Raw genomic sequence first — 55,299 nt, forward strand, 5'->3', positions numbered from 1 at the left:
TCCGCGATCACCCGCTGCCAGAAGACGACCGGCTTGGTGTGCGGGTTGTCGACCCGGAAGATCCGCACGCCGTGGTCCATCCAGTGCCGCAGCACCCGCAGCGTCTCGGCGATCAGACCGTCCAGGTCGGCGTCGAAGGCGATCGGGTAGATGTCCTGGTACTTCTTCGGCGGGTTCTCGGCGTAGGCGATGGTGCCGTCCGCCCGGTGATGGAACCACTCCGGATGTTTCTGCACCCAGGGATGGTCGGGGGAGCACTGCAACGCGAAGTCCAGCGCGATTTCGAGATCGTGTGTGCGGGCTTGGGCCACGAACCAGTCGAAGTCGTCGATGGTGCCCAGGTCGGGGTGGACGGCGTCATGTCCGCCCTCGGGGGAGCCGATCGCCCACGGCACCCCGACATCCTCGGGGGCGGCCGACAGCGTGTTGTTCGGGCCCTTGCGGAACGTCGACCCGATCGGATGGATCGGCGGCAGATACACCACGTCGAAGCCCATCGCGGCGATGGCCGGAAGCCGCCTCGCCGCCGTCCGGAACGTGCCGTGCGGACGCTCCACCGTCCCTTCCGAGCGCGGGAAGAACTCGTACCACGACCCGTACAGCGCCCGCTCCCGCTCCACCAGCAGCGGCAACTCCTCGGAGGCGGTGACCAGTTCCCGCAGCGGATACCGCGCGAGCACCGCGTCCACCTCCGCCGTCAACGCCCCCGTGAGGCGTGCCGAGACCGACAGCGAGTCGTCGCGCAGCGAGTCCGCCGCGGCCAGCACCCGTGCGCGCGCCTCCTCCTCGGGCACCCCGTCGGCCGCCCGTTCATGGAGGTCCGCGCCCTCCTCCAGGACCAGGCCGACGTCGATGCCGGCCGGGATCTTGATGCGGGCGTGATGGCGCCAGGTCGCGATCGGGTCGCTCCAGGCCTCCACGCGATAGGTCCAGCGGCCCACGCTGTCGGGCGTGACGTCGGCACCCCAGCGGTCGGAGCCGGGGGCGAGTTCGCGCATCGGGGTCCACGGGCCCGGGCGGCCCTCGGGGTCGGTCAGGACGACGTTGGCGGCGACCGCGTCATGGCCCTCCCGGAACACGGTGGCGGTGACCTGGAACGTCTCACCCGGGACCGCCTTGGCCGGGCTTCTGCCGCCGTCGACGGCGGGACGGACGTCCCGGACCGGGATACGGCCGATCGTGTCGCTCGCCCTCATGGGTCTCACCTCCGCGTGCTCGACGAGGCCGGGCCCGTGGCCCGGCCGGGGATCCAAGCTGCGCCGGAAGGGGCTACCTTCCCGCGGGGGTACGCAGCAGCGGCACCGGCGGGCCCCGTCTGGCCGTCGCGGCGGCGCAGAGCTGGGCGTCCTGCTCGCGGAGGTAGGTGGCGAGGTTGGTGCGCAGATAGCGTTCGGCGGCCTCGGCGGCTTCCCGCGCGCAGCGCTTTCCCATGAGTACGCAGAGCGTGTAGCCCGAGTCCTCGAAGGTGGCCCGCACCCGGCGGTCGGCGGGGGAGGCGAGCATCAGCCGTTCCCAGGCCCGGTACCGCCGCAGTTTCCGGGCGACTTCGGCCTTGGCCGGTAGCAGCATGGCGCCGTTCACCTTCCTGGAGAGTTTCACTCATGGTGCACGTGTGACGACGCAGCGTCTTGTTGGAGCTTCAACCATCCCCCTGGTCGCTCGTGTTGCACGAATGGCGTAGCGCTCCCACTCTGGAGGTGACTCAGGAGCGATCACTGCTCACGCTGCGCGTTCGGGGCTCGTCCCACCGGGGCGAGGGGCGCGGGAGCTTCGCCGGTGAGGAGCGAACGACGATGAAGACCGCAGTGCCCCGCTACTACCACCTCGATGTGGACGTCACCCCGGAACGGGTCGGCCAGGTGAGGCGCATTCTGGCCGCTCACCTCCGGTACTGGGACCTGGACAACCTGGTCGAGCCCGTCTGCCGTGGTGCCGAACTGCTGCTGAAGGCCATCGACGAGCACGCGACCGACAAGTTCACCTCGATCGAGATGTGGTGGAACGGACAGCACCTCATCACGGCCGTCGGCGACAACGACCGCGATCTGCGCCCGGACCTGGACCTGCGGGCCTGTCTGGAGCGCATCGCCGCGATGAGCGACGGCTGGGGCTGCTGTGCCACCGACACCGGCAGCAAGGTCATCTGGTTCTCGCAGCGCGCCCGCGCCGGCGAACGCGTCCCGCTGGTGCCCACGGCGCCCGCGCCGAGCCTGCGCGAGGTGCTCCAGGTGCCCCGCGAGGAACCGCTCGTGGACGGCGTCCTGGAGGACGCCCGGTGACGGCGAAGCGCCGACACAAGGCAGGGGTGCCCGTATGGAGCGGGCACCCCTACCCGTTGGGCGCCGCCTTCGACGGACAGGGCACCAACTTCGCGCTGTTCAGCGAGGTCGCCGAGTGCGCCGAACTGGTCCTCGTGGACGACGACGGCAGCCATCGCAGCGTGCCGCTCGCCGAGGTCGACGGCTTCGTCTGGCACTGCTACCTCCCCGGCATCGGGCCGGGACAGCGCTACGGCTACCGCGTGCACGGACCCTGGCACCCCGAGCTCGGCCACCGCTGCAACCCGGCGAAGCTGCTGCTCGACCCGTACAGCAGGGCCGTCGACGGCCAGGTCGACAACCACCCCGCGCTCTACGCCCCCGACGCCGACAGTGCCGGGCACACCATGCTCGGCGTGGTCACCGACCCGCGCTTCGACTGGGGCGACGACCGGCCGCCCCGGCACGCCTACGCCGACACCGTCATCTACGAGGCGCACGTCCGCGGCCTCACCCGCACCCACCCCGACGTCCCCGCCGAACTGCGCGGCACCTACGCGGGGTTGGCCCACCCGGCGGTCGTGGAGCATCTGACCTCCCTGGGCGTGACCGCGGTCGAGCTGATGCCGGTGCACCAGTTCGTGCAGGACGGCGTGCTCCAGGACCGCGGGCTGTCCAACTACTGGGGCTACAACACGATCGGCTTCTTCGCCCCGCACAACGCCTACGCCGCCCGCGGCTCGCGCGGTCAGCAGGTCGACGAGTTCAAGACGATGGTGAAGGCGCTGCACGCGGCGGGCCTCGAAGTGATCCTGGACGTCGTCTACAACCACACCGCCGAGGGCAACGAGAAGGGGCCCACGCTCTCCTTCCGCGGGATCGACAACGCGTCGTACTACCGCCTGGTGGACGGCGACTGGGGCCACTACTACGACACCACCGGCACCGGGAACAGCCTGCTGATGCGGCACCCGTACGTGCTCCAGCTGATCATGGACTCGCTGCGCTACTGGGTCACCGAGATGCATGTCGACGGCTTCCGCTTCGACCTCGCGGCCACGCTGGCCCGGCAGTTCCACGAGGTGGACCGGCTCTCCGCGTTCTTCGACCTCATCCAGCAGGACCCGGTGATCAGCCGCGTCAAGCTGATCGCCGAGCCCTGGGACGTCGGCGAGGGCGGCTACCAGGTGGGCAACTTCCCGCCCCTGTGGTCGGAGTGGAACGGCAAGTACCGCGACACCGTCCGCGACTTCTGGCGCGGCGGCGAGCACACCCTCGGCGACTTCGCCTCCCGGCTGACCGGCTCCTCCGACCTCTACCAGCACAGCCGCCGCAGGCCGCGCGCCAGCGTCAACTTCGTGACCGCGCACGACGGTTTCACCCTGCGCGACCTCGTCTCCTACAACGACAAGCACAACGAGGCCAACGGCGAGGGCAACCGGGACGGCGAGAGCGTCAACCGGTCCTGGAACTGCGGCGCGGAGGGCGACACCGAGAACGCCGCCGTGCTGGAACTCCGGGCCCGCCAGCAGCGCAACTTCCTCGCCACACTGCTGCTCTCGCAGGGCATCCCGATGCTCTGCCACGGCGACGAACTCGGCCGCACCCAGCGCGGCAACAACAACGCCTACTGCCAGGACAACGAAGTCTCCTGGATTGACTGGAAGCTGACCGAGGAGCAGCACGACCTCACCGACTTCACGCGGTACGTCGTCGCACTGCGGGCTGCTCACCCCGTACTGCGCCGCCGCCGCTTCTTCCGCGGCGAGACCGTGACCTACGCCGGGCAGCCGCTGCCCGACCTCGTGTGGTTCGCGCCCGACGCCCGCGAGATGACCGACGGCGACTGGCTGCGCTCCGACGCCCACTCCGTCGCGGTCTTCCTCAACGGCGACGCCATCGCCGAACCCGACCCGTGCGGCCGCCCCGTCGTGGACGACTCCTTCCTGCTCCTGCTGAACGGCTACTGGGAACCGGTCGACTTCCGGCTGCCCGAGCCGGCGTACGGCGAGCGCTGGACGACGCTGATCGACACGGCGGAGCCGAAGGGCGCGCCCGACGAGGCGGAGCACAAGGCGGACACGACGCTGACCGTCGAGGCACGCAGTCTGATCCTGCTGTCGCGGCCCCCGGCGAACCCTCCCCGGCTCAGCGCCCCCGGCGCGCCGTCACGGTGAAGCGCGCGCCGTCGGGGTCGCGCAGTACGGCCTCGTCGGCGCCCTTCGACAGGACGCTGCCGCCCTCCCGCTCGGCGGCCCGGGCGCACGCCTCGACGTCCGTGACGGCGAAGTGGACCTGCCAGTGCGGCCGGATCGTGGGGTCGGGGGCTGCCTCCAGGGCGCCGGACTCGATCCGGGCCACGACCTCGCCCTGGCTGCGCAGCACCACCTCGCCGCCCTCGTACTTGACCTCGCAGCAGCCCGGCCGGTCGGAGGCCCAGTCGAGGATCTCGCCGTAGAAGATGGCGGCGTCGAAGGCGTCCCGGGTGTGCAGCCGGATGAAGGTGGGGGCCGCGTGCCGCCAGTTCTCCCAGTTGGCCACGAGCTCGCCCTCCCAGATGCCGAAGGTCGCCCCGTCCCGGTCGGCGAGCAGGGCCGCCCGGCCGGGCGGGAAGGAGAGCGGTCCGACGGCCGCGGTGCCGCCCCGCTCCTGTGCGCGTGCCACGGCCTCGTCCGCGCTGGGCACGGCGAAGTACGGCGTCCACGCCACCGCCATCTGCCACATCGCGGCGACCGCGGCGATCCCGGCCACCGGCGTGTCGTCCACCACCGCCACCCGGAACCGGTCGCCGAGCTTGGCCGGACGCCACTCCCAGCCCAGCACGGCGGTGTAGAACCCCTCGGCGGTGTCCTGGTCGCGGCTGGTCAGGCTCACCCAGCAGGGTGCGCCGAACACGGCGTGCGTGGAGACGACGTCCGTCGTACCACCGGGGAGTCTCGTGTCATGGTTCATGGCAGTCGCGTCCTGGGTCTCGGCGGCCGGCGGCCCCCGGTCTCTTCCAGTGTCCGGCCGGAACCGCTCCGGGCGCCTGTCGAGTACCCCGGGGGCGGTACGGAAACGAGTGGGGTGCGCCGGTTGGCAGTGCGCCGGTCGAGTGAGCAGGATGGATGCGTGACCCCGGCGCCGCACGATCCGTCCGACGAGACCGACCGCATCTTCGAGCTGCAGGAGGAAGTCGAGCAGCTGAAGGAGGCCGTCGCCTCGCACGCCGTCGTGGACCAGGCGATCGGCATGATGGTCGCGCTGGGCCGGGTGACCCCGGACCGGGGGTGGACCGTACTGAGGGACGTCTCCCAGCACACCAACATCAAGCTCCGCAATGTCGCGGAACTGATCCTGATCTGGGGGCGGAACGGGGAGCTGCCCGCGGAGGTCCGTGCCGAGCTGGAGGCCGCGCTCGACCGCCACGGCCCGGAACAGATCCCCGAAGCGCCGCAGGAGTGACCGCCGGGCTCAGCCGGTCTCGGCCAGCTCCTCGCGGATGTGCGCGAAGCAGCCGCTGAGCAGGCGGGAGACATGCATCTGCGAGATGCCGAGCTGCTCGGCGATCCCGCTCTGTGTCATGCCCCGGAAGAACCGCAGATACAGGATGGTCTGCTCACGCTCGGGCAGCGCCCTCAGGCACGGCCCCACGGCCACCCGGTCCACGACGACGTCGTACTGCGGGTCGGGGCCGCCGATCGCGTCCCCGAGGGCGTAGCCGTCGGTGCCCGGCATCTCCGCTTCCAGGGACAGCGCGGAGAAGCACTCCAGCGCCTCCATGCCGGCGCGCACCTCGTCCTCGGTGAGCTGGGTGTGGGCGGCGATCTCGGCGAGCGTCGGGGCCCGGCCCGGGGTCGTCTGGTCCAGCTCCCGCAGCGCGTGCCGTACCTGGTTGCGCAGGTCCTGGACCCGGCGCGGGACGTGCAGGGTCCACATGTGGTCGCGGAAGTGGCGCTTGATCTCGCCGGTGATGGTCGGCACGGCGTACGCCTCGAAGGCGTGGCCGCGCTCGGCGTCGTAGTGGTCGACGGCCTTCACCAGGCCCAGGGCCGCCACCTGGTACAGGTCCTCCAGGGACTCGCCCCGCCCCTTGAACCGCACCGCGATCCGCTCGGCCATCGGCAGCCAGGCCTCGATCAGCCCGTCGCGGAGCGCCTTGCGTTCCGGTCCCTCGGGCAGGGCCGCGAGGCGCTCGAAGGACGCGGCCGTGTCGGGGGCGTCGTCGTGCGGATGCGGCTTCGTTCTGGTGGTGACGCGCATCGCGCGCACCTCCCTCAGCAGGTGCTGGATGGAAAGACACCAAGGGAAGCGCGCGCTCGGACCTGACGGAGGACACCGGGGACGGTTCCCACGGACGTGCCTCCTGTCCGAAGCACTGCCTTGCGGATGCCCCGCGAGAGTGGTTTCAAACTGATTAACGCTTTTCAGGTGTTTTGTCTGCCGTAGGAGTACGGCATTGCTTGACCGTCCATTGGGTCCATTACCTCTGCTACAGAGCTAATCTCGGCGGTGTGGAACAGGAGATCTTTCCCGAGGAGCTCGCCGACGCGCTGGTCGGTGTCCAGCGGCTGATCCGGCGCCGGCTGCGCCGCGAGATGCCGGCACCGCAGCTCCGCGGCGCCGAGGTGGAGCTGCTGCGGCTGGTCGTGGACCGGCCCGGCATCGGCATCTCGGAGGCCGCCAAGGAACTGCACCTGGCGGGGAACTCGGTGTCGACTCTGGTCAACCAGCTGGGCCGGCAGGGCTATCTGGTCCGCGAGACGGCCCCGGCCGACCGGCGGGCCGCCCGTCTGCTGCCGACCCCGGCCGCCGAGGCGCGGCTCGGCGAGTGGCGCAAACGCCGCGCCGACCTCGTACGGCGTCAGATGGCCCGGCTCGACGAGGCCGAGCAGGAAGCGCTCGCGGCCGCCATCCCGGTCCTGCGTCATCTGGCCGACAACCTGCGGGAGGAACCGTGACACCGGACGCCGTCAGCTGCACCGGACTCACCTACGCCTTCGGCGACACCCGTGCCGTCGACGGGCTCGATCTGACCGTCACGGAGGGAGAGGTCTTCGGGCTGCTCGGCCCCAACGGAGCCGGGAAGACCACGGCGATCCGCTGTATGACCACCCTGCTGCCGGTGCCGTCCGGGATGGTCCGGGTCTTCGGGCACGACGCTGCCGGGGACCGGATGGCGGTGCGGCGGCTGCTCGGCTATGTGCCGCAGCAGCTGTCCGCCGACCAGGGCCTGACCGGCCGCGAGAACGTCGCCCTGTTCGCCCGGGTCTTCGACGTGTCCCGGCGCGAGCGTGGCGCCCGGGTCGCCCAGGCCCTCGCCGCCGTCGATCTCACTGAGGCCGCCGACCGGCTCGCCAAGACCTACTCCGGCGGCATGGTCCGCCGTCTCGAACTCGCCCAGGCCCTGGTCAGCGCGCCCCGGCTGCTCATCCTCGACGAGCCGACCATCGGCCTCGACCCGATCGCCCGCACCGGCGTGTGGGAGCACATCAACGCCGTCCGCGAGGCCACCGGCATGACGGTGCTCGTCACCACCCACTACATGGACGAGGCCGACCAGTACTGCGACCGCGTGGGCCTCATGCACCGGGGCCGCATCCGGGCCCTCGGCACCCCCGGCGAGCTGCGGCAGGGGCTCGCCGAGCGACGGAACACGCAGACCCTGCCCACGTTGGAGGACGTCTTCCGGGACATCGCCGGCAGTGGGCTCGACGACCAGTCAGGAGACTTCCGCGATGTCCGAAGCACCCGCCGCACCGCAGGCCGTGTCGGCTGACCGGATAGGCCTGCTGCTGAAGCCGCCGACACCCCGCGCGGGCTGGCGGCTGCTGCCCGCCCGGGTCGGCGCGATGTGCGCCGTCGAACTGCAGAAGCTGCGCCATGACCGCACCGAGCTCTATACCCGGGCCGTCCAGCCCGCCCTGTGGCTGCTGATCTTCGGCCAGACCTTCACCCGCATCAAGGCGATCCCCACCGACGGCATCCCCTACATCGACTATCTGGCGCCCGGCATCATCGCCCAGTCCGCGATGTTCATCGCCATCTTCTACGGCATCCAGATCATCTGGGAACGGGACGCCGGCATCCTCAACAAGCTCCTCGTCACCCCGACCCCGCGCTCCGCGCTGATCACCGGCAAGGCCTTCGCGGCCGGGGTGAAGTCCCTGGTCCAGGCCGTCGTCGTGATCCTCATCGCCGCCGTGCTCGGCGTCGCGCTGACCTGGAACCCGCTGAAGCTGCTCGGTGTCGGGGTGATCGTCGTCCTCGGATCCGCCTTCTTCTCGTGTCTGTCGATGACCATCGCCGGGATCGTCCTGAGCCGCGACCGGCTGATGGGGTTCGGGCAGGCCATCACCATGCCGCTGTTCTTCGGCTCCAACGCCCTCTACCCGCTGTCCGTCATGCCCGGCTGGCTTCAGGCGGTCAGCAAGGTCAACCCGCTCAGCTATCAAGTGGACGCCCTGCGCGGCCTCCTCCTCGGCACGCCCGCCCATCTCGCCCTCGACTTCGCGGTGCTGTTCGTCGCCGCCGCGCTCGGTATCGCTGCGGCCTCCTCACTGCTCGGCCGTCTCGCGCGCTGATCTTGCGCCGGGACGTGATGTGCGGCACGCCCGCCGGGTGCCCGGTGACGCCCCGTCGGGGAGTTCTTCCTGCGCACGGCTTGATCACTGATCAAAGGGGGTGAATCCGCTGGCCACAGCGCATTCTGCTCATTTGACAGTGCACTGAGCACACAGATAGGAAGCAGCTCTCTGAGGGACAAGAGGTGGATCGTGTACGAGCCGAACGTGGTCGGGGACTGGCAGGAGTACGACGAGCATGCCGGTCTGCGGGTGCGCGTTCACCGTCTCGAAGCCGCCGAGCCGCCACGTGGCCGGGACGACGCCGCCGAGGGGCTCACGTACTTCAGCGTCCGCGTGACCGTCGAGAACCGCGGTCACCACCACCCCACGATTCATCTGGAGGACGGCCAGATCGACGTCCGGGTCGGGACCGAGGGCGAGAGCGCGTTCATCGACTGGCGCAATTCGCAGTTCATCGAGGGCTTCGACGTCTATCCGCTGCGCCGGGCCACCGCCGTGCTGTACGCGGCCGGACCGGAGGCGGCGCTGGGCCTGGTCGACGTGCAGATCCAGCTGCGGGTCGACGACGACTGGGCGGACCGGCGGCTGTGGGCGGGCGGCATCGGCTTGCAGGAAGGCGCCGTCCAGACGGCTTGCGGCCGGGACGGCGTGGCCCACCAGGTCAGCAATTTCCTGCGGGACCAGGCCGAAGAGGGCACCGCCTGAGGGGCGGCCCCCAAGGTGCCTGAGGGGGAGTCCCCGAGGTCAGTGCGGGATGCCGTCGATGATCTCGCGGGCGCCCTGACGCAGCAGCGCCACCGCGACCGAGGTGCCGAGCGTGGCCGGGTCGAGACGCCCCGCCCATTCGTGGGCGTTGAGCCGGGTCTTGCCGTCCGGGGTGAACACACAGGCCCGCAGGGAGAGTTCGCCGCCGTGGTCCACGCGCGCGTACCCGGCGATCGGGCTGTTGCAGTGCCCTTGGAGGACGTGCAGGAACATGCGCTCCGCCGTGGCCTCCCGGTGGGTGTCCGGATCGCCGAGCCCGCTGACCGCGTCGATCAGCTCGGTGTCGCCCTCGCGGCACTGAAGGGCGAGGATGCCCGCGCCGATCGGCGGCATCATCGTCTCGGGGGAGAGCACCTCGCTGATCACGTCCTCGCGCCCGATGCGCTCCAGGCCCGACACCGCGAGCAGCAGCGCGTCGGCCTCCCCGGCCGCCAGCTTCGCCAGCCGCCGGTTGGCGTTGCCGCGGAAGGGCACGCACTCCAGCTCGGGGTGGGTGGCCGCCAGTTGCGCGACCCTGCGTACCGAGGAGGTGCCGATCCGGGTGCCGGCCGGGAGCTCGTCCAGGGTCAGCCCGCCCGGGTGGATCAGCGCGTCCCGGATGTCGTCCCGCTTCAGGAACGCGGCGAACGTCGTCCCCGCCGGCAGCGGCCGGTCGGCCGGCACGTCCTTCACGCAGTGCACCGCGAGGTCGGCCTCCCCGGCCAGCAGCGCGGCGTCGACCTCCTTGGTGAACGCGCCCTTGCCCTCGACCTTCGACAGGTCGCCCATCCACTTGTCACCGGTCGTCTTCACCGGCACGACCTCGGTGCGCACTCCGGGGTGCAGTACGGCCAACTCGGCGCGGACACGCTCCACTTGGGCGAGCGCCATGGGCGAGTCGCGGGAGACGATACGGATCAGTTCCGGCACGGACATGCGGGACACGATAGACCCTCGCGGTCGTGCGTCCGTCCAGTACCGCTCTTCCGGTGACGCTCTTCACGCCCGCCAGTCGAAGGGAAAGAATTCCGCGCTTTCCGCGAGCGCGGCGGCATCGGCCGGGGTGCGCACCAGGCAGCGGTGGCGCAGGAGTTCACGCCGCTCGCCCGGCGACAGCTCCTGGGCCTGCCAGTCGAGCGCGTCGATGTCCTCGCGCCCGCAGGCGTTGACCTCGTCCCCGGCCGCCGTCCGCAGATCCACCCGGAAGTCCGTGCGCCACTGGGAGTTGTGCCCCCAGCCCTGGGACAGGTCCACGGTCGGACGGTGCCGCCGCAGATACGTCCAGTACAGCGGCGACCGGTCGGCCACCCCGCACACGGCGTGCCGGACGCCCGCCCGCACCCGGACCCCGGCCCGGCCGAACAGCAGGGATCCGAACCAGAGTCCGGGCCACACGACGTCCGTGACCCGGATCGGCTCGTCCGGGTCCTCCGCCTGCTCGACCTCCACGATCTCGTGCAGGAACGGGTCGAAGACCTCGGGCTCCTCGAACGGCGTCAGGCCCAGGCCGGTGAAGAGCCGGACGTACTCGTCCCTCGACACGGCGGGCCAGACACCGGCGTGCTCACCGGGCGGCTGGAATCCGACCAGCAGGACATCGCTGACCCGGCTCAGCGCGTACAGCTCCCACAGGAGATCGCCGCACCGCTCGTCCGGCCCGTCGACCGCCGTCGCGGCGAGCAGCTCGACGCCCGTGGTGAGCACCTCGCGGTAGGCGAGCTGCGCCCGTGCGAGCCAGGGGTCCACCACGGCGGCGTACACGCCCGCACCCTCGTGGTCGCGCACCGCCTGGAACAGCATGCGCGCGTTGGCCCAGGCCTCCTCTTCGACCATGCGCGCACCCTAGCGACGGCCCGCGAGGGTGATCCACAGGATTTAACCGACCAGCGGCTCGCTCATCTCGACCGCGCGCAGCGCCGCCGCGAGCGCCAGGTCGTCGCCGATGTCGAGGGCGGTATCGGTGAGCTTGATGACGTGCTCGTCGCCGTGGGCCAGGGCGCGTTCCATGACCTCCTCGGCGGTGAGCCGGGCGGGCGGGGTCCAGGCGACCGCCTCCGCGGGCGCGTACATCGCGGTGACCGCCGCGGACGCCGCCCACGCCGCGTGCAGGCTCGGCGCCCACTGGTCGCGAGGGAGCGAGTCCAGGGCGCGCAGCACCGCGTTGGGCGCCGTGGCCGCGTGCACGAGCATGGTCGGCTCGCCGTGGCCGTGGGTGGCGTAGCGGTGGGTGGCGGCCCGGACGAGCTCGGTGAGACGGGCGCGGGCCGTGTCCGGGTCGGTCACGTCGTCCGCCCAGGAAGGGAGTCGGCGCACGGCCGCCAGCCGGTTCCGGAAGCCCAGGTGGCCCGGTTCGATCGCGGGTACGGCGTCCAGGGACCCCATGGCGGTCGGCGCGCCCGGCAGTACCGCGACGCCGGTCACCGGCTGGTGGCGGGCCGCCCAGTAGCCCAGCGCGTGCGCGAGTTCGGTGACCCGGGGCGCGTGCTCGCCGGCTTCGAGGGCGCGTACGGCGTGGCCGACGCGGATGACGGTGTGGGTGGCGCCGCCGTACAGGCCCGGCAGCAGTCGCGGCCACCACTCGGCGAGGCCGTCCCGCCACGGGCGTTCGGCGAGGGTGCGGGAGAAATGGTCGGTCCAGTCCGCGATCCGGCGCGGATCGCCCAGCGCCTCCCGCCAGTTGTCGTCGGTGACGGGGGCCACCCGGTCGGGGAAGTCCTCCAGCTTGTCCTGGTAGAGGTCCACCCAGCGGTGCACCGCCCCCGACTGCCCGTGGGCGGCGAGCGCCTCGACGACCATGGGGGCGTGGTTGCTCAGCCAGCCGTCGCGTTCGGGGCCCGCGGTGTGGAGGCGCTCCAGGGCTTCTTCGAGCTGTCCGCTCGTCTCGCTGTCGTCCATGAACAGGACGCTATGCGGCGGGCCCGGATGCCGGGATCGGGCGCGGGACCGAAGCCGTGAGGTGCACGGGTCCTAGGTCTCGCGCCCGAGACGGCACCGGGTCAGGCGTTGGGGTCGAACGAGATCCCCGAGGGCTTCGCCGACGTCAGATGCGCCGCGAAGTTGGCGTCCTTCAGACCGAAGTTGGCGCTGCCGAAGTCGTACGCGCTGAGCTTGTCGCGGACGGCCGTGGACGGGTAGCCGTTCCAGCCGACCAGCGGCGGGTACTGCCAGGTGCCCTTCTCGTTCTCCGGCGGCTCGTCGTTGGAGCCGGCCAGACGGAAGCAGTGCGTGCTCGCGCCGTCCTTGTGGTAGACGACCTTCGCGTGGGTGCCGTCGAAGCGGACGCTGGAGGCCGCGCTCACCGTGAACGACCCGTGGTTGGACGTGGAGACGTACTGGACCGCACCGTTCTGTACCCAGATCACGACGTGCTCCCAGTCGTGCCGGTGCCCGCCGATGCTGCTGTTCGCGAGGGCCTGGTCCTTCTCGAAGTACAGGCCGTACATGTACGCGCACCAGCCGTTGTTGCACTTGTAGCGCGAGTACGTGTTGGCGTTGTTGAGGTGCGCGAGGTCGTGGCATTCGCCGCTGAGCGAACCGGTCGGCTTCAGGCCGCCGTTGACGGTGCCGTCGGCGCCGATCGCGACGGACGGCTCGCAGCCGTCGGTGTCGTAGTCGAAGGCCGGCTGGTACGTGTACTCGGCCGACTCGGCGTTGGCCGGCAGGGCCGTGGGCGGGGCGGCCAGGGCCGTGCTGGGGAAGGCGACGACCAGGGCGGCGGCGCCCGCGAGACCGGTGAACCATCTCGCGCGGTGCTTCTTGAACGACGGTGACGACGACACTGCGTCCTCCTCCTGGTGCGGGCGCAGCCCAACGGCTGTAGGGGAATGGGAGATTCAGCTTCCCGACTTTCCATGTCCGCGCCAAGAGGTCGTAGGCGACTCACTGGTAACAATCGTCCGAACAGTTGGATCTTGTTCGAGATGTCAGACGAGACCGTCCGGCAGGGTGGCCGACGACTCGTCAGGTGTGAGGTCTGTGCGCAGGCGCAGCCAGGACGGCTGGCGCAGCAGTCCCACGCGCGTGCGGGTGCTGTAGCGGACCTCGCCGACCAGCCGCGGCAGCACCCAGTGCGCGCCCGCCACCTTCGGTGCCGGGTCAAAGGGGCACGTGTCCGTGGCGGCCTCGTGCAACAGCTCGGCGAGGCGGGTCCGTTCCGCCTCGCTCCACCCCGTACCGACGTTGCCGACGTACCGCAGCCGTCCGGCGGCGCGCTGTCCGACCAGCACCGCGCCCGGCAGGCCGGTCAGCCGGCCCTTGCCCGGGAGCCAGCCGCCGACCAGGACGTCCTCGCTGCGCATGTTCCGGATCTTGATCCACGCGCGGGAGCGCACCCCGGGTTCGTACGGCGAGTCGAGCCGCTTGCAGACCAGGCCCTCCAGACCGTGGTCGCGAGTGGCCTGGAGGGCCTGCCGCCCATGGCCGACGATCGCGGCCGGGGTGGACCAGAAGGGTCCGTCGAGGCCCAGCTGCTCCAGCTGGCCGCGTCGTCGCGCGTAGGGGAGTGCGGTGAGGGTGTGGCCCGCCAGGTGCATGACGTCGAACAGCGCCAGATGGACGGGCACTTCGGCGGCCATCCGCGCGGCCTTGCCCGGGGCGTGGGCCAGCCCCATGCGGGACTGGAGCAACTGGAAGTCGGCGCGGCCCTGTTCGTCGAGGGCCAGGACCTCGCCGTCCAGTACGGCGGACAGGGTGCCCAGCGCGCCGCCCAGCGGCCGCAGTTCGGGATAGGCGGCGGTGATGTCCTCCCCGGACCGGGCCCGCAGCAGCACGCTTCCGTCGCCGGTGAGGTAGGCCACGACACGCTGGCCGTCCTGCTTGGTCTCGTAGGCCCAGTGCGCGTCCTGCGTGGCGGGCGGGAGGGTGCCGGGGGTGGCGAGCATGGGCGGGATGAGGGGGAGGGTCACGGGTGAGTTGTCGACGGGCGGTCGCGACGGCATGCCCACCCGGGTGCCGTTTCCCCTGAACGGCGTCCGAAGGGCCCGCCTCAGACGATCCCGCCGTTGGCCCGCAGCACCTGCCCGTTGACCCACCGTCCGCCCGGACCGACCAGGAAGGACACCACGGCGGCGATGTCCTGCGGGGTGCCCAGGCGCTCCAGCGGCGGCTGTGCGGCCAGCCGGGCGACGGTCTCCTCGTCCTTGCCGTCGAGGAACAGGTCGGTGGCGGTCGGGCCGGGCGCGACCACGTTGACCGTCACGTCACGGCCGCGCAGCTCCCGGGCGAGGATCAGCGTCATGGCCTCGACGGCGCCCTTGCTCGCCGCGTAGGCGCCGTACCCCGGGAAGGAGAGGCCGACGACCGAGCTGGAGAAGTTCACCAGCGCTCCGCCGGAGCGGAGCCGGCGCGCTGCCTGCTGGGCGACGACGAAGGTGCCGCGGATGTTGGTGCGGTACAGGGCGTCGAGGTCGTCGAGGTTCAGTTCCGCGACCGGTGACAGCGCCATCCGGCCCGCCGCGTGCACCACGGCGTCCACCCCGCCGTACGCCGTCTCCGCCAGGTCGAACAGCGCGGCGACCTCGGTCTCGTCGCCGACGTCCGCGCGGGCGGCGAAGGCGGTGCCGCCGGCGGCCTCGACGGCGCTCACGGCCTCCTCGGCCGCGTCCTTGTTCCCGGCGTAGCCGACGACGACGGCGAACCCGTCGGCGGCGAGCTGCTGGGCGACCTGGCGTCCGATGCCGCGCGATCCTCCGGTGACGATCGCGACGCGCTGCTGTGTGGTCATGTCCGCTCCTTTGGGTAGCGACGCTACGTGCATCTCGTAACGACGATAACATGGGGGCGTAGCGACGCTATTCCCGACTCGTATCGACGTTACGAATGCCGTACCGTGCAGTCATGGACGCGAGGGAAAAGATCCTGGAAGCCGCCGCGCGGCTGCTCGCCGAGGCGCCGGTCGCCGATGTCTCGACGCGCGCGGTGTGCGAGGCGGCCGGGGTGGGCGCGCCGATGCTCTACCGGCTGTTCGGCGACAAGGCGGGGCTGCTGGCCGCCGTGGTCGACCGGGGATTCGAGGAGTACCTCGCCTCCAAGCGGGCCGCCCGGCCGGGCGCGGATCCCGTCGCGGACCTGCGGAGCGGCTGGGACAACCACATGCGGTTCGCGCTGGAGCACCCCAACCACTACCGGCTGATGTACTCGCCCGAGCTGACGGCCCCGCCCGCCGCCGCGCGCGAGGCGCACGCCCTGCTGCACGCGATCCTGGAGCGCTGCGCGGCGGCGGGCCGGCTGACCGTCCCGCCCGCCCTCGCCACCCAGATGATCATGTCCGCCAATGTGGGGGCGGCCCTGTCGATGCTCACCAGGCTCGAGCAGTACCCGGACCCGGGCTTCTCGGCCCGGCTGCGGGACGCGGTGATCGACTCCCTGACCCGCCCGGCGGGCCCCGCCGAGGGCGACGGCGTCCCCGTCGCGGCCGCCACCCTCGCCGCCCGCCTGCGCGCGCAGCCGCCCGAGGCCTTCACCGCGGTCGAGACCGCGCTGTTGCAGCAGTGGCTGGCGACTCTGGCCGGTCAGGGCGCCTGAACGAGCCCCGACTGATAGGCGATCACGACCAGTTGGGCGCGGTCGCGGGCGCCCAGCTTCGTCATGGCGCGATGGACGTGGGTGCGGACCGTCAGCGGGCTGACGAACAGCTTCTCCGCGATCTCCTCGTTGGCGTGCCCCTCGGCCACCCACGCCATCACCTCGCGCTCGCGGGCGGTGAGTCCGGCGAGGTCCTTCGGCGCCGCCAGCCGGGCGCCCTCGGCGGGCGCGGCCAGGAACCGGGTGATCAGGGTGCGGGTGGCGAGCGGGGAGAGCAGGGACTCGCCGGCCGCCACGGTCCGGACCCCGGTCAGCAGCGCGTCGGCGGTGACGTCCTTGCCGAGGAAGCCGCTGGCACCCGCGCGCAGCGCCTGGGCGACGTACTCGTCGATCTCGAACGTGGTCAGGATCAGCACCCGGGTCCCGGTCAGCTCCGGATCGGCGCAGATCGCGGAGGTGGCGGCCAGGCCGTCGGTGCCGGGCATCCGGATGTCCATCAGGACGAGGTCGGGCCGGTGGACGCGGGCGAGGGCCACGGCCTCCGAGCCGTTCGCCGCCTCGGCGACCACCTCCATGTCCTCGCAGGAGTCGATCAGGATCCGGAAGGTGGCCCGCAGCAGGGCCTGGTCGTCGGCGAGCAGTACGCGGATGGTCATGGGTTCCGTTCTTCCGGTTCCGGAGCGATGGGGTACAGCGGCAGCCGGGTCGTCACCTCGAAGCCGCCCTCGACGCGGTGCCCGGCCTGGAGGGCGCCGCCCATGGAACGGGCCCGCTCCCGCATGCCGATGAGGCCGAAACCCTGCCCCGGCTCCGCGGCGGCGGTCGCCGTCCCGTCGTCCGTGACGGTGATCGTCACATGGTCCACGGCGTACCGCAGCCGGACCCGGGCCGCCTCGGCCGCCGCGTGCTTGGCGACATTGGTCAGCGCCTCCTGCACGATCCGGTACGCCGTCAGGTCCACCCCCGGCGACAGGGGGCGGGGCGTGCCCTCGGTGTCGACCTGCACGGCGAGGCCCGCCGACTCGAACGAGGAGGTCAGCTCGGCGAGCTGGCCGAGCCCCGGACTGGGGGCGAGCGGTGTGTCGGGGTCGTCGGTCTGGCGCAGCAGACCCACCGTGGCCTTCATCTCGCGCAGCGCGGCGGCCGTCGTACCGGAGAGATCGGTGAGGATCCGGTGCACCTGCTCGGGGTGGGTGCGCGAGAGGTGGGCCGCCGTGCCCGCCTGGGCGTTGGCCAGCGCCAGATGGTGGGCGACGACGTCGTGCAGCTCCCGGGCGATGCGCATGCGCTCCTCGGCGACCCGGTGCCGGGCCTCCTCCTCCCGGCCGCGCTCGGCGTACTCGGCGCGGGCCTGCACTGCCTCCACGTAGGCGCCGCGGAACCGGACCGCGTTGCCGGTCGCGACCGGGAGCAGCAGCCACGCGGCCGGACCGAGCGTCCGCAGCGGCCACGGGTGGGCGACGGGATCCGCGACATAGGCGGTCGTGATCAGCAGCGCGAGGGCGACGAGGAAGGCGATCCGGGTGGTGCGGCGGTCGGTGCACACGGCCAGCCGGTACAGCGCGAGCATGAGCGGCGCCATCAGGAGCGGCGTGAGGAGCATGCCCCGCGCGGTCGCGACGGCGGTGCACACCGTCGTCACCGCGACGACGGTCCGGGGCCGGGTGCGCTGCCAGAACAGGGCGCCGCAGGCGACGGCGGCGAGGGCGACGGTGGGTGCCACCGAGGTGGTCCGGCTCATCCGCGGGAAGTTGATCTCGCTGCCGAACAGGAAGCACGCGAACAGCAGCGCCACCGTCATCGTGTCGACGGTGCGGGCGTGGTCGTCCGCGTAACGCTGCCAGGGAATGCTCATCGCCGGTCTCCGGTCGGGGCCTGAGGACATGGTCGCCGACGGGTGGGGCGCCGCTCGTGTCCGCTCCAGCTTCGCGGGCGAGGGCCCTCACGTCGTCGTCCGCCTGCCGACATTCGCGCCTACTCGGCACGCAGTACGGACGGCCGTGTCCGTCATCCCCGGGCAGGAGCGCTGTCGGCCGGAGTTCGACGATCTTAAGTCAACTGCTTGACTTGGCCGGATCCCCCGGGATTGCCTGACCGTGCGGCGATGGCGCCGGACCGGAGGAGGGCCCATGTCCCGGAGTGACGAGAAGCAGGCGCTGACCTATCCGATGTACGGCGGTACGGCGCTGGAGCCGCCCGCCGAATGGGAGCTCCTGCGCAAGGAGTGCCCCGTGGCCCATGTGACCCTCCCCAGCGGCGACACCGCCGCCCTGCTGACCCGCTACGACGACGTCCGGCAGGTGCTCTCCGACCCGCGCTTCGACCCCGTGCTGAGCGCCGAGGACGCCGCCCGCATCGCCGACGACACCACGGGCGGCGTTTTCAACACCGACATGGCGCGGTTCATCCCGCAGCGGGGCGAGCCCCACCAGCGGTGGCGGCGGATGGTGGGCCAGTGGTTCACCGTCACCCGCATGGCCGCGCTGCGCCCCGGCATCGAGGCCATGGCCGAACACCTCGTCGACGAGATGGTGGAGCACGGCACGCCCGCCGACCTCCGTACCCACCTGGCCTTCCCGCTCCCGGTTTGGGTGATCTGCGACCTGCTCGGCGTCCCCGACGCCGACCGGGACCGCTTCTCCCAGTGGTCCGACGCCCTCCTCAACCTGACCCGGTACACCCAGGAGGAGGTCGACGCCGCCCAGGACGCCTACGTCGACTACATGGCCGCGCACGTGGTCGCCAAGCGGGAGGCGCCGGGCGACGACCTGCTCGGCGCGCTCATCGAGACCGTGGAACCCGACGGCTACCGGATGTCCGAGCGGGAACTCGTCTACACCGGCCAGTCCCTGCTGATCGCCGGGCACGAGACCACCGCGAACATGATCGGGAAGACGGTCGCCATGCTCCTCGCCGACCGCCGGCGCTGGGAGCGGCTCCTCGCCGACCCCGCCCTGGTGCGCCCGGCGGTCGAGGAGGCGCTGCGGATCGACGCCGACCCAGGGGTCGGCATCCCCCGCTACCTCACCGAGGCGACCGAGGTCGGCGACACCCTCCTGCCGGCCGGTACGACCGTGCTGTGCAGCATGGGCGCGGCCAACCGGGACGAGAGCGCCTTCGACGCGCCCGACGAGATGACGCTCGACCGGCAGCCCAACGCCCATCTCGCGTTCGGCGCCGGACCGCACGCCTGTCTGGGGCAGGCGCTGGCCCGGGTCGAGCTGCACACCGTGCTTGACGTGCTGTTGCGTAGGCTTCCGTCGTTGGAACTCGCCGTAGCGGCGGAGGACCTGCGACGGCTCGAGGGGCTGGCCGTCGGAGGGCTGAGGGAAGTCCCGGTGCGATGGTGAACATGGCGGCAGGCAGGGCGGTACGGGCGGAACAGGTCAGCGCGACCCGGGAGCTGATCCTGAGCGCGGCCGAGCGGCTGTTCGCCGAGCGCGGGGTCAACTCCGTCTCCAACCGCCAGGTCAGCGAGGCCGCCGGACAGGGCAACAACGCCGCCGTCGGCTACCACTTCGGCACCAAGGCCGACCTGGTGCGGGCCATCGCCCGCAAGCACGCCGACCGCGTCGAGGAGATCCGCGTCCGCCTGCTGGCCGGACTCGGCGACTCCCCGGACCTGCGCGACTGGGTGGACTGCCTGGTCCGCCCGGTCCCCGAACACCTCGCGGCGCTGGGCGGACCCACCTGGTTCGCCCGGTTCTGCGCCCAGGTGATGACCGACCCGGTACTCCACCAGATCATGGTCGAGGAGTCCCTCGCCTCCCCGTCCCTGCGCCGGATCGTCGACGGGCTGAACCGGTGTCTGCCCGAACTGCCCGCCGAGGTCCGCGCCGAACGCGGCGACATGGCCCGCCATCTGCTCATCCACCTGCCCGCCGAACGGGAGCGCGCCCTCGCCGAGAACCGGCCCGTCCCGCGCGCCAGTTGGCACGACTACGCCACCGGCCTGGCCGACGCCATCGTCGGCATCTGGCTGGCACCGGTGACCCCGGGCAAGGCGGGCACCGGTGACCCGGGGGAAGGCCGAGCCCGCGCGTGATCGGTGAGCGGCCGGCGCTCGCGCGGGGCTCCGGACAGCACGTACTCGTCGTCGCCGGTCCGGACCTGGCCGAACTCCTGTCGGCCACACTGGAGTTGGCCGGATACCGGACCAGCGTGGCCGCGACCGGGACCGAGGCACTGCTGCGGGCCGCCGAGCACCGGTACGACCTCGTGGTCCTGGACGCCGGCCTCCCCGACGTCCCCGAACTCGGCCGTGGGCGCAGACCGCCCGTCACCCACCGGCCACCGGTCCTCTTCCTGACCGCGTACGACTCCCTGGACCGCCTGGTGCCCGAACTCGGCCTGGGCGAGAAGGACTACGTCACCAAACCCTTCCGGGTCGCCGAAGTCCTCGCCAGGATGCGCGTGTTACTCCGCGGGGCGGGCCCGGCACGGCACCACGACGGCGGACCCCGCTACGACGACCTGGTGCTCGACGACACCCTCTGCCGGGCGCGACGCGGCAGTTCGACGCTCGACCTGACACCCGCCGAGTACCGACTCCTGCGCTTCCTCCTCGTCAACGCCGACCGCGTGCTGTCAAAGGAGCAGATCGGACGGTACGTATGGGGAGACTTCCGGGGCGGCAACGCCATCGAGCAACTGGTGTCCCGGTTGCGGCGCAAAGTGGACCGGGACGGTCCGGCGCTGATCCACACCAGGCGGGGCTTCGGGTACTGGCTGGGGCGACCGGAGCCGGAAGAGTGAGCAACTCGTAGGCGAGGAAGGGAAGTTGTGACCTCGCTCAGCGCGGCGCAGGGGTGTGAGCCGGGTCACGTCAGCCTTCTGTCAGGGAACTGACCGCAACCCGTCAGCCCCCTCTGTTTGCATGTGTTCATCGAGGCCTCGCCCCCTTCCCCCCGGCGCTCCGACTCTCGACCGGAGCCCCCCACCACCGAGGAGAACCATGGCCGACACCCTGGCAGTTCCCGAGTTCCCGATGCCCCGGGCGGGCCGCTGCCCCTTCGACCCGCCGCCCGGCCTCAAAGAGCTCCAGGAGCAGGGACCGCTGACGAAGGTACGCCTCTGGGACGGCAGTGAGCCCTGGCTCGTGACCCGTTACGCCGAACAGCGCGCGCTGCTGGGCGACGCCCGCGTCAGCTCCGACATCGACCTGCCCGGCTTTCCGCCCAAGGCCAGCTCCGAGGGCGGCGAGGGCAAACTCAGCTTCATCATGATGGACGACCCCGAACACGCCCGGCTGCGGAGGCTGGTGACGGCCCCCTTCGCCATCAAGAAGGTCGAGGCCCTCAGGCCCGCCGTGCAGCGGATCGTGGACGGTCTGATCGACGACCTGCTGGCCGGCCCGCAGCCGGTCGACCTCGTCGAGGCGTTCGCCCTGCCCATCCCCTCGCTGGTGATCTGCGAACTGCTCGGTGTGCCCTACGAGGACCACGAGATGTTCCAGTCGAACACCAAGACGATGGTCAGCAGCGCCGCCACCGCCGAGCAGCGCAACGTGGCGACCCGGGAGATCGCCGGCTACCTCGCCACGATGATCGGCAAGCGGCTCGCCGAACCGCGCGAGGACCTGCTCTCGAGCATCGCCGGACGCATCACCACAGGGGAACTCGACCATCAGCAGGCCACGGAGATGGCGCTGCTCCTGCTGATCGCCGGGCACGAGACCACCGCGAACATGATCGCGCTCGGCACCGCCGCCCTGCTCGAACACCCCGACCAGCTCGCCCTCCTGCGCGAGACCGACGATCCCAAACTGGTCGCCTCGGCGGTCGAGGAACTGCTGCGCTACCTCAACATCACCCACCAGGGACGACGGCGCGCGGTGACCGAGGACATCGAGATCGCCGGGGAGACCATCAAGGCCGGCGAGGGCATCATCGTCGTCAACGAGATCGGCAACCGCGACCCCGAGGTCTTCGACGACCCCGACCGCCTCGACCTCACCCGCGACGCCCGCCGCCATGTCGCCTTCGGTTTCGGCATCCACCAGTGCCTGGGCCAGCCGCTCGCTCGAATGGAACTCCAGGTCGTCTACGGCACGCTGTACAAGCGCATCCCGACGCTGAAGCTGGCCTGCGCGCTGGAGGACGTCAAGTTCAAGCACGACGCGTTCATCTACGGCGTGCACGAGCTGCCCGTCGCCTGGTGACGGCTGACCGTCCCGCGAACGACCTCGAACCACGTGTGAAGAAGGGGAATCCCATGAAGGTGGAACTGGAAGCCGACAAGTGCGTCGCCTCCGGGCAGTGCGTGCTCGCCGCGATGGACGTCTTCGACCAGGACGACGACGGCATCGCGATCCTGCTGGAGGACCAGCCCGGACCCGAACTCCTCGACGACGTCAAGGAAGCCGTCGCCGTCTGCCCGGCCGCCGCGATCCGACTGGTCAACGAGTGAACCGGATCGTCGTCGTCGGAGCCTCGGCCGCCGGACTCGCGGCGGTCGAGACGCTCCGCCGGGAGGGCTTCGACGGCACGCTCACCCTCGTGGGCGACGAGCCGCTCGCCCCCTACGACCGCCCGCCGCTGTCCAAGCAGGTGCTGTCCAGCGAATGGGAGCCCGAACGCCTGCCCCTGCGCCCGCCGGAGGACCTGACGGCCCTCGCTCTCGACCTGCGCCTCGGCGTGGCCGCGACCGGCCTCGAACTCACCGAGCGCGCCGTGCGGTTGGCCGACGGCTCGGCGCTGCCGTACGACGGGCTGATCGTGGCCACCGGTGTCCGGCCGCGCCGGCTGCCCGGCGAGGGCGCGCATGTGCTGCGGACCCTGGACGACGCCCTGACCCTGCGCGACCGGCTGGGCCCGGGACAGCGCCTGGTCGTGGTCGGCGCCGGGTTCCTCGGCGCGGAGGCCGCCGCGGTGGCCTGGCGGCTCGGCGCCGAGGTGACCGTCCTCGAACCGGCCGCGGTGCCGCTGGCCCACGCGGTCGGCACGGAGGTCGGGCGGATGCTCTCGCAGGCCCATCTCGACCGCGGCATCGACCTGCGCTGCGGAGTCACCGTCACCGAGGTGACCGAGGACGGCGTACGGCTCGCCGACGGCGAAGTCGTCGAGGCCGACGAGGTGTTGGTGGCCATCGGCTCCCTGCCCAACACCGAGTGGCTCGACGGCAGCGGGCTGGCCGTGGGCGACGGAGTGGTGTGCGACGAGTACTGCGAGGCCGCGAAGAACGTGTACGCGGCCGGTGACGTCGCCCGCTGGTACAACCCGCTGTTCGGGACGTCGATGCGGATCGAGCACCGCACCAACGCCGCCGAACAGGGCATGGCCGCCGCCCGCAACCTCCTCAACCCCGAGGCGCGCAAGCCGTTCTCACCGGTGCCGTACTTCTGGTCCGACCAGTACGACATGAAGATCCAGGCGTACGGCTTTCTGCGCGACCACGACGAAGTCGCCGTCGTCGAGGGCGACTTGGCCGAACGGCGGTTCGTCGCCGCCTACCGCACCGGCGACCGCGTCAGCGGCGCCCTCGCGGTCGGCATGCCGCCCAAGGCGATCCGGCAGTGGCGCCAGGCCATCGCGACCGGGGCCGCGTGGAGCGAGACCGTACCGGCCGCCGCCTGAGGCAGGGGCGCCGAGGGAAGCGGCCCTCGGCGCCCCGACCGGTCAGTGACCGAGCCGGATCCGCGTCACCTGATCCTCACCGGCCGCCCCCGCACCGGACTTGTCCACCACATACGCCGAACCGTCCGCCACCTCCACATGGTTGGGGTTGGCGCCGGTGGCCACCGTCTCCTCCACGACCCCCTTGCGCGGATCGACCACGGTGACGTTCGCGGCGCTCCGGTTGACCACCACCACATCGCCGGAGCGCCCGTCCGTGGCCACCGACAGAGCGCCCGCCCCGGTGGCGACGGACTTCTCCACGACCCCCTTGCGCAGATCGACGACCGACACGGTGCCCGCGGTCTGGTCGGCGGTGTAGGCCGTACGGCCGTCCCTGGACAGGGAGACCGAGATGGGGCCGTCACCGGCCGGTACGAACCGCGGGGTGTCGGAACCGGGGGAGACCTCGATGATCCGGTCGTTGGACAGGTCGGCCGCGTAGACCTTGCCGGTGCGCTCGTCGACGGCGAGTCCCGCCGGACCGGCGCCCTCGACCGTGACGCGCCGCTTCTCCTCGAACGTACGGCTGTCGAAGGCGACCAGGGTGCCGTCGCCGAAGCCGCTCGCCCACACCGTGTCGTGCCTCTCGTCGACGACGATCTCGCGGGCGTGCGCGACGCCCGGCAGCGTGGCGAGATGCGCGCCGGTGCGCTGGCTGTAGACGGCGACCGAGTTGTTACGGGTGTTCGTCGTCCACACCGTGTTGTGCTCGTCGTCCACGGCGATGCCGTAGACCGCCTCGACGGCGCCGGTCGTGGTGTCGGTGACCGGCGGGGCGTACGTGGCCTCGACCTGGAGGGTGTCCGGGTCGACCTTCAGCAGGCTGGAGGTGCCGGTCGGCGGGCGGCCCACGGAGACGGTGACCCAGAGGGCGTCGTTCCGCTCGGAGTACGCCGACTGGTAGAGGCCTCTGACCAGCGGGGCCGTGGTGGCGGTCGAGACGGCGGAGGCCGGGCCCGACAGGGTGAGGGTGATGCCTGCGGCGAGGGCCACGGCGACGGCCGCGGCGGCGCGGGTGGAGATTCCGGACATGGTGATGCGACTCCCTTGTGGGTGGGTGATCAACTGGTGGGGAAGGTGGCTCAGTTGGCCTGCGGGCGGCGGCGCACCACGAACACGGTCGTGGCCGCTGCCCCGGCGGCACCGCCCGCCGCGGCTGCCGCCGCGGACCAGGCGATGGTCGCGTAGGAGACCGGCGCCTCGACCGACGCGGCGGCGAGGGTCTTCGGCGTCGTGTCCGGTGCGGTGGTGGAGGACGACTCGGCACCGCCCGCCGCGGTCGTCGTGAACCCGACCTTCAGTGAGGTCGGCGGGTTGGGGGCCAGGAAGCGCAGCCAGTGCGCGCCCACGGAGGTGTCCGCCGGGATCGTCACATCACCCTCGTACGAGCCGTCCTCGTCGGCCTTCCACTGGCCGAGGATCGCCTCGTCGTCGAGCTTGATGGTGACCGTCTCACCGGCCGGGAACTTGGTCACCTTGAAGTGGAGTTGCCCGCCCGGCTGCACCTCGCTGGCGGTGATCTCGGCCTTCGCGCCGGCGGAGTTGGTGGCGCTCGCCGGGGCGCCGGACGCGGCCGGGACCGGGGTCGCGGAAGAGGCCGCGGCGGTGGTCGAGGACGCGGTCGTGCCGGAGGTGACGGTGAAGGCGGCCTTGAGGCTGGTCGCCGGGTTCGGGGCGAGGAAGCGCAGCCAGTGGGCGCCCTTCGTGGTGTCCGACGGGACGGTGACGCTGCCGGAGTACGAGCCGTCGGAGCCGATGGTCCACTGGCCGAGGATCTCGCTGTCGTCCAGCTTGATCGTCAGGCGTTGACCGGCCGGGAACCCGGAGACGCGGAAGGAGACCCTGCCGCCGGCGGCCACCTGGGAACCGGCGGTGATGGACGCGGCCGCGGAGGCCGAACTGCCGCTGCCGGAACCCGAGGTGTCCGTTCCGCCGGAGCCGCTGCCGCTGCTGCTTCCGGAGTCGGAGTCGTCATCCGAGGAGTCCGACGCGGCTGCCTTCACCGTGATGTCGGACTTCAGGCTCGTCGCCGGGTTCGGTGCCAGGAACCGCAGCCAGTGCGCGCCCGCCGACGTCGAGGAGGGAATGGTCACCGTGCCCTTGAAAGTCCCGTCGGAGCCCACGGCGTCCGACCACTGGGCGAGGATCTCGCTGTCGTCCAGCTTGACCGTGACGGTCTGCCCCTCGGCGAAGCCCGACAGGGCGAAGGAGACCTTGGCGCCCGCCGTGACGGTGGAGGCGCTGGTCAGCTCGACGGCGGGAGTGGCCGTGGTCGCACTCGCGGAGGGTGTCGGCGAGGGCGTGGGCGTGGGCGAGGGTGACGCGGACGCGCTCGTCACCGTCAGGCTCTCGCTCTTCACGCTCGTCTGCGGCGCCAGGAACCGCAGCCAGTGACCGCTGCCCTCGCTCGCGTCGGCCGGAATCGTCACCGTCCCGGACACACTGCCGTCGTCGCCGATCGTGAACTGCTTCAACAGCGTCGTGTCGTCGAACTTGACGCTCAGCGTCGCCGCGGCCGGAAACGCGGACACGGTGAACGACACCTCGCCGCCCGGCGCCACGGAGGTCGTGCCCAGCGTGACCGCGGGTGTGGCCGCGTCCGCCGCCAGGGCCACCTGGTCGGTGAGGTCGGTGGTGTCCACCGTCGCGGCGCCCAGCACGGGCAGGGCGAGCGCGCCGAGCCCGAGGGTCGCACCGGCGGTCAGGGCGAGGACACGGCCACCGCGTCGAGGCCGGGATGGTCTGTGAGAGGTCATGAGAGCTGCTCCTGGCAGATGAGAGGGATACGCGAAAGATCACAAAACGAGATGAGGTTAGGCTGGCCTAATCGAAAGAACCGCCTCGTCATCCGGAGCCCGCCCGCATGCCCGTGCCGACCGTGTCCGAGCCGCCCGAGGGCACCCCGCACCACCCGCCCCGCCTGCCGCGCCCCCACCCGGTGCCCCGGCTCACGGCACCGGCCCGCGCGCTGCCCGCGGAGGGCTCCGCACCGCACGAGACCGAGGCGTTCTGGGCGGACGTCCGCCGCCGCGGCACCCCCCTCGTCGGCCCCGACCCGCAAGGCACCGATGACCACGCGGCCGTGACGTTCCTGTGGCGCGGCACCTCCGCCACCCGCACCGTCCGGGTCCTGCCGAACAAGCTCGGCGACCCCCGCGACCCCGACGGCAACCTGATGACCCACGTCCCCGGCACCGACGTCTGGCACTGGACGCTCCGACTGCGCCACGACTGGCGCGGCACCTACGACCTCCACGTCGACGAGGGCGAGGGCCCCCGCCGCCGCACGGACCCGTTCAACACCCGCTCCCTGCCCCACCGTTGGGACGGCGAGCCGGTGCCGTACGCCGAACTCCCCGCGGCGCCCGACGCGTCGGACTGGCAGCCCAGGCCCGGGGTCGAGCAGGGCACCGTCACCGAGCGGAAGCTCCACGGCCGACGCGTCTGGCTGTACCAACCACCCGCGCCCGCCGAGGACGTGCCGGTCCTCGTCCTCCTCGACGGCGAGCACTGGCAGCCCCGCCTCGGCCTCTCGACCCTCCTCGACAACCTGATCGCCGACGGCCGCATCCCAGCGATCGCCGCAGTGCTCCCCGAGGCCGTCGACGAACCGACCCGCTGGGCGGAACTGTCCTGCCGCCCCGAGTACGTCACCCACCTCGCGGACGAACTGCTGCCCTGGGCGGCCGCCCGGCTGCCGATCACCGCCGACCCGGCGCGCACCGTGATCGCCGGCCAGAGCCTCGGCGGGCTGACCGCCGCCTACGCGGCCGTGTCCGCGCCGCACCGCTTCGGCAACGCCCTCGTCCAGTCGGGCTCGTTCTGGTGGCCCGTAGGCGACGACACGGAGTGGCTCACCCGCGTCCTCGCCGGCACGCCCCGGCTCCCGGTGCGGTTCCGGCTCTCCTTCGGCGAGCAGGAATGGGTGGCCCTGCCCGCGGCCCGCCGACTGCGGGACACGCTCGCGGCCCTGGGGTATCACGACTCCTCCTACCGGGAGTTCAACGGCGGCCACGACTACCTCTGCTGGCGCACGGAACTGGCCGACGGCCTTGTGGAGCTCCTGGGCCGCTGACCACACAGGCCGCCGCCCAGCCGACGGGGACGTCGACATCGGCGACCGTCCAGCCCGGCAGCTGCGCCGGGGCGAAACCCGCACCGACGTACACGTCCCCGAGCGCGCTCAGCGACAGGCCCTCGCCGGTCGCCTTGAGGTAGGCCTCCTTGCGGGTCCAGCAGCGCGCGAAGGCACCGGCGCGCACACCCGGCGGCATGCCCGTCAACTGCTGCCGCTCGGAGGGGTGCAGGCCCCGGGAGGCCTCCTCGGCGACGCGTGGCTCGGGCACGCGCTCGACATCGACGCCGACCGGTACGGAGGCCAGCCCGAGCAGGGCCAGGCCGCCCGAGTGGGAGAGCGAGTAGTGCACCCCGGCTCCGGCGGGGCCCGCCACCGCCGGGCGTCCGTGCGGGCCGCCGCAGCCGGGACAGGGCAGCCGGGTCAGCCGCACCGAGGCGGCTGGTACACCCGTGTAGGCGCTGAGCACCCGGCGCAGGGCGCTGTGCGCGGCCACGTAGAGCGCCCGCTCGGCGGGCCGCCGCAGCGCCGCCGCACGCCGCTGTTCCTCGGCGTCCAGCAAGGAGAGGTCGAGAGGGGTGTCCGCCGCCGGAGCCCGTACGACCCACAGCAGCGGGCCGTGCGAGAGCTTGCGCGGGCACAGTCCCGGCCCGCGCACCAGGACCTGCGGAGCGATCGCCGTCGTCATCCCCGCCCCGCCTCCAGCCGGATCGCACACGCCTCGTAGGGGGCCGGTCCGAAGCGGACCTCCCAGCCGGCCGGGATGTCCCGCCAGACCGGCCACAGCGACAGGCGGCCCTCGGCGTTCTCCAGCACCAGCCGGGGCGGGCCGGGATCGAACGGCGTCATGCGTCCAACTCCTTGAGACGGGTGGTGAGACGGGCCGCGATCTCGTCGAGGTGCCGGTCCCGCATCAGCTGCGGATGTGTGCAGTCCAAGTCGTGGTTGACGATCGACCCGCTCACATGCGGCCGCCACGCCTCGCGGGTCAGCCAGTCCTCGGCGCGCGGGGCGGCGGCCGTGAAGAACAGCACGTCGCCGTCGTAGGGCCGGTGTTCGTGCTCGCGCATCATGCGGGCGTGGTTCGGGACGATGTCGACGATCCGCGACAGCGTGTGGTCGGACAGCCCGGCCAGCGGACTCCCGGCCCGGCGCAGTGTCGTCAGCACGTCCTCGCGCGTCCGCTCGCCGGTGCGGTCGAAGCCCGCCATCCGCAGCACCGCGGTCAGCGCGTCGCCCTCCTCGGGCGCGGGCCGCTCCCGCCACTGCTCGGCGGGGAACGCGTCCAGCAGCGCGAGGAGTTCGACCCGTTCACCGGCCTCCTGGAGGAGCACGGCCACGGTGTGCGCGAGCACCCCGCCGACCGACCAGCCCAGCAGCCGGTACGGTCCCCGCGGCTGGAGCTCGCGGATCCGGTCGGCGTAGTCCTCCGCCTCCTCCTGGAGGCTGCCCGGCAGCGGCTCACCGCCGACCAGCCCGCGCGCCTGGACGCCGTACACCGGCTGATCGGGGCCGAGTCGGGCGGCCAGCCCGGCGTAGCACCAGGCGATGCCGCCGGCCGGGTGGATCGCGAACAGCGGAGGCTTCGGGCCAGTGGCTCGCAGAGGCAGTACGACATGCAGGGCGTCCCCGGAAGCGGGCCCCGCGGCGTCGAGCCGGGCGGCCAGTGCGGCGGGCGTCGGTGCCTCGAAGAGGGAGCCGATCGTCAGCTCGGCGCCGAACTCCTCCCGTACGCGAGCCACGAGGCGCACCGCGAGCAGTGAGGTGCCGCCGAGGTCGAAGAACGCGTCGTCCGGACCCACGCGTCGGACGCCGAGCACCTCGGCGAACAGCCGCGTCAGCGCCTCCTCGCGGGGACCGGACGGGGCGCGCCCGCCCGAGTCCCCGGCGAAGACGGGAGCCGGCAGTTCGCGGCGGTCCAGCTTGCCGTTGGGGCTGAGCGGGAAGACGTCGAGGGCGACGACCGCGGCCGGGACCATGTGTTCGGGCAGTTCGCGGGCCAGGGCGGACCGGACCGCCTGAGGGTCGGCGCCGCCGGTGACGTACCCGACGAGCCGGTCCTCCAGGACCAGCGCGCAGGAGCCGTCCACGCCCGGATGTGCCGCCAACGCGGCCTCGATCTCGCCGAGTTCGATGCGCTGGCCGCGCAGCTTCACCTGGTGGTCGGTGCGGCCGAGGTACTCGACCTCGCCGTCGGCCGTCCAGCGCGCCAGATCGCCCGTGCGGTACATCCGGGCACCCGCCGGACCGAACGGGTCGGCCACGAACCGGGACGCCGTCAGCTCGGCCCTGTGGAGGTATCCGTCGGCCAACTGCGCGCCCGCCAAATACAGTTCGCCGGGGATCCCGGGCGGACAGGGTTGCAGCGCCGCGTCCAGGACGTACAGCCGGGTGTTCCACACCGGCCGCCCGATCGGCACCGGACCCAAGGCCCCGGGGACACAGGCGTGATACGTCACGTCCACGGCGGCCTCGGTCGGCCCGTACAGGTTGTGCAGCCCGACGCCCGACAGGGTGCGCGCGAAGGCGCCCGCCGTCTCGCGGGGCAGGGCCTCGCCGCTGCAGAACACCCGGCGCAGGCCGCCGCATCCGGCCGCGTCGGGCCCGGCGAGGAAGACCTGGAGCATCGACGGCACGAAGTGGCAGGTGGTGACGGCCTGTTCGCGGATCAGCCGGGACAGGTAGGCGGGGTCCTTGTGCCCGCCGGGCTCCGCGACGACCAGGGTCGCGCCCTCGCGCAGCGGCCAGAAGAACTCCCACACCGACACGTCGAACGACGACGGCGTCTTCTGCAGCACCCGGTCCCCGGCGGTCAGCCCGTACTCGTGCTGCATCCAGCGCAGCCGGTTGTCGATGGCCCCGTGCGGGACGACGACCCCCTTCGGGCGGCCGGTGGAACCGGACGTGTAGATGACGTACGCGGGGTGGGCCGGGGTGAGCGCCCGTGGCGGGGCCACCCACAGCCGGTCGGACACGTCGGTCTCGTCGAGGACGACGAGCGGGGTCCCGGAGTCCTCGGGCAGACGGCCCGCCCGGTCGGTCACCGCGCACACCGGCGCCGCGTCCTGAAGCATGTACGTCAGCCGCTGGGCCGGATAGTCGGGGTCCAGCGGCAGATAGGCCGCCCCCGCCTTCAGTACGGCGAGCAGCGTGACGATCAGCTCCACCGAACGCGGCACCGACACCGCCACCACCGCGCCGGGAACGGCCCCGAGCGAGCGCAGATGATGGGCCAACTGGTTTGCCCGCACGTCGAGTTCCGCGTAGGTGAGGGTCGTGTCGCCGAAGACCAGTGCCGTGGCGTCCGGGGTGCGGGCCGCCTGGGACTCGATCGGACCGATCAGGGTCGTCGGCGGCAGGGCGCGCTCGGTGCTGTTGAACTCGCTCAGGACCAGGGCCTGTTCCGCCGGGGTCGCGATCGGGTGGACGGCGAGCGGGAGGTGCGGGTCGGTGTCGGTGAGCCGCTCCACGAGCCGCAGGAACCGTGCCTGGTGTGCGGCGAGTTCGGTGTCCGTGTACAGGGCCGGGTTGCCGTCGTGGTCGATCCGCAGGCCGCGGCCGTCCGCGCGGTCGTAGATGTTGACTGTGAGGTCGTCCACCGGGCCGGCCGACAGATTGCGGGCCCGGGCTTCCGAACCCGCGAAGTCGACGCCGTAGTCGAAGGGCATCACGTTCACGAGCGGGCCCACCAGACCGCGGTTCTCGCCGAGCAGGCCCAGGTCGCGGCGGATGTCCTCGTAGCGGTAGCGCTGGTGCCGGCGGACCTCGCGGATGCCGAGCACGACCTGTCGTACGAGCTCCGCGAAGCTCGCGTCGGGGGTGACGGTCAGCCGCAGCGGGAGGACGTTCATGACCATGCCGGGCACGCGCAGGGCGACCGAGCCCATGCGGCCCATCATGGGCAGGCCGAGCACGATGTCCGTCCGTGCGGTGGCGCGGGCCGTGTAGAGGGCCTGCGCGGCGATCAGCACGTCGGGCCACGTGGCGCGCAGCCGTGCGGCCAGCTCGCGCAGGCGCTCGGTGGTCTCCGGCGCCAGGTGGGTCGTACGGCGGAGGAAGGTGCGGGACGGGAGCGCGCCCCGGCCCGCCAGCCGGGGTGCCTCCGGGCGGTCGCCGAAGGCCTGGGCCCAGTGGGCGCGGTCGGCGGTGAAGGCGGGGGAGGAGCGGTAGTCGGTGTCGTCCGTGACGAGGTCGGCCAGGGCGCGGAAGGTGCGCGGGGCGGGCTCCTCGCCGCGGACGAGGGCGGAGTAGACCTCGGCGGTGCGGCGGACCAGGAGAGAGTAGCCGTAGCCGTCCATGACCAGGTGGTGGATGCGCTGGTACCACAGCCAGCGGTTCTCGCCGACGCGGAACAGGGCGTGCCGGAACAACGGTCCCTGCGTCAGGTCGCACGGCTCGGCGAGGTCGGCGCGCATCCATGCCTCGGCCTGCTCGGCGGTGTGCCGATCGCTGACGGTGAGGGGGAGTTCGACCGACTCGCGGACGCGCTGGCACGATCCGTCGGGTGTGTCCTCGATCACGACGCGCAGCGCCTCGGCCTCCGCCGTGACCCGGCGCAGGGCGGCGGCGAAGAGGTCCGGGTCGAGCGGGCCGTCGATCTCCAGGACCTCGGCGGTGTTCTGGGCGGGGCTCAGCGGGTCGAGGGCCTGCGCGAACCACATGCCCGACTGGGCCGCGGTCAGCGGCAGCACGGTGTCGGGGGCGAGGGTGATGGTCATGACACCCCCAGCCGGGCGGCCCAGGCCGCGATGGCGGGCTCTTCGGCGAGGTCCGCGAAGTCGGCCTCGACGTCGTGCCGGCGGCGCCAGCGTTCCAGCAGCGTCATGATGCGGACCGAGTCCAGGCCGTAGTCCACGAGGTTCTCGTCCACGGGTATGTCCTTCGGGTCCTCGCCGAGACACTCGGCGACGTCGGCGTGGATCTCTTCCACGGTCAGGGTCATGGCTCAGGCCTCCTTGAACAGGGCGTCGGTGGTGGTCACGACCGCGCAGCGGCCCGCGGCCCAGCGCAGGGCCATGGCGTGGTCCTCGGGGGAGAAGTCGGCGACCGCGTCGGCCACGACGAACGCCTGGATGTCCCGCGTCCACGCGTCGGCGGCGGTCATCAGCACGCCGATGTGCGCGTACACGCCCACGATGACCAGCTGGTCGCGGCCCCATCCGGTGAGCAGGTCCTGGAGGTCGGTGCGCGCGAAGGCGCTGTACTTCCACTTGGTGAGGGTCGTGTCCCCCGGCTCGGGGGCGACGGCCTGCGGTACGGCGAGCGCCTCGGGGTCGTCGGCGACTCCCGGTCCCCAGAAGTCGAGCTGGAGGCCGCGTTCCTCGGGGGTCTGGCCGCCGCGCTGGGCCGAGTAGACGACCGGGACGCCGAGCCGGCGGGACTCCTTCAGCAGCCGCGCGGTGTTGTCGAGCATGCCGGTCAGCGGCTGCTGTCCGGCCGGGAAGGCGGACAGGAAGTGCCGCTGAAGGTCATGGACGAGCAGCACGGCGCGCGACGGGTCCGCGGTCCAGGCCACGCGGTTGGCGGGCAGTTCGGCCGGGGCCGGGAGGAAGTAGGAGGGGATGGCGGGAAGTGCCATGGGAACAGGGGCCTTTCAGGACTGCTCGGCGGCGGACCGCAGCTGCTTCTTGCTGACCTTGCCGACGCCGGTGTGCGGGAAGACGTCGACGAACTCGACGAGATCGGGGACCTTGTAGGCGGCGACACCGCGGTCGCGCACGAACCGTTTGACCGCGACGGACTTCAGCGGCTCGGCACCCTCGCGCAGGATCACGTAGGCGAGGGAACGCTCGCCCAGGTACTCGTCCGCCACCGCGACCACGGACACGTCGTGCACCGACGGATGGCCCAGGATGATGTTCTCGATCTCCTCCGGGGCGACCTTCTCGCCGCCCCGGTTGATCTGGTCCTTGGCCCGCCCCTCGACGACGAGATGGCCGGTGGCGGTGCGTCGCACGATGTCGCCCGTGCGGTAGAAGCCGTCCTCGGTGAAGGCGGTGCGATTGTGCTCGGGCGCCCGCCAGTAGCCGCGGATCGTGTACGGGCCGCGGGTCAGCAGATGCCCGAACTCCCCGTCGGGGACGTCGTTCCCGGCGTCGTCGACGATGCGTATCTCGTCGTCCGGGGAGATCGGCAGCCCCTGCGTGGTGACGACGGTCTCGAAGTCGTCGTCCAGTCTTGTGTAGTTGACCAGTCCCTCCGCCATGCCGAAGACCTGCATCAGCCGGCACCCGAGGGCGGGCTCCAGCCGGCGTGCCGCCTTCTCGCTGTACTTGGCGCCGCCGACGAGCACCAACTCAACGCTGGACAGGTCGTGTTCAGCGGATGCGGCCGCGCCGGTCCACACCAGGGCGAGCGGCGGCACCAGTCCCGTCATGGTGATCCGCTCCCGCTCGATCAGCGGGAACGCCGTCGCCGGATCGGGCTTCGGGCACAGCACCGACGTACCCCCGGCGTAGAGCACGCCCAGCCAACCCGGGGAACTCATCGGGAAGTTGTGGGCGGCGGGGAGCGTGACGAGGAAACGGGTGTCCGCGTCGACACCGCAGATCTCGTTGGAGGCCCAGAGCGAGTACAGGTAGTCGTCGTGGGTGCGCGGGATCAGCTTCGGGACGCCCGTGGTGCCGCCGGACAGCTGGAGGAAGGCCAGCTCGTGCGGTTCGGGCCCGACAACGGGCTCGGGTTCGCGCGGGATGGCGGACAGTGCCGTGTGCTCCCCCGGGTCGCCGACCACGAACACGTGCTTCAGGCCCGGCGTCTGCTTCCTCACCCGGGACGCGAGGTCGCGGTGGTCGAAGCCGGCGTGCCGGTCCGGGATCACATACGCGACGGCGTCGGCGAAGGAACAGAAGTACTCGATCTCTGTGTCCCGGTGGGCGGGCAGCGCGTACACGGGGAGGGCGCCGATCCGGAACAGCGCGAAGACGACCTCGACGAACTCGCCGATGTTCGGCAGCTGTACGACGACTCGGTCGCCGCGGGAGATCCCGCGCTCGATGAACCCGGCGGCCAACCGGTCGGCCCGCTCGTCGAGTTGGCGGTAGGTCCAGGTACGGCGTTCGGGAGCCGGGTCGATCAGGGCGATCCGGTCGGGGTGCGCGGCGGCACGGGCGCGCAGCACGCCGCCGAAGGTCTCGCCGCGCCAGTAGCCGGCGGCGCGGTAGCGCTCGGCGAACTCGGCGGGCCAGGTCGGGGCGTCCACACCGGGAGTGAGGGTCACAGCGAGGCCCCCACCGCGTGCAGGAACGTACGGAACTTGGCGGCGGTCTCCGCGGTCTCGGCCTCCGGCGACGACGCGGCCACCACCCCGGCGCCCGCGAACAGCCGCAGCGCCCGCCCTTCCGCCTCGGCGCAGCGGATCGTCACGACCCACTCGCCGTCGCCGTCCGCGTCCTGCCAGCCGACCATGCCGGTGTAGGGGCCGCGGTCGAAGGGCTCCGACTCGGCGATGACGCGCCGGGCCAGTTCGGTGGGGGTGCCGCAGACCGCCGGGGTGGGATGCAGCGCGGACGCCAGGTCCAGCGCGGTGGTGTCCGGCGCCGCCAACTCCCCGGTGACGGTGGTGGACAGGTGCCACATCGTGGCGGTGCGTACGAGGGTGGGGCGCTCGGGGACCTCGATACGGCGGCAGAACGGGGCGAGGGCCTGGCGTACGGCGGCCACGACGACGGCGTGTTCGTGCAGGTCCTTCTCGGACTCCAGCAGCGCGACCGCGCGCCGCACGTCCTCGGCGAGGTCACCGCTGCGCGGCGCCGACCCGGCAAGGGGGTTGGCGGTCAGGCGGCCGCCCTCGCGGGACACCAGGAGTTCGGGGCTGGCCCCGATCAGGGTGCGGCCGGGGCCGCTCGGCACGGCGAAGGTGTAACCGGCCGGGTCGCGCTGGGCGAGGCGGCGCAGCATGGCCCGCAGATCCGGCTCGCGCCGGGAGGTGAGCTCCAGGGTGCGGGCGAGGACGACCTTGTCGAACTCCCCGGCCCGCATCCGGGCGACCGCGGCGGCGACGGCCGCGCCGTACCGCTCGGGCGCGGGGACCTCCCGCACTTCCCAGTCGGGCCGGCCGTCGTCGTGCGGCACGGGCAGCGCGACGAGCGGGTCCTCGCGCAGCGGCGGCGCCCAGTGGACCATGTCCGGGACGGCGAGCGCGGGCGGGGCGTCCGGGGCGAAGGGGATCGAGCCCACGACGACCGGGGCCGGGGCGTCCGGGCGGCGCAGCGCGGCCAGGGCGTCGCGCACGCGGTCGGTCAACGGGCCGCTGCCGTGCGGTATTCGGGCGGTGGTGCCGCGGCCCAGCAGGGTGCGGTGCGGGGTGGCGAGGAAGCGGTCGGTGGCCGGGCGGTAGGCCTCCAGAAGGGCGGTGGCCGCGCCGGGGGCGACCAGCGGGGTCGTGGGTTCGTGCAGGGAAACAGGCATGGGTGTCTCCAGTGGGGAGGCAGTGGGGAGGCGCGAGCAGGGGAAGTGCGCGTGGGGGGGAGGGGGAGGACAGGCGTGGGAGGGGGTGGGCGTAGGAGGGGTCAGGCGCGCAGCGTCGCGCCGCCGTCGACGTACAGGTCGTGCATCGTGATGTGGCGGGCCCGGTCGGAGACCAGGAAGGCGACCGCGTCGGCGATGTCCGCGGGATCCGCGATCCGGCCGAGCGGGATGCCCGTGCGGTACGTGCTCGCGTCGCCCTCGATGACCCGCCGCGCCGCGCTCTCCTCGTCGTCGGACGTCCACAGGGCGCGCTGCATGTCGGTGAGGGTGGAGCCGGGGGAGACGGTGTTGCAGCGCACGCCGCTCGCCGCGACCTCCAGGCCCAGGCACTTGGTGAACATGACGGCCGCTGCCTTCGAGGCGGCGTAGGCGGCCATGCCCGTGCGCGGGATGCCGGCCGCGTTGGAGGCGACGGTGACGATGCTGCCGTGACCGCGCTCGGCCATGCGGCGGGCGACGGTGCGGGAGACGTGGAAGACGCCGGTGGTGTTGACGGCGAAGGTGGCCGCCCAGTCCTTGTCGGTGAGGTCCACGACGTGCGCGGGACGCAGGACTCCGGCGACGTTGACGGCGATGTCGAGGGGGCCGAGCGTGTCCTCCACCTCGTCCACCAGGGTGTCCACGGCTGTGGCGTCGGTGACGTCGAGGGCGCGGGAGGTGACGCCGTCCCGGACGGTGAGCGGCCCGGTGCCGGTGACGTCTAGGGCGTGGTGGGTGCCCCCGTTCCGTTCCGCGGGTGCCTCGATGTCCGTGGCGACCACCCGCGCCCCCTGCGCGACCAGCGTGGCGACGACGGCCCGCCCGATCCCCCGGCTCGCCCCCGTGACGAGGGCGAGCCGGCCGTCGAGTCCCGCGCTCATGAGGCGAGCGCCTTCGTCAGGTCGTCGAGGACGATCCGCGCGGCCAGCGGTCCGCCCGCGCTGTTCCACGCCGAGCCCTCGACGACGACCACGTGGCCGTTCTCCTCCGCCGTCAACTTGCCGAAGTTCGTGACCTTCCGCGCCTCGGCGTAGGCCTTCTCGCCGTCGGCCTCGTCGCCGAGGGTGCCGAAGAACAGCCAGTCGCCGTCGATGGTGGACAGCTTCTCCAGGCTCACCGGTTCGCTGTGCCCGGCGCTCGCGCCCTGCTGGTCCTTCGGCCGGGTCAGGCCGAGGGCGGAGAGGGTGGAGCCGACGTGTCCGACGCCCTTGCCCACCACGGAGGGTGCCCCGTTCTGCCAGCGGACGACGCTGACGACCGCGCCGGCGTTGGTGCCGAGCTTCTTCTTCGTGGCGGCGACGTCCGTGTCGAAGTCGCCGAGGAACTTCTCGGCCTGCGCGGTCTTGTTGAGCGCGTCGGCGGTCGCGGTGAACGCCTTCTTCCAGTCCTCGTTGAGCTTGGCGGTGACCACGGTCGGAGCGATGGCCTGGAGTTTGGCGACCTCGCTCTTCACCGCGGTCGTCTCGTCGAGCAGGATCAGATCCGGTTGCAGCGCCGCGAGCTTCTCCATGTCGGCCTCGGCGACGGTGGCGACGACCTGGGCCTTCGTCGCCTTGTCGGCGAGATACGAGGACACGCCGGTCTGGCCCCGGCCCGCCGTGGCGCCGACGGGCTCGATCCCGAGGGCGAGGGCGGCATCCAGCGTGGGCTCGCTGAGCGTGACGACCTTCCGGGGCGCGCCGGGCACGTTCACCTCGCGGCCCCGGGCGTCGGTGATCGTACGTGTGTCCGTGTTTTTGGCAGCCGTGCTGTCGCTCCCGCCGTCGTCACCGCAGCCGGTCAGAAGCAGGGCTCCCGTGACGACAGCGAGGACCGCTCGACGGGAGGCACGTGCAGAGGACATGAGGGGATGGCTCCTTACGGATTGCGGAAACTAAGGGTGTGGATTCGGTCGGCGACCGAGGCCGTGGATTCAGTCGCCGAGCAGACGCGCCAGGCCGTCGGCGAGCGCACCGTGCCAACAGGCGTAGTCGTGGCCGCCGTTGAACTCGTCGTAGGTCACCCGGTGGCCCTTGACGCTCAGCACCTCGTGCAGGGCACGGGTGTGGTCGACCATGGAGCCCTCGTGCAGCCCGACGTCGAGGTGGACGGTCATGGCCGCGCGTTCGCCGGCGGCGAGACGGCTGACGAGCCAGGGCAGGCCGAACACCGGCGGTTTGGGCCCGCTGAGGGCCGGCAGTCCCGGCCGCCACCACAGGGAGGGCGACTGGGCGAGCACCTTCCCGAACCGCTCGGGCCGCAGGTGGGCGGCGTGCAGGGCGGTCATCGCGCCGAGACTCTGCCCGGCGACGACCGTCCGCGCCGGGTCGGTCGTGAGCGGCCAGCGGCCCGCCGCCCAGGGCAGCAGTTCGTCCGCGAGGAAGGTCACGAAGCCGTCCCGCGCCCCGAGTTCGCGCCATCGGGCGTGCCGGTCCACGGCGTCCGGCGCCAGTACCGCGAGCGGCGGCAGCCTCCCGTCGGCGATCAGCGCGTCGAGCGTGTCGCCGAAGCCGAGCCGGCCGAACCACATGTCGCCGTCGCTCAGCAGCAGTACGGGCAGCGGTGTTCCGTCGTGGCCGGGCGGCAGGTACACCCAGGTGTCGCGCTCCCCGCCGAGTGCCGCGGCGGTCACCCGGTGCCGCTCCACCCGCCCGGCCGGGACGCCCCCGCGGCGTCCGGCCCAGGGCTGGGCGGGGGCGTGCGGGAGGGCGAACACCGAGGCGTCAACCAGGCCCCAACGCGTCGGCATCGAGCGGGAGTTGAGAGGATCCGGAGCCGCGTGCACGGTCAGCGACCGCAGCCGCTGCTGCAACTCGCCCGGGTCCGTGGGCGGTTCCTTGGGCGAGATGTCCGCGGCCATGCGATAGGAGCCGCGGTGATCGGCGCGCAGCCGCAGCCCCAGGTGCCAGATGTCGGTGCCGGGCACCCGTACCAGCAGGGAACCGGCCAGGTGGTCGCGGTCGACGATCCGGTTGGCGAACAGCAGCACTTGACGGGTGGCGCGGTGCCCCCGCCAGAGGAACGTGACGATCCGATGGCCCGGTTCGTCCTCCAGCTCCTCCACGAGCGGCGTGCCGAGTCGCTCCACCTCGTCCCAGAACTCGTCGGTGAGGACGGTGCGTCGGCGGTCGTCGGCGCCGGCGAGCTGGGCCACCAGGCGTGCGACACGCGGCCCGGTGACGCGGGCCGGGCGCACGTCGTTGCGGGGGTCGCGGAGGGCTGGTGCAGGGATGACGGGCATCTCTCCTCTTCTCGTCGCCGGGGCGGCCCGCGAGTTCGTCCTCTTCGCCGTCAGGGCGGCCGCGGGCAAGGGGTATGGCAAGATCTGTCGACGAAATCGTCAACAGTAGAAGTTAGGTTAGCCTAAGCTAAGCACATGTCCATAGGAATGCGACCCCGGCTCGGAGGAATCCGGCGACCGGCGGCGGACCGCTCCCGCGCCTCCCTCCGCTCGGCGGGGCTGCTGCTCGGCCTGGCCCTGCTGGCCGCGACTGTCGCCCTGTCACTGGCCGTCGGCACCCAGCGAATCCCGCTCGACCAGGTCTGGTCGGCGCTGTTCGCCCCGTCGGGCACCGAGAACGACGGGATCGTGCGCGAACTCCGGCTGCCCCGCACCCTGATCGGCATCGCCGTCGGAGCCGCCCTGGGCCTGGCCGGGGCCGTCATGCAGACGCTCACCCGCAACCCGCTCGCCGACCCCGGACTGCTCGGCGTCAACGCGGGCGCCGCCGCGGCCGTCGTCACCGCCATCGGCGTCCTCGGCATCACCTCGTTCACCGGCTACCTGTGGTTCGCCCTCGCCGGAGCGGCCCTCGCCGCCACCGCCGTCAACGCCCTCGGCGGCGGCCGCCTCGCCACCCCGGTCCGCCTCGCCCTCGCCGGAACCGCCGTCAACGCCGCCCTGTTCGGCTACGTCAACGGCCTCCAGCTGTGGGACCTGAGCACCCTCGACGAGATGCGCCACTGGTCGGTCGGCACCCTCGCGAAGCGCGACCCGTCCCTGCTGCTCACGGTGGCCCCCCTGCTGCTGGCCGGCGCCCTGCTCGCCCTGGCCCTCGCCCGCCCGCTCGGCGCGATCGCCCTCGGCGAGGACCACGCCCGCGCCCTCGGCACCCACATCCGGCGCACCCGGGTCCTGTCCGTTGTCGCCATCACCCTGCTGTGCGGCGGCGCGACCGCCGTCTGCGGGCCGATCGGCTTCATCGGCCTGATGATCCCGCACGCCGCCCGCGCCTTCTGCGGCCCCGACCCGCGCTGGCTGCTCCCGTACTGCGCCCTGTACGCCCCGGCCCTGCTCCTGGTCTCGGACGTCATCGGCCGGATCGTGGTGCCGCCCTCGGAGATCGAGGTCGGCACGGTCACCGCGTTCCTCGGCGGACTGCTCTTCATCCATCTCGTCCGGCGGCGGAAGGCGGTCCGGCTGTGACCCTCGTGCGCACAAAGCGCTGCTCCCTGCGGCTCGACCCGCGCACGCTGCTGGTCTGCGCCGCCGTCGCCCTGCTCGCCGCGTGCGCGACGGTCCTCGCCGTCGGCACGGGGACCTACGACCTGACGCCCCTCGAAGTGCTGCGCACCCTCGCCGGGAACGGTCCGCCCGGCGCCGAGTTCATCGTCGTCGACCTGCGGCTGCCGCGCGCCCTCGTGGCGCTGCTCGCGGGTTTCGGGATGGGCCTGGCGGGCGCGGTGTTCCAGTCCCTGACCCGCAACCCGCTCGGCAGCCCGGACGTCATCGGCTTCGGCAACGGCGCCTCCGCCGGGGCGCTGGCCGCGATCATCCTGTTCGACGCGGGCGACGCCCAGACGGCGGCCGGCGCGGTGTGCGGCGGATTCGCGACCGCCGCCGCGGTCTACCTCCTCGCCTGGCGGCGGGGCGTCCACGGCGTCCGCCTCGTCCTCGTCGGCATCGGTGCCTCCGCGGTGCTCGGCGCCGCGACCGAGTTCCTCTACGTCCGCGCCGACATCGGCAAGGCGGCCCAGGCCGCGAGCTGGATGATCGGCTCGCTCAACGCGCGCGACTGGGGAGACGTCCGTATCGCCGCCCTCGGCCTGGTGCTCCTGCTCCCGGTCGTCCTGGTGTACGCGCGCAGGCTGACCATGCTGGAGATGGGCGACGACACCGCCGCCGCCCTCGGGGTGCCCCCGGAACGCAGCCGTCTGGCGCTGCTGTGCGCCGGCACCGGTCTCACGGCGATGGCGGTCGCGGCGGCCGGACCGATCCCGTTCGTGGCCATGGCCGCACCCCAGCTCGCCCGCCGCGTGACCCGGGCCGCCGGCCCCAACCTCCTGCCCGCCGCCTGGACGGGAGCCCTGCTGGTCTCCGCCGCCGATCTGGCCACCCAGCGCGTCACGGGTTCGGCCCTGCTGCCGGTCGGCGTGGTCACCGGAGTCGCGGGCGGCGCCTATCTGGCCTGGCTGCTGCGCGGGGAGCGCAGGGCGGAGCGGCTGTGAGGCCGGGCCACTACGACCGGCGCAGTACCTCGCGTCAACGCACGCAGTAGATTACTTGAGTTACGCAACAAGATGGTAAAGTGGCTCGCATGGCCACACTCCCGCTCCCCGAGCTCCCCGAAGGCCCCGCGTCTCAGGAAGTCATAGAGATCGAGCGGGCCCTGACCCGCGTCACCTACCTGAGCACCCGCGCCCGCCAGCACGACCGGCTGATGGCCCTGGCCGGAGTCCCGCTGGACCGCGCCGCCGTCGCGCTGCTGCGGCAGATCGCGGACTCCGAGCCGCTGCGCCCCGGGGAACTGGCCAACCGGCTGGGCGTGGAGGCCTCGCACGTCACCCGCACGGTGCAGCAGCTCCAGAAGACGGGATACGTCACCCGGGTCCCGGACCCCGTCGACCGCCGCGCCCAGCGCATCGAACTCACCGAGGCCGGACAGCAGGCCATCGACCGGGTCCGGGACGCCGGCGCGCGCGGCATGCAGCTCGCCCTGTCCGAGTGGACGCCGGACGAGCTGGGGCAGCTCGCCACCCTCTTCCACCGCATGGTCGACGACTTCCTGGCCTACGCCATCGACGACGAGACGGAACCCGCCACCACCGCCTGATCCCCGGCGCCCGGCTCCCGCAGCCCGCACAACAGCAGCCGGCCCACCGCCGGCAGGGCGATCAGCGGGAGCAGCGCGCTCCGCAGCGACGTGGCATCGGCACCCTCAGCCGCCTCTTCCGCAGCGAGCTCGGCATGACCTTCCCGCAGTGGCGCACCCAGTCACGGCTCTACCACGCGCTGCGCATGCTCGCGGACGGCGCACCCGGGCACCCGCAACCGCCTCGCCCCATAAGCGAAGAGGCCGCCGTACGACCTGCTTGTACCGTCCAGTAATATCGCGCGGCAAGCCCCCCATAGGAGGAACCGTGCCCCGGTCCCCACGCTCACCCCTGCTGCTGGCCGGTCTGCTGGCCGGCGTAGGGGTCACCCACTTCACCTCGCCGCGCTCCTTCGACGCGACCATCCCGAAGTTCCTGCCCGGATCGCCCAGGACCTGGACCTACGCCAGCGGCGTCGCCGAGTTCGCGCTGGCGGCGGGGCTCGTGGCGCCCCGCACCCGCAAGGCCGCCGCCCTCGCCTCTGCCGCCTTCTTCGTCGGGGTCTTCCCGGCGAACGTGCAGATGGCCGTGGACTGGCGCCACCGCCCCACCCCGCAGAAGGCCGCCGCGATAGCGCGGCTGCCCCTTCAGGTGCCCCTCGTCCTGTGGGCCCGCAACATCGCACGCGACACGGAGGGCCAGGCATGAGCGCACGCATCGACGTCGGCGACAAGATCGAGGACTTCGAGCTGCCCGACGAGACCGGCACCCCGCGCAGCCTCACCTCGCTGCTCGCCGACGGGCCGATCGTCCTCTTCTTCTACCCCGCCGCGCTGACCGCCGGCTGCACCGCCGAGGCCTGCCACTTCCGCGACCTCGCCGCCGAGTTCGCCGCCGTCGGCGCCCGTCCGGTCGGGATCAGCGGTGACTCCGTGGAGCGCCAGCAGGAGTTCTCCGGCAAGCACGCGCTCGGCATGCCGCTGCTGTCCGACGCCGACGGCACCATCCGGGAGCGGTTCGGCGTGAACCGCGGGTTCTCGCTGGCGCCCACCAAGCGGATCACCTTCGTCATCGCCGAGGACCGCACCGTCCTGGAGGTCGTCCGCAGCGAGCTGCGCATGAACACCCACGCCGACCGGGCCCTCGACGCCCTGCGCGCCCACCGCAAGTGACGTACGAGTCCTGGTAGCCGTACCGAGGTTGTTGCGGTGCGGCAAAGGGACCATCCTGGACGATATGGAGCACGCCTCCGCCGTGGTGGTCGTCGACGCCCGCGGCACGGTGACGGGGTGGAGCGACGGTGCCCGGCGGCTGACCGGATACCCGGCCGAGGAGGCCGTGGGACTCGCGGTGCGTGAGCTGCTCGCCGAGGAGCCGCCGCCCGACGTCATGGCGGCCCGGGCCGGCACCGTCGTCGTGCGGCACCGGGACGGCACCCCTGTCGCCCTTCCGCTGCGGGCGTGCGAGGTGCTGGGCCCGGACGGATCGCCCGGCGGCTTCGTGATCACCACCGAGCAGCCCGGCGGGGCGGAGCCGACCCTCGCCGGGCAGGCCTTCCAGCAGGCCTCGATGTCCATGTCGGTCTTCGACCCGCAACAGCGCTATCTGCGGCTCAACGGTGTCGCCTGCCAGGTCATGGGCGTGCCCGAGGAAGCGCTGCTCGGCCGGTTCTTCCCGGAGACCGTGGAGGACGCCGAGCACAGCCGGGGCTTCCACTGGCATCTGCGGAAGGTCGCCGAGACCGGCGAACCCCTCCACTACGAGAGCTACACCCGCGCCCCGTCCGGCAGCCGCTACCACGCCTGGAACATCGAGATGTGGCCGGTCCGCGACGCCGTCGACAACCTGGTCGGGGTCGCCCTCGCCGCTTTCGACAGCACCGAGCAGCACTGGGCCCGCCGGCGCCTCGCCCTGCTCAACGAGGCCGCCGACGCCATCGGCACCACCCTCGACGTGGTCCGCACCGCCGAGGAACTGGTCTCCCTCGTCGTGCCGCGGTTCGCCGACTTCGCCAGCGTCGACCTCCTTGAATGGGTCCTCGGCCCGGACGAACCGCCCAGCGCGATGCCCCAGGACATCGTCCTGCGCCGCGCCGCCCACGGCTCCGCCCATGAGGGCACCCCGGAGGCCGCCGTCCACCTTGGCGCGCTGGACGTCTACCCGCCGTACTCCCCGCCCGCCAGGGCCCTGCGCGAGGGCCGGGCCGTGCTCAGCCGGGCCGGCGAGCCCGCCTTCGACCGCTGGGTCCGCGAGCGCAACGCCCTCGCCCCGCAGGGCCGGCCCTACCGCGAGGGCACCCACTCGATGCTGGCCGTACCGCTCAAGGCCCGCGGCATCACGCTCGGCGTCGCCGTCACCGTCCGCATCGGCCCCACCGACCCCTACGTCCCGGACGACGTCGCCCTCGCCGAGGAACTCGCCAGCCGTGCCGCCGTCTGCATCGACAACTCCCGCCGCTTCGCCCGCGAGCGCACGACCGCGCTGGCCCTCCAGCACAGCCTGCTGCCGAGGGGACTGCCCGGACAGGCGGCCGTCGAAGTCGCCCACCGCTATCTGCCCTCCGGCTCGCTGGCCGGGATCGGCGGCGACTGGTTCGACGTCATCCCGCTCTCCGGCAGCCGCGTCGCCCTCGTCGTCGGCGACGTCGTCGGCCACGGCATCACCTCCTCGGCGACCATGGGCCGCCTCTGCACCGCCGTCCGCACCCTCGCCGACGTCGACCTGCCGCCCGACGAACTCCTCACCCACCTCGACGACCTCGTCACCCACCTGGCGGCCCACGACACCGACGACGACGTCGCCGAACTCGGCGCGACCTGCCTCTACGCCGTCTACGACCCGGTCTCGCGCCGCCTCACCCTGGCCGCCGCCGGACACCCGCCACCCGCCCTCGTCCTGCCCGACGGCACCGCGGAACTCGTCCCCCTGACCGCGGGACCCCCGCTCGGCGTCGGCGGACTGCCCTTCGAGGCCACCGAGATCGAACTCCCCGAGGGCGCCGTGGTCGCCCTCTACACCGACGGCCTCATCGAGGACCGCGACCGCGACGTCGACCACGCCACCGGCGAACTGTGCCGCGCCCTCACCGCACCCGCAGCCACCCTCGACGCCCTGTGCGACACCGTCCTGAAGGCCGTCCTGCCGGAGGAACCGAGCGACGACGTGGCCCTCCTGCTCGCCCGCACCCGGGCACTGGGCGCCGACCGGGTCGCCACCTGGGACATCACCCCCGACCCCGCCAAGGTCGCCGACGCCCGGCAGGCCGCCACAGAGCAACTCACCGCGTGGGGCCTGGACGAGACCGCCTTCGTCACCGAACTCGTCGTCAGCGAACTGGTCACCAACGCCATCCGCTACGGCACCCCGCCCGTCCAACTGCGCCTGATCCGCGACCGCACCCTCATCTGCGAGGTCTCCGACGGCAGTTCGACCTCACCCCACCTGCGCCGCGCCCACGCCTACGACGAAGGCGGGCGCGGGCTCCTCCTGGTCGCCCAGCTCACCCAGCGCTGGGGCAGCAGACAGACCGGCTCCGGCAAGACCATCTGGGCCGAACAGCCGCTGCCCCCGCAGTGAGCACTCGAAAACGACGGCTACTGGAAGGGGCAGCCCGGGTTCGGCACATCCTCCGAGAACGGCGACCCGTGCGGCAGCACGTACAGCACCTCCAGCACCAGCGGGGTGTCGCCCAGGTTCCGGCCGAGGTGCACATCGCTCGGCCCGCCCGGCTCCCGTACGACGGTGCCCTTCGGATAGACCCCGTCGACGGCGCAGTCGGAGTGATAGTGCGTGAGCGTGCCCTGCTTCACGTACCCGACCACCAGGCCGTCGTGGTAGTGCCAGCCGGTCGCCTGCCCCGGCGGCACAGTGATCTCTCTGAGCGTGTAGTCGGTGTCCCCGACGGTCACTTGGCTGATCAGCTTGGCGGTGACCCCGGGGCCCGGCGGTGTCGCCTGGGCGACCGTGCCACAGGCGAGGGTGGTGGCCGCGGCCACCACCCCGGATATGCCGACGCGGAGCGAGGTGCGCATACGGGGCCTCCTGACGCTGGAGCGGAAGATCGACGATGTTCCCGCTGCGAACATAGAGGCAGGGAAGGCGAGTTCGGGCCGGATTCCGGTTATCGCGGAAGACGTTCACCTCTGCTCGGTCGGCTGTTCGACGTCCCCGCCCGCGCCGGCACTGACCAGCCCTGTCTCATAGGCGACGATCACGGCCTGGACCCGGTCACGGAGACCGAGCTTGGCGAGGATCCGGGCGACATGCGTTTTGACGGTGGCCTCGGCGAGGTGGAGGCGGGCGGCGAGTTCGGCGTTGCTCAGGCCTCGGGCGAGCAGGCCGAGGACCTCCAGTTCGCGAGGGGTGAGCGGGGCGAGGTCGCGGTGGAGCGCGGGGACGTCGGCGCCGTACGTCTGGGTCTGGGCGGCGAAGCGCTGGACCAGCCGGCGCGTGATCGTCGGCGCCAACAGCGCGTCGCCGGTCCGGACCGTGCGGACGGCCGCGGTCAGTTGCTCGGGAGTGACGTCCTTGAGGAGGAACCCGCTGGCTCCGGCGGACAGCGCCGCGTAGACGTACCGGTCGAGGTCGAACGTGGTGAGGATGATGACCCGCGGGTGGCCGGAGGCGCCGGTGAGGATGCGGCGGGTGGCCTCCAGGCCGTCCATCTCGGGCATGCGGACGTCCATCAGGACCACGTCGGGACTGGTGCGGCGGACCGCCTCGACCGCCTCGACCCCGTTGGTCGCCTCGGCGACGACCTCGATGCCGTCGGCCCGGAGGATCAGCCGGAATCCGGTGCGGACCAGGGTCTGGTCGTCGGCGAGGAGCACCCGCAGCGGCTCGGTCACGGTGCCTCCAGGGGGATCAGAGCCTCCACACGGTAGCCGCCGGTCAGCCGTCGGCCGGTGCTCAGGGTGCCGTCGTGGACGGCGAGACGCTCGCGCAGCCCGATCAGTCCCCGCCCGCTGCCCGTGGCCGCGCCCGCCTTTCCGCCGGTGTCGGTGACCTCCACCCGGAGCCGCTCCGGCCCGAAGTCGACGGTCACGGCGGCGGTGGCGCCGGACGCGTGCTTCACGGTGTTGGTGAGGGCTTCCTGGACCACGCGGTAGGCGGCGAGTTCGAGGCCGGGCGGAAGAGGGCGCGGCCGGCCGGTCACGGTCAGCTCGACGGGCAGTCCCGCGTCCCGGACCCGTCGCACCAGCGTCTCCAGTTGGCCCAGGCCCGGCTGTGGGGCCAACTCCGGTGACGCGCCGGCCAGTTCCGCACCACGGCCGTCCGTCCCCGCGTCCTCGTCCGTCATGGTGAGCAGTCCCATGACATGCCGCAGCTCGGTCATGGCCGACCGGCCACCCGCCTCCACGGCGAGCAGCGCCTCGTCGGCCTCCTCGGGGGAGCTCCTCATGATCTTGCGGGCGGCGCCCGCTTGGATGATCATCACGCTGACGTTGTGCGTGACGACGTCGTGCAGTTCGCGGGCAATCCTGGCCCGCTCGTGCTCGACGGCCCGGCGCAGTGCCGTGGTTTGTTCGCGTTCCAGGGCGGTGAGCCGGGCGCGGCCCTCGTCGGTCCGGAGTTTCCAGGTGCGCAGTCCGACGGCGGCCACGGCCATCGGGGCCAGGATCAGCAGGGCGATGTAGTCGTTGGGGACGATCGGTGTCAGCGAGTCCCCCGAGGTGCCGACCAGGAGGACCGACACCGGCAGCGCCGCCAGGGCCGCCACCCGGTACGGGCTGTACACGGCGGCGCTGTAGACGGCGATGACGAACGCGTAGAAGGTCAGCCGCAGAACGCTCTGCGGTGTCGCCAGGGTCGCCGCCGTCACCACGCACAGCACGGCCAGCGGGTAGCGCCGGCGCAGCGCCAGGGCGCCGGACGCGACGGCCGCGAGCGTCACCATGAACGCCAGGCCGCCGGGGCCGGACGGGCGCCGTACGACGTGCGCCACCCCGGGGGCGATCTCCCGCACCAAGACGACATCGGCGTTGTCGATGCCGTAGTAGACGGTGGTGATGCCGAGCACCAGGGCCACCAGCGCGTCGAACCGCCAGGCGCGCAGGGTAGGTCGCAGAGGGGGGCCGCTCGGATGCCGGGCGTCGCGGACCGTCCGGCGGGCGTCGTCCCGAAGCCGCCGCAGCGCCGTACGTATGTCCGTCACCGGATCATTCTCCCCGCCGCCCGGAGCCACGGAGTCCGTCCCAGCGGCCGATTCCCGCCGCACCGGATACATCGCCCGCCTACATCGCAGGGATGACATCCTCGCGGCGCATCCAAGGGTGGTACCGCAATGGGTCCGGCCGGGCGACGCGTACGGGCCGGGCCCGCTCCTAGCGTTCACGCAGCCAACTGCCCGTACCCGACTGGCCGTACCCGAGGAGCCTTTCATGACCCTGCCGGTGATCGAACTGCGCGAGGTGAGCCGTCGCTACGACGACGGTCCGCCCGCCCTGCACGAGGTGTCGCTGACCGTGCGGCCCGGCGAGGCGGTGGCGATCCTCGGCCCGTCCGGCAGCGGCAAGTCCACGCTGCTGAATCTGATCGCCGGCCTGGACCGGCCGGACACCGGGACCGTCACCGTGGACGGGGTGCGGGTGGACCAACTGGGCGAGGCCGGAGCGGCGTTGTACCGGCGGGCGAGGGTCGGCATGGTCTTCCAGTTCTTCAACCTGCTCGACGACCTGACCGTCACCGACAACGTCATGCTGCCCGCCCGCCTCGCGGGCATGCCCCGGGGCGAGGCGTCCCGCCGCGCGGCGGAGCTCCTCGAACTGCTGGGCATCGACCGCCACGCCCGCGCCCACCCCGGCCGGTTGTCCGGCGGCGAGCGCCAACGCGTCGCGGTGGCCCGGGCGTTGATGAACCGCCCGGCGCTGCTCCTGGCCGACGAACCGACCGGGGCCCTGGACACGGCCGCCGGGCAGGACGTCAGCGAGCTGCTCACCGGTCTCAACGCCGAGGGCCAGACGCTTGTCGTGGTCACCCACGACCTGGCGCTGGCCCGCTCCTGCACCCACCGCACGGTCCGGATCGCCGACGGCCGGATCACCGAGGACGTCCCCACGCCGGCCGTCGCCCCGGAGACCGTCCGATGAGCGCGCTCGGCCGGGTGGTGCGCTCGGGAGTGGGACGACGCCGGGTGCAGACCCTCGTGATCGGGCTCGCCGCGCTGATGGCGGTGGCCTCGTCCGTCCTCGGCGGCACCCTGCTCATGGCCTCCGGCGCCCCCTTCGACGACGCCTTCGCCTGGCAGCACGGCGCGCATCTGTCCGTGCAGTTCGACGCCGGCAAGGTCAGCGCCGGGCAGTTGTCGCGGACCAAGGACGCGCAAGGGGTGAGCGGTGCGGCCGGACCCTTCCGTACGGCGACCCTCACCCCGCGCTCCGACGGACTGGGCGGCCCGGGCTGGCCGTTGACCGTGGTCGGCCGGGGCGACCCCGGCCGGGACGTGGACGAGGTCGCCCTGCTCGCCGGGCGGTGGCCCGCGCGTGACGGCGAGATCGTGGTGTCCGCCGACTCCTCGCTCCTCCCGACCCTGGGCATGAAGGTCGCTTTCCCCGATCCGCCCGGCGCCCCGACCCTGACGGTCGTCGGTCTGGCCCGCTCGGTCACCCGGACCGCCGACGCCTGGGTGCTGCCCGCCCAGATGCCGGCGCTCACCGCGCCCGGCAGCGGCGGCTACCAGATGCTCTACCGTTTCACCGCCGCCGACACCGCCGCGCGGATCACCGCGGGCGGCGAGACCGTGACCCGGTCCCTGCCGGAGGGCGCGGCCGTCGGCGAACAGTCCTGGCTGACCGTGCAGCGGAATGCCGAGCGCGACACCGCCGTCTACGTCCCGTTCCTCATCGCGTTCGGCGTCCTGGGCCTGGTCATGTCGGTGCTCATCGTCGGCAACGTCGTGGCGTCGGCCGTCGGTTCGGGAACCCGCCGTATCGGCGTCCTCAAGGCCGTCGGCTTCACTCCGGCCCAGGTCGTACGGGCCTACGTCGGCCAGGCGCTGGTCCCCGCCGCGGTCGGCACGGTTCTCGGTGTCCTCACCGGGCACCTGCTCGCCGTCCCGGTGCTGGCCGACGCAGAGGAGGTCTACGGCACCTCGTCCCTGACCGTGGACCCGTGGGTCTACCTGGCGGTGGTCGCCGGGATGCTCGGCCTGGTGGCGGCCACCGCGTGGGTCGGCGCCTGGCGGGCCGGACGGCTGCGCACGGTCGACGCGCTCGCTGTCGGGCGTACCGCTTCGACAGGGCGCGGGCGGTGGGCGGCCCGGCTGGCCGGACGGCTGCCGTTGCCCCGGCCGGTCGCCCTGGGGCTGGCCCGGCCCTTCGTCCGGCCCGCCCGGGCGCTGGCCATGGGCACGGCGATCCTGTTCGGCACCGTCGCCGTCACCTTCACCGTGGGGATGAGCGCTTCGCTCGGCGAGGTGATGAGGGCCAGGGCCCATGACGCCGCCGATGTCGTGGTCCCCGTGCCCGTGCCGGACTTCGGGGCCCAGGACCCCGCCTCCGCCAAGATGCCCGACGTGGACCCCACCGCGGTCGCCACGGCCATCGAGACCGCCGCCGGAACCGGGAAGTACTACCGCGTCGCGACGGTACGGGCCACCGTGTCCGGCCTGACCGGCACCGTCGACGTACGCGCCGTCACCGGCGACGCCTCATGGGGCGGCTACACGCTGGTCTCGGGCCGCTGGCTCGCGAAGCCCGGCGAGGCCGTGGTCCCCACCCCCTTCCTGACCGCCACCGACACCCACGTCGGCGACACCGTCACCGTGACCGGTCTGGCCGCGCCGGTCACGGTCCGGATCGTCGGCGAGGTCCTCGACCCGCGCAACGACGGCATGCAGGTCTACACCGACGCCGAGACCCTCACGGCCGCCCACCCCGACCTGACGGAGACGAGCCATCACATCGCGGTCGCTCCAGACACCGACGTGCCCGCGTACGTCGACGCGCTGAACAGGACCCTGACACCGCTCGGCGTCACCGCCCGGGCCGGTGGACTCGACTCCGGCGGTGACATGGTCGCCACGCTCAACGCGCTGTCGGCGATCCTCACGCTGATGCTCGTCGCCGTCGCCGCGCTGGGTGTGCTCAACGGCGTACTCCTCGACACCCGCGAGCGCGTCCGCGAGATCGGCGTCCACAAGGCGCTCGGGATGACCCCGCGGCAGACGGTCGTCATGGTCGTCGCCTCGGTCGTCGTGACCGGACTGGTCGCGGGCGCCCTGGGTGTGCCCCTGGGCGTGGCCGTGCACGGCTGGGTCATCCCGGCGATGGGCGAAAGCGTGGGCCTTCACCTGCCCGGTTCGGTGATCGCCGTCTACCACGCCGCCGAGCTCCTCCCGCCGGCACTCGGCGGCCTGGTCATCGCCGTCTTGGGCGCGCTGCTGCCCGCGGGCTGGGCGGCGAGGACTCGGACCGCCAGGGCGTTGCGAACCGAGTAGTCCCCGCCCCGCGCCTGCCCTCGCCCCTGCCTCAGAACTCCTCGTGCACCTCCGGATCCCCACCGCTGCGCCGGTGCGCCCGGTCCGTGAGGGCCGCCAGTTGGGCCGGGCCCAGTTCGAAGCCGAAGATGTCCAGGTTCTGCCGCTGCCGCCCGGGGTCCGACGACTTCGGGATGGGCACGGCGCCGAGCTGGGTGTGCCAGCGCAGGATCACCTGTCCGGGCGTCACCCCGTGTGCCTCGGCGACGCTGACGACGACCGGGTCCTCCAGCAGCGCGGTGCCGCGGTCCAGGGGGCTCCAGCTCTCCGTGACGATGCCCTTCGCGGTGTGGAAGGCGCGCAACTCGTCCTGCGGGAAGGCGGGGTGCAGTTCGATCTGGTTGACGCTGGGCAGGACCCCGGTCTCCTTCTCCAGCCGCTCGATGTGCTCCGCCGTGAAGTTGGAGACGCCGATGGACCGGACCAGGCCCTCCTCGCGCAGCTTGATCATGGCCCGCCAGGAGTCGACGTACTTGTCGACGCGGGGCAACGGCCAGTGGATCAGGTAGAGATCCACGTAGTCCAGGCCGAGGCGGCGGCGGGACTCCTCGAAGGAGGCGAGGGTCTCCTCGTGGCCGTGGTGCCGGCCGGGGAGCTTCGTCGCCACCACCACCTCCTCGCGGGGGATCCCGCTGCGGGTGACGCCGAGACCGACGCCGGCCTCGTTGCGGTAGTTCGTCGCCGTGTCGACCAGGCGGTAGCCCAGCCGCAGGGCCTCCGCCACCGCCACTTCGGCCTCCGCGTCGGTCATGGGCCAGGTGCCCAGGCCGATGGCCGGGAACTTCGTACCGTCGTTGAGCGTGTGTACCGGGATGCTGATCACCGCTGGACCTTCCCTCGACTGTGTCGTGCCTCCAGCCTCACGGATAGGGTGAGCCGTGATCAACCGGACGGGTGGGGGATGAAGGCGGCGGACGGCATGGACGGCACCGAGGAGAAGCGGGCGGCGGGCGGACGTCCCACGTCGAAGGACGTGGCCCGGCTCGCGGGCGTGTCGCACACCGCGGTCTCCTTCGTGTTCAACGGCCGCGCCGAGGGCAACCTCTCACCCGCCACCCAGGAACGCATCCGGCAGGCCGCCGCCCGGCTCGGCTACCGCCCCGACCCCGTCGCGCGCGGCCTGCGCCGCCGCCGTACGGCCGTGATCGGACTGGTCACCGACGAGATCGCCTCCTCGCCCTTCGCCGGCCGGCTGCTGCGCGGCGCCATGGAGACCGCCTGGGGCAGCGACCACCTCGTCCTGACCGTCGACTCAGGCGGCGACCCCGCCAAGGAGGACGCGGCGGTCGCCGAACTCCTCGACCGCCGCGTGGACGGCATCATCTACGCCGCCATGTCCCTGCGCCGCGTCCGCGTCCCCGAGGGCCTGCACCGCACCCACTCCGTCCTCGCCAACTGCGTTCCCGAGGACGACTCGCTGCCCGCCGTCGTCCCCGCCGAGCGCGCGGGCGGCCGTACGGCGGCCCGGCTGCTCCTCGACGAGGGGCACCGCAGGGTCGCGATGATCGGCGGCCAGGACGACATCGCCTCGGTCGAGCGGCTGCGCGGCTTCCGGGACGCGCTGCGGGCGGAGGGGATCACCGTCCCCAAGGAGTGGGTGGTACGCAGCGGCGGCGAGATCTCCGGAGGCTACGAGGGCGCGCTGCGGGTCCTGGAAGGCGTCCCCGCCGACCGGCGTCCGACCGGTCTCTTCTGCTACAACGACCGGGTCGCGGCGGGCGTCCTGCACGCCGCGACCCGGCTCGGCCTCGCCGTCCCCGAACAGCTGTCGGTGGTCGGCTACGACGACCAGGAGCACATGGCCGCCTTCCTCACCCCGGCCCTCACGACCGTCGCCCTGCCGCACCGGGCGATGGGCGAGGCCGCGGCCCGGCTCCTCCTCGACTCCATCGACACCGGCCGGACGCCGCCCGCGACGGTACGGCGCCTGGCCTGCCCGGTGATCAGCCGTGCGTCGGTGGGACCTGCTCCCACCCTGTGACCGCCGCCCCGGCACCGGTGACGACGAGCTCCGGCACATCGCCCGGCCGCATATAGACCCGCTCGGTCACCGTCGCCCGGTCCCCGACGAACACCTCGAACAGCGAGCCGTCGACCAGGATCCGCACCTCGTCGGCCGGAGCCCGCACCACGACCGGGGCGGAGCCGTCGGCCCGGGCCCGCGGCCAGTCCGCACGGTCGAGCGTCACCGTCCCTTCGTCCGGATCCAGTACGACGGTCAGTTCCGCACCCGACGCGGCCCGCAGGAGACTCACGGCGGTCCGGCCCGACGCGGTCACCGTCAGGTCGTACGACGACGGCAGCGGCGTACGCCCGCCCGGCGCCGTCACGAACGGCTCGGCCGCACGCAGCAGTTCGAGCTCCGGAGCCGGTACGACCCTCAGCGCCCCGTCGGCATGGACGTCCACCACGCGCGGCGCGGTCAGGACGCCGGCCCACCCGGCGTGATCGACCTCGCTCTGCTCGCGGGCCTCCCAGGACCAGCCCCACATCAACGCCCGGTCGGGTTCCTGGAGTACGGCGGGCGCGTAGAAGTCCCGGCCGTGGTCGAGGCGTCCGCCGGTGCGGGTCTCGAAGCGCAACTCGCCGTCCTTCAACGGCTGGAGACGGCCCGTCAGATAACCCGTGGCGCACGGGTCCCCGTCCCACAGCGACACCAGCAGCACCCACTCCCCGCTCGCCGTCGCGTACAGCTGAGGGCACTCCCAGCCGACCGCCTTGTCCCCGAACGCGTCCAGTGCGACCGGGTCGTTGCCGTCGAGCAGCACCCCGGCGAATCGCCAGTCGGACAGGTCGTCACAGTCGTACACAAGGACGGAAGGGGTCCCGTCGGCGTGCCCCGCGCCCACCAGTGCGCAGCGTCGGCCCCCGCTGCGGAACACGAACGGGTCGCGGAACATCACCACGTCCAGACCGTCCGGCGGGCCGGTCACGACGGGGGTGGGCAGGGGCTTCCAGTCGGTGAGCGTCTCGTCCTCCGGCATCAGGGCCCGCGCCAGACAGATCGTGCCGAGCCCGGTGTGGTGCCGGTCGACGCCGGTGTAGACGGCGGTCGGCACGCCGTCGTCGTCGACCACGCACCCCGACCAGCAGCCCGCCTCGTCGGGGCCGCCGGGGGTCGGGGTGAGGGCGATCGGGTGGTGCTCCCAGTGGGCGAGGTCGGGGCTGGAGACATGGCCCCAGTGGACGTTCGCGTGGACCGGGGCATCCGGGTTGTGCTGGAAGAACAGGTGATAGCGGTTCCGCCAACGGAACGGCCCGTTCGGGTCGTTGATCCAGTTCGCGGGCGGACGGACCCGGAACCGGGGGGCGCCCGGGGTGTGGCTCAACGGTTGACTCCTGCGGAGGTGATGCCCTCGCGGAGAGGGCGCTGGCCGACGAGGAACACGGCGAGGGCGGGGAGCATGGACAGCACGACACCGGCGAGCACGACCGAGATGGAGCCGGTGCCGAGGTTGCCCTGGAGGGAGACCAGGCCGAGGGGGAGGGTGTAGTTCTGGCCCGAGGTCTCCAGGATCAGCGGGCGGAAGAACTCGTTCCAGTGGTAGTTGAAGGCGAGGACGCCGACGATCGCCAGGCCCGG

54 protein-coding genes and 1 pseudogene (1 of these 55 only partly in view) are annotated in these 55,299 nt (G+C 72.5%); 25 read left to right on the forward strand and 30 right to left on the reverse strand.

Annotated features, from left to right (window positions below):
* Together ABZ928_RS17020 and ABZ928_RS17025 are read right to left on the reverse strand one after the other, a co-directional pair.
* Window positions 1-1,196: maltotransferase domain-containing protein (locus ABZ928_RS17020; RefSeq protein WP_361518949.1), on the reverse strand; the 1,196-nt coding region annotated here is incomplete at its 3' end.
* A 73-nt stretch (window positions 1,197-1,269) separates the two neighbouring features.
* Window positions 1,270-1,569, reverse strand: coding sequence for a DUF5133 domain-containing protein (locus tag ABZ928_RS17025; protein WP_361518951.1), 300 nt, complete (start codon window positions 1,567-1,569; stop codon window positions 1,270-1,272).
* A gap of 224 nt (window positions 1,570-1,793) precedes the next feature.
* Here ABZ928_RS17025 and ABZ928_RS17030 point away from each other — a divergent pair, with 224 nt between their 5' ends.
* Both ABZ928_RS17030 and glgX read left to right on the forward strand, forming a co-directional pair.
* On the forward strand, window positions 1,794-2,279 hold the full coding sequence (locus ABZ928_RS17030; protein ID WP_361518952.1) for a pep a2: 486 nt from the start codon (window positions 1,794-1,796) through the stop codon (window positions 2,277-2,279).
* Window positions 2,280-2,305: 26 nt separating this feature from the next.
* Window positions 2,306-4,435, forward strand: coding sequence for a glycogen debranching protein GlgX (gene glgX, locus ABZ928_RS17035; protein ID WP_361520683.1), 2,130 nt, complete (start codon window positions 2,306-2,308; stop codon window positions 4,433-4,435).
* Here the strand turns inward: glgX and ABZ928_RS17040 are convergent.
* Entirely contained in the window at window positions 4,407-5,210 is an 804-nt protein-coding gene (locus tag ABZ928_RS17040; protein WP_361518954.1) for a VOC family protein, read from the reverse strand. The two genes, glgX and ABZ928_RS17040, sit on opposite strands and share 29 nt — an antisense overlap.
* A 159-nt stretch (window positions 5,211-5,369) precedes the next feature.
* On the opposite strand from ABZ928_RS17040, the gene ABZ928_RS17045 reads away from it, so the two are divergent.
* Window positions 5,370-5,702: an ANTAR domain-containing protein gene (locus ABZ928_RS17045; RefSeq protein WP_361518956.1), complete on the forward strand. Its 333-nt coding sequence runs from the start codon at window positions 5,370-5,372 to the stop codon at window positions 5,700-5,702.
* Window positions 5,703-5,711: 9 nt separating this feature from the next.
* Here ABZ928_RS17045 and ABZ928_RS17050 read toward each other — a convergent pair whose 3' ends face one another.
* Window positions 5,712-6,500: a SigB/SigF/SigG family RNA polymerase sigma factor gene (locus ABZ928_RS17050; protein ID WP_361518957.1), complete on the reverse strand. Its 789-nt coding sequence runs from the start codon at window positions 6,498-6,500 to the stop codon at window positions 5,712-5,714.
* Window positions 6,501-6,751: 251 nt separating this feature from the next.
* Between ABZ928_RS17050 and ABZ928_RS17055 the strand changes: the two genes are divergently transcribed.
* The 4 genes from ABZ928_RS17055 (at window position 6,752) to ABZ928_RS17070 (ending at window position 9,529) form a co-directional block, all read left to right on the forward strand.
* Entirely contained in the window at window positions 6,752-7,198 is a 447-nt protein-coding gene (locus ABZ928_RS17055; RefSeq protein ID WP_361518959.1) for a MarR family winged helix-turn-helix transcriptional regulator, read from the forward strand.
* Entirely contained in the window at window positions 7,195-8,016 is an 822-nt protein-coding gene (locus ABZ928_RS17060) for an ATP-binding cassette domain-containing protein (protein WP_361518961.1), read from the forward strand. The genes ABZ928_RS17055 and ABZ928_RS17060 overlap by 4 nt, the downstream gene beginning before the upstream one ends.
* Window positions 7,976-8,821, forward strand: a complete 846-nt coding sequence (locus ABZ928_RS17065; protein WP_361518963.1) for an ABC transporter permease — start codon at window positions 7,976-7,978, stop codon at window positions 8,819-8,821. Before ABZ928_RS17060 ends, ABZ928_RS17065 begins: the two co-directional genes overlap by 41 nt.
* A gap of 192 nt (window positions 8,822-9,013) precedes the next feature.
* Window positions 9,014-9,529 (forward strand): hypothetical protein, encoded by a 516-nt coding sequence (locus ABZ928_RS17070; RefSeq protein WP_361518965.1) that lies wholly within the window; start codon window positions 9,014-9,016, stop codon window positions 9,527-9,529.
* Window positions 9,530-9,568: 39 nt separating this feature from the next.
* Here ABZ928_RS17070 and hemC read toward each other — a convergent pair whose 3' ends face one another.
* The 6 genes from hemC to ABZ928_RS17100 all read right to left on the reverse strand — a co-directional run bounded on the left by hemC (window position 9,569) and on the right by ABZ928_RS17100 (window position 15,290).
* Complete coding sequence (gene hemC / locus ABZ928_RS17075) at window positions 9,569-10,504, reverse strand: hydroxymethylbilane synthase (protein ID WP_361518966.1); 936 nt, start codon at window positions 10,502-10,504, stop codon at window positions 9,569-9,571.
* A 63-nt stretch (window positions 10,505-10,567) separates the two neighbouring features.
* Complete coding sequence (locus tag ABZ928_RS17080; RefSeq protein ID WP_361518967.1) at window positions 10,568-11,401, reverse strand: hypothetical protein; 834 nt, start codon at window positions 11,399-11,401, stop codon at window positions 10,568-10,570.
* A 42-nt stretch (window positions 11,402-11,443) separates the two neighbouring features.
* Window positions 11,444-12,463 (reverse strand): questin oxidase family protein, encoded by a 1,020-nt coding sequence (locus ABZ928_RS17085; protein ID WP_361518968.1) that lies wholly within the window; start codon window positions 12,461-12,463, stop codon window positions 11,444-11,446.
* 101 nt (window positions 12,464-12,564) lie between these two features.
* Window positions 12,565-13,347, reverse strand: coding sequence for an NPP1 family protein (locus tag ABZ928_RS17090; protein ID WP_361518970.1), 783 nt, complete (start codon window positions 13,345-13,347; stop codon window positions 12,565-12,567).
* Window positions 13,348-13,491: 144 nt separating this feature from the next.
* Window positions 13,492-14,472, reverse strand: coding sequence for a non-homologous end-joining DNA ligase (gene ligD, locus ABZ928_RS17095; protein WP_361518972.1), 981 nt, complete (start codon window positions 14,470-14,472; stop codon window positions 13,492-13,494).
* A gap of 80 nt (window positions 14,473-14,552) precedes the next feature.
* Window positions 14,553-15,290 (reverse strand): SDR family oxidoreductase, encoded by a 738-nt coding sequence (locus ABZ928_RS17100; protein WP_361518974.1) that lies wholly within the window; start codon window positions 15,288-15,290, stop codon window positions 14,553-14,555.
* Between the two features lie 113 nt (window positions 15,291-15,403).
* Between ABZ928_RS17100 and ABZ928_RS17105 the strand changes: the two genes are divergently transcribed.
* Window positions 15,404-16,090: a TetR/AcrR family transcriptional regulator gene (locus ABZ928_RS17105; protein WP_361518975.1), complete on the forward strand. Its 687-nt coding sequence runs from the start codon at window positions 15,404-15,406 to the stop codon at window positions 16,088-16,090.
* On the opposite strand, the gene ABZ928_RS17110 is transcribed toward ABZ928_RS17105, so the two are convergent.
* Window positions 16,078-16,746, reverse strand: a complete 669-nt coding sequence (locus tag ABZ928_RS17110; protein ID WP_361518977.1) for a response regulator transcription factor — start codon at window positions 16,744-16,746, stop codon at window positions 16,078-16,080. The two genes, ABZ928_RS17105 and ABZ928_RS17110, sit on opposite strands and share 13 nt — an antisense overlap.
* The gene (locus tag ABZ928_RS17115; RefSeq protein WP_361518978.1) at window positions 16,743-17,945 is read right to left on the reverse strand and encodes a sensor histidine kinase; all 1,203 of its coding nucleotides are present in this window, start codon (window positions 17,943-17,945) and stop codon (window positions 16,743-16,745) included. The genes ABZ928_RS17110 and ABZ928_RS17115 overlap by 4 nt, the downstream gene beginning before the upstream one ends.
* Before the next feature lie 274 nt (window positions 17,946-18,219).
* On the opposite strand from ABZ928_RS17115, the gene ABZ928_RS17120 reads away from it, so the two are divergent.
* The 6 genes from ABZ928_RS17120 to ABZ928_RS17145 all read left to right on the forward strand — a co-directional run bounded on the left by ABZ928_RS17120 (window position 18,220) and on the right by ABZ928_RS17145 (window position 23,664).
* A complete protein-coding gene (locus ABZ928_RS17120; protein WP_361518980.1) occupies window positions 18,220-19,440 on the forward strand; it encodes a cytochrome P450 in 1,221 nt (406 codons plus the stop codon).
* Window positions 19,434-20,135, forward strand: a complete 702-nt coding sequence (locus ABZ928_RS17125) for a TetR family transcriptional regulator (RefSeq protein WP_361518982.1) — start codon at window positions 19,434-19,436, stop codon at window positions 20,133-20,135. The genes ABZ928_RS17120 and ABZ928_RS17125 overlap by 7 nt, the downstream gene beginning before the upstream one ends.
* Window positions 20,132-20,845: a response regulator transcription factor gene (locus ABZ928_RS17130; RefSeq protein WP_361518983.1), complete on the forward strand. Its 714-nt coding sequence runs from the start codon at window positions 20,132-20,134 to the stop codon at window positions 20,843-20,845. Before ABZ928_RS17125 ends, ABZ928_RS17130 begins: the two co-directional genes overlap by 4 nt.
* Window positions 20,846-21,044: 199 nt before the next feature.
* A complete protein-coding gene (locus ABZ928_RS17135; protein ID WP_361518985.1) occupies window positions 21,045-22,250 on the forward strand; it encodes a cytochrome P450 in 1,206 nt (401 codons plus the stop codon).
* A gap of 53 nt (window positions 22,251-22,303) precedes the next feature.
* On the forward strand, window positions 22,304-22,498 hold the full coding sequence (locus ABZ928_RS17140) for a ferredoxin (protein WP_361518986.1): 195 nt from the start codon (window positions 22,304-22,306) through the stop codon (window positions 22,496-22,498).
* Window positions 22,495-23,664, forward strand: coding sequence for an FAD-dependent oxidoreductase (locus ABZ928_RS17145; protein ID WP_361518988.1), 1,170 nt, complete (start codon window positions 22,495-22,497; stop codon window positions 23,662-23,664). Before ABZ928_RS17140 ends, ABZ928_RS17145 begins: the two co-directional genes overlap by 4 nt.
* 42 nt (window positions 23,665-23,706) lie before the next feature.
* Here the strand turns inward: ABZ928_RS17145 and ABZ928_RS17150 are convergent, their stop codons facing one another.
* Window positions 23,707-24,738 (reverse strand): YncE family protein, encoded by a 1,032-nt coding sequence (locus ABZ928_RS17150; RefSeq protein ID WP_361518990.1) that lies wholly within the window; start codon window positions 24,736-24,738, stop codon window positions 23,707-23,709.
* Between the two features lie 50 nt (window positions 24,739-24,788).
* A complete protein-coding gene (locus tag ABZ928_RS17155) occupies window positions 24,789-26,462 on the reverse strand; it encodes a hypothetical protein (RefSeq protein WP_361518992.1) in 1,674 nt (557 codons plus the stop codon).
* A 107-nt stretch (window positions 26,463-26,569) separates the two neighbouring features.
* Between ABZ928_RS17155 and ABZ928_RS17160 the strand changes: the two genes are divergently transcribed.
* Window positions 26,570-27,781 carry an alpha/beta hydrolase-fold protein gene (locus ABZ928_RS17160; RefSeq protein WP_361518994.1) on the forward strand — a complete coding sequence of 404 codons (1,212 nt, stop codon included), beginning with the start codon at window positions 26,570-26,572 and terminating at the stop codon, window positions 27,779-27,781.
* On the opposite strand, the gene ABZ928_RS17165 is transcribed toward ABZ928_RS17160, so the two are convergent.
* The 10 genes from ABZ928_RS17165 to fes form a co-directional block, all read right to left on the reverse strand.
* Window positions 27,708-28,469 (reverse strand): 4'-phosphopantetheinyl transferase superfamily protein, encoded by a 762-nt coding sequence (locus tag ABZ928_RS17165; RefSeq protein ID WP_361518995.1) that lies wholly within the window; start codon window positions 28,467-28,469, stop codon window positions 27,708-27,710. The genes ABZ928_RS17160 and ABZ928_RS17165 overlap by 74 nt on opposite strands.
* On the reverse strand, window positions 28,466-28,630 hold the full coding sequence (locus ABZ928_RS17170; protein WP_361518997.1) for an MbtH family NRPS accessory protein: 165 nt from the start codon (window positions 28,628-28,630) through the stop codon (window positions 28,466-28,468). Before ABZ928_RS17170 ends, ABZ928_RS17165 begins: the two co-directional genes overlap by 4 nt.
* Complete coding sequence (locus ABZ928_RS17175) at window positions 28,627-32,499, reverse strand: amino acid adenylation domain-containing protein (protein WP_361518999.1); 3,873 nt, start codon at window positions 32,497-32,499, stop codon at window positions 28,627-28,629. The genes ABZ928_RS17170 and ABZ928_RS17175 overlap by 4 nt, the downstream gene beginning before the upstream one ends.
* The gene (locus ABZ928_RS17180; RefSeq protein WP_361519000.1) at window positions 32,496-32,723 is read right to left on the reverse strand and encodes a phosphopantetheine-binding protein; all 228 of its coding nucleotides are present in this window, start codon (window positions 32,721-32,723) and stop codon (window positions 32,496-32,498) included. Before ABZ928_RS17180 ends, ABZ928_RS17175 begins: the two co-directional genes overlap by 4 nt.
* 3 nt (window positions 32,724-32,726) lie before the next feature.
* Window positions 32,727-33,359 (reverse strand): isochorismatase family protein, encoded by a 633-nt coding sequence (locus ABZ928_RS17185; protein WP_361519001.1) that lies wholly within the window; start codon window positions 33,357-33,359, stop codon window positions 32,727-32,729.
* 15 nt (window positions 33,360-33,374) lie between these two features.
* Window positions 33,375-35,000 carry a (2,3-dihydroxybenzoyl)adenylate synthase gene (locus tag ABZ928_RS17190; protein WP_361519003.1) on the reverse strand — a complete coding sequence of 542 codons (1,626 nt, stop codon included), beginning with the start codon at window positions 34,998-35,000 and terminating at the stop codon, window positions 33,375-33,377.
* A complete protein-coding gene (locus ABZ928_RS17195) occupies window positions 34,997-36,190 on the reverse strand; it encodes an isochorismate synthase (RefSeq protein WP_361519005.1) in 1,194 nt (397 codons plus the stop codon). Before ABZ928_RS17195 ends, ABZ928_RS17190 begins: the two co-directional genes overlap by 4 nt.
* Window positions 36,191-36,291: 101 nt before the next feature.
* Window positions 36,292-37,110 carry a 2,3-dihydro-2,3-dihydroxybenzoate dehydrogenase gene (locus ABZ928_RS17200; RefSeq protein WP_361519007.1) on the reverse strand — a complete coding sequence of 273 codons (819 nt, stop codon included), beginning with the start codon at window positions 37,108-37,110 and terminating at the stop codon, window positions 36,292-36,294.
* Window positions 37,107-38,072 (reverse strand): ABC transporter substrate-binding protein, encoded by a 966-nt coding sequence (locus ABZ928_RS17205; protein ID WP_361519009.1) that lies wholly within the window; start codon window positions 38,070-38,072, stop codon window positions 37,107-37,109. Before ABZ928_RS17205 ends, ABZ928_RS17200 begins: the two co-directional genes overlap by 4 nt.
* A gap of 69 nt (window positions 38,073-38,141) precedes the next feature.
* Window positions 38,142-39,449, reverse strand: a complete 1,308-nt coding sequence (gene fes / locus ABZ928_RS17210) for an enterochelin esterase (protein WP_361519011.1) — start codon at window positions 39,447-39,449, stop codon at window positions 38,142-38,144.
* Window positions 39,450-39,584: 135 nt separating this feature from the next.
* Between fes and ABZ928_RS17215 the strand changes: the two genes are divergently transcribed.
* The 7 genes and pseudogenes from ABZ928_RS17215 (at window position 39,585) to ABZ928_RS17245 (ending at window position 45,817) form a co-directional block, all read left to right on the forward strand.
* Entirely contained in the window at window positions 39,585-40,634 is a 1,050-nt protein-coding gene (locus ABZ928_RS17215; RefSeq protein ID WP_361519013.1) for an iron chelate uptake ABC transporter family permease subunit, read from the forward strand.
* A complete protein-coding gene (locus ABZ928_RS17220; RefSeq protein WP_361519015.1) occupies window positions 40,631-41,656 on the forward strand; it encodes an iron chelate uptake ABC transporter family permease subunit in 1,026 nt (341 codons plus the stop codon). The genes ABZ928_RS17215 and ABZ928_RS17220 overlap by 4 nt, the downstream gene beginning before the upstream one ends.
* 89 nt (window positions 41,657-41,745) lie before the next feature.
* Complete coding sequence (locus ABZ928_RS17225; RefSeq protein ID WP_361519017.1) at window positions 41,746-42,261, forward strand: MarR family transcriptional regulator; 516 nt, start codon at window positions 41,746-41,748, stop codon at window positions 42,259-42,261.
* 101 nt (window positions 42,262-42,362) lie between these two features.
* A pseudogene (locus tag ABZ928_RS17230) lies at window positions 42,363-42,461 on the forward strand (AraC family transcriptional regulator); the annotation flags it as partial.
* Between the two features lie 107 nt (window positions 42,462-42,568).
* On the forward strand, window positions 42,569-42,949 hold the full coding sequence (locus ABZ928_RS17235; RefSeq protein ID WP_361519019.1) for a MauE/DoxX family redox-associated membrane protein: 381 nt from the start codon (window positions 42,569-42,571) through the stop codon (window positions 42,947-42,949).
* The gene (locus ABZ928_RS17240; RefSeq protein WP_361519021.1) at window positions 42,946-43,413 is read left to right on the forward strand and encodes a peroxiredoxin; all 468 of its coding nucleotides are present in this window, start codon (window positions 42,946-42,948) and stop codon (window positions 43,411-43,413) included. Before ABZ928_RS17235 ends, ABZ928_RS17240 begins: the two co-directional genes overlap by 4 nt.
* A 64-nt stretch (window positions 43,414-43,477) precedes the next feature.
* Complete coding sequence (locus ABZ928_RS17245; RefSeq protein WP_361519023.1) at window positions 43,478-45,817, forward strand: SpoIIE family protein phosphatase; 2,340 nt, start codon at window positions 43,478-43,480, stop codon at window positions 45,815-45,817.
* A gap of 17 nt (window positions 45,818-45,834) precedes the next feature.
* Here ABZ928_RS17245 and ABZ928_RS17250 read toward each other — a convergent pair whose 3' ends face one another.
* The 3 genes from ABZ928_RS17250 to ABZ928_RS17260 form a co-directional block, all read right to left on the reverse strand.
* Window positions 45,835-46,272 carry a cupin domain-containing protein gene (locus ABZ928_RS17250; protein WP_361519025.1) on the reverse strand — a complete coding sequence of 146 codons (438 nt, stop codon included), beginning with the start codon at window positions 46,270-46,272 and terminating at the stop codon, window positions 45,835-45,837.
* 105 nt (window positions 46,273-46,377) lie between these two features.
* Window positions 46,378-47,088, reverse strand: coding sequence for a response regulator transcription factor (locus ABZ928_RS17255; protein ID WP_361519027.1), 711 nt, complete (start codon window positions 47,086-47,088; stop codon window positions 46,378-46,380).
* Window positions 47,085-48,395: a histidine kinase gene (locus ABZ928_RS17260; protein WP_361519029.1), complete on the reverse strand. Its 1,311-nt coding sequence runs from the start codon at window positions 48,393-48,395 to the stop codon at window positions 47,085-47,087. Before ABZ928_RS17260 ends, ABZ928_RS17255 begins: the two co-directional genes overlap by 4 nt.
* Before the next feature lie 226 nt (window positions 48,396-48,621).
* Here ABZ928_RS17260 and ABZ928_RS17265 point away from each other — a divergent pair, with 226 nt between their 5' ends.
* Both ABZ928_RS17265 and ABZ928_RS17270 read left to right on the forward strand, forming a co-directional pair.
* Window positions 48,622-49,329: an ABC transporter ATP-binding protein gene (locus tag ABZ928_RS17265; protein WP_361519031.1), complete on the forward strand. Its 708-nt coding sequence runs from the start codon at window positions 48,622-48,624 to the stop codon at window positions 49,327-49,329.
* The gene (locus ABZ928_RS17270; RefSeq protein WP_361519033.1) at window positions 49,326-51,677 is read left to right on the forward strand and encodes an FtsX-like permease family protein; all 2,352 of its coding nucleotides are present in this window, start codon (window positions 49,326-49,328) and stop codon (window positions 51,675-51,677) included. Before ABZ928_RS17265 ends, ABZ928_RS17270 begins: the two co-directional genes overlap by 4 nt.
* 31 nt (window positions 51,678-51,708) lie before the next feature.
* On the opposite strand, the gene ABZ928_RS17275 is transcribed toward ABZ928_RS17270, so the two are convergent.
* Window positions 51,709-52,539 (reverse strand): aldo/keto reductase, encoded by an 831-nt coding sequence (locus ABZ928_RS17275; RefSeq protein ID WP_361519035.1) that lies wholly within the window; start codon window positions 52,537-52,539, stop codon window positions 51,709-51,711.
* A 96-nt stretch (window positions 52,540-52,635) separates the two neighbouring features.
* Here ABZ928_RS17275 and ABZ928_RS17280 point away from each other — a divergent pair, with 96 nt between their 5' ends.
* Complete coding sequence (locus ABZ928_RS17280) at window positions 52,636-53,697, forward strand: LacI family DNA-binding transcriptional regulator (protein ID WP_361520686.1); 1,062 nt, start codon at window positions 52,636-52,638, stop codon at window positions 53,695-53,697.
* On the opposite strand, the gene ABZ928_RS17285 is transcribed toward ABZ928_RS17280, so the two are convergent.
* Both ABZ928_RS17285 and ABZ928_RS17290 read right to left on the reverse strand, forming a co-directional pair.
* A complete protein-coding gene (locus ABZ928_RS17285) occupies window positions 53,660-55,045 on the reverse strand; it encodes a glycoside hydrolase family 32 protein (RefSeq protein ID WP_361519037.1) in 1,386 nt (461 codons plus the stop codon). The genes ABZ928_RS17280 and ABZ928_RS17285 overlap by 38 nt on opposite strands.
* Window positions 55,042-55,299 carry the 3' end of a carbohydrate ABC transporter permease gene (locus ABZ928_RS17290; protein WP_361519039.1) on the reverse strand. It continues 597 nt past the right edge of the window, so the window shows 258 of its 855 coding nt (coding positions 598-855); its start codon lies beyond the right edge, outside the window; the stop codon is at window positions 55,042-55,044. Before ABZ928_RS17290 ends, ABZ928_RS17285 begins: the two co-directional genes overlap by 4 nt.

Origin of the sequence: Streptomyces sp. NPDC046909 (genome assembly GCF_040644695.1) — a bacterium.
GTDB lineage: Bacteria > Actinomycetota > Actinomycetes > Streptomycetales > Streptomycetaceae > Streptomyces.

What these genes read in the sequence shown, in the direction of transcription:
- ABZ928_RS17200 (WP_361519007.1), bottom strand. Translation starts at nt 37,110, where the DNA reads ATGAGCGCGGGACTCGACGGCCGGCTCGCCCTCGTCACGGGGGCGAGC.
- ABZ928_RS17100 (WP_361518974.1), bottom strand. Translation starts at nt 15,290, where the DNA reads ATGACCACACAGCAGCGCGTCGCGATCGTCACCGGAGGATCGCGCGGC.
- ABZ928_RS17205 (WP_361519009.1), bottom strand. Translation starts at nt 38,072, where the DNA reads ATGTCCTCTGCACGTGCCTCCCGTCGAGCGGTCCTCGCTGTCGTCACG.
- ABZ928_RS17135 (WP_361518985.1), top strand. Translation starts at nt 21,045, where the DNA reads ATGGCCGACACCCTGGCAGTTCCCGAGTTCCCGATGCCCCGGGCGGGC.
- ABZ928_RS17195 (WP_361519005.1), bottom strand. Translation starts at nt 36,190, where the DNA reads ATGCCTGTTTCCCTGCACGAACCCACGACCCCGCTGGTCGCCCCCGGC.
- ABZ928_RS17155 (WP_361518992.1), bottom strand. Translation starts at nt 26,462, where the DNA reads ATGACCTCTCACAGACCATCCCGGCCTCGACGCGGTGGCCGTGTCCTC.
- ABZ928_RS17280 (WP_361520686.1), top strand. Translation starts at nt 52,636, where the DNA reads ATGGACGGCACCGAGGAGAAGCGGGCGGCGGGCGGACGTCCCACGTCG.
- ABZ928_RS17040 (WP_361518954.1), bottom strand. Translation starts at nt 5,210, where the DNA reads ATGAACCATGACACGAGACTCCCCGGTGGTACGACGGACGTCGTCTCC.
- ABZ928_RS17140 (WP_361518986.1), top strand. Translation starts at nt 22,304, where the DNA reads ATGAAGGTGGAACTGGAAGCCGACAAGTGCGTCGCCTCCGGGCAGTGC.
- ABZ928_RS17165 (WP_361518995.1), bottom strand. Translation starts at nt 28,469, where the DNA reads ATGACGACGGCGATCGCTCCGCAGGTCCTGGTGCGCGGGCCGGGACTG.
- ABZ928_RS17120 (WP_361518980.1), top strand. Translation starts at nt 18,220, where the DNA reads ATGTCCCGGAGTGACGAGAAGCAGGCGCTGACCTATCCGATGTACGGC.
- ABZ928_RS17115 (WP_361518978.1), bottom strand. Translation starts at nt 17,945, where the DNA reads ATGAGCATTCCCTGGCAGCGTTACGCGGACGACCACGCCCGCACCGTC.
- ABZ928_RS17180 (WP_361519000.1), bottom strand. Translation starts at nt 32,723, where the DNA reads ATGACCCTGACCGTGGAAGAGATCCACGCCGACGTCGCCGAGTGTCTC.
- ABZ928_RS17105 (WP_361518975.1), top strand. Translation starts at nt 15,404, where the DNA reads ATGGACGCGAGGGAAAAGATCCTGGAAGCCGCCGCGCGGCTGCTCGCC.
- ABZ928_RS17025 (WP_361518951.1), bottom strand. Translation starts at nt 1,569, where the DNA reads ATGCTGCTACCGGCCAAGGCCGAAGTCGCCCGGAAACTGCGGCGGTAC.
- ABZ928_RS17250 (WP_361519025.1), bottom strand. Translation starts at nt 46,272, where the DNA reads ATGCGCACCTCGCTCCGCGTCGGCATATCCGGGGTGGTGGCCGCGGCC.
- ABZ928_RS17150 (WP_361518990.1), bottom strand. Translation starts at nt 24,738, where the DNA reads ATGTCCGGAATCTCCACCCGCGCCGCCGCGGCCGTCGCCGTGGCCCTC.
- ABZ928_RS17185 (WP_361519001.1), bottom strand. Translation starts at nt 33,359, where the DNA reads ATGGCACTTCCCGCCATCCCCTCCTACTTCCTCCCGGCCCCGGCCGAA.
- ABZ928_RS17240 (WP_361519021.1), top strand. Translation starts at nt 42,946, where the DNA reads ATGAGCGCACGCATCGACGTCGGCGACAAGATCGAGGACTTCGAGCTG.
- ABZ928_RS17125 (WP_361518982.1), top strand. Translation starts at nt 19,434, where the DNA reads ATGGTGAACATGGCGGCAGGCAGGGCGGTACGGGCGGAACAGGTCAGC.
- ABZ928_RS17085 (WP_361518968.1), bottom strand. Translation starts at nt 12,463, where the DNA reads ATGGACGACAGCGAGACGAGCGGACAGCTCGAAGAAGCCCTGGAGCGC.
- ABZ928_RS17160 (WP_361518994.1), top strand. Translation starts at nt 26,570, where the DNA reads ATGCCCGTGCCGACCGTGTCCGAGCCGCCCGAGGGCACCCCGCACCAC.
- ABZ928_RS17080 (WP_361518967.1), bottom strand. Translation starts at nt 11,401, where the DNA reads ATGGTCGAAGAGGAGGCCTGGGCCAACGCGCGCATGCTGTTCCAGGCG.
- hemC (WP_361518966.1), bottom strand. Translation starts at nt 10,504, where the DNA reads ATGTCCGTGCCGGAACTGATCCGTATCGTCTCCCGCGACTCGCCCATG.
- ABZ928_RS17030 (WP_361518952.1), top strand. Translation starts at nt 1,794, where the DNA reads ATGAAGACCGCAGTGCCCCGCTACTACCACCTCGATGTGGACGTCACC.
- ABZ928_RS17215 (WP_361519013.1), top strand. Translation starts at nt 39,585, where the DNA reads ATGTCCATAGGAATGCGACCCCGGCTCGGAGGAATCCGGCGACCGGCG.
- ABZ928_RS17065 (WP_361518963.1), top strand. Translation starts at nt 7,976, where the DNA reads ATGTCCGAAGCACCCGCCGCACCGCAGGCCGTGTCGGCTGACCGGATA.
- ABZ928_RS17050 (WP_361518957.1), bottom strand. Translation starts at nt 6,500, where the DNA reads ATGCGCGTCACCACCAGAACGAAGCCGCATCCGCACGACGACGCCCCC.
- ABZ928_RS17110 (WP_361518977.1), bottom strand. Translation starts at nt 16,746, where the DNA reads ATGACCATCCGCGTACTGCTCGCCGACGACCAGGCCCTGCTGCGGGCC.
- ABZ928_RS17170 (WP_361518997.1), bottom strand. Translation starts at nt 28,630, where the DNA reads ATGACGCCGTTCGATCCCGGCCCGCCCCGGCTGGTGCTGGAGAACGCC.
- ABZ928_RS17265 (WP_361519031.1), top strand. Translation starts at nt 48,622, where the DNA reads ATGACCCTGCCGGTGATCGAACTGCGCGAGGTGAGCCGTCGCTACGAC.
- ABZ928_RS17225 (WP_361519017.1), top strand. Translation starts at nt 41,746, where the DNA reads ATGGCCACACTCCCGCTCCCCGAGCTCCCCGAAGGCCCCGCGTCTCAG.
- ABZ928_RS17245 (WP_361519023.1), top strand. Translation starts at nt 43,478, where the DNA reads ATGGAGCACGCCTCCGCCGTGGTGGTCGTCGACGCCCGCGGCACGGTG.
- ABZ928_RS17175 (WP_361518999.1), bottom strand. Translation starts at nt 32,499, where the DNA reads ATGACCATCACCCTCGCCCCCGACACCGTGCTGCCGCTGACCGCGGCC.
- ABZ928_RS17270 (WP_361519033.1), top strand. Translation starts at nt 49,326, where the DNA reads ATGAGCGCGCTCGGCCGGGTGGTGCGCTCGGGAGTGGGACGACGCCGG.
- fes (WP_361519011.1), bottom strand. Translation starts at nt 39,449, where the DNA reads ATGCCCGTCATCCCTGCACCAGCCCTCCGCGACCCCCGCAACGACGTG.